Origin of the sequence: Mycolicibacterium chlorophenolicum (assembly GCF_001044235.1) — a bacterium.
GTDB classification, from domain to species: Bacteria; Actinomycetota; Actinomycetes; order Mycobacteriales; family Mycobacteriaceae; genus Mycobacterium; species Mycobacterium chlorophenolicum.
Genome location: NZ_JYNL01000054.1, coordinates 54,286 through 110,072, shown reverse-complemented (window position 1 = coordinate 110,072; position 55,787 = coordinate 54,286). Strand labels below are relative to the sequence as shown.

General features: G+C 69.9%; 56 protein-coding genes and 3 pseudogenes (2 of these 59 only partly in view). 19 read left to right on the top strand and 40 right to left on the bottom strand.

What is annotated here, in order from left to right; genetic code table 11:
- Together MCHLDSM_RS21315 and MCHLDSM_RS21310 are read right to left on the bottom strand one after the other, a co-directional pair.
- Positions 1–1,398, bottom strand: partial view of a DNA polymerase Y family protein gene (locus tag MCHLDSM_RS21315; RefSeq protein WP_048471895.1) — the 5' portion only. It extends 180 nt beyond the left edge of the window; 1,398 of the gene's 1,578 nt are visible here — the first part of the coding sequence; the start codon lies at positions 1,396–1,398; its stop codon lies off the left edge, out of view.
- Positions 1,399–2,085 (bottom strand): DnaE2-dependent mutagenesis accessory factor ImuA', encoded by a 687-nt coding sequence (locus MCHLDSM_RS21310; RefSeq protein ID WP_048471894.1) that lies wholly within the window; start codon positions 2,083–2,085, stop codon positions 1,399–1,401. It abuts the gene before it with no gap.
- 157 nt (positions 2,086–2,242) lie between these two features.
- Here MCHLDSM_RS21310 and MCHLDSM_RS21305 point away from each other — a divergent pair, with 157 nt between their 5' ends.
- From MCHLDSM_RS21305 to MCHLDSM_RS21285, 5 genes are read left to right on the top strand one after another with little or no spacing between them, the layout of a single operon-like run.
- On the top strand, positions 2,243–3,235 hold the full coding sequence (locus tag MCHLDSM_RS21305) for an alpha/beta hydrolase (protein ID WP_174546024.1): 993 nt from the start codon (positions 2,243–2,245) through the stop codon (positions 3,233–3,235).
- Between the two features lies 1 nt (position 3,236).
- Positions 3,237–4,064, top strand: a complete 828-nt coding sequence (locus MCHLDSM_RS21300; protein ID WP_082169003.1) for an SDR family NAD(P)-dependent oxidoreductase — start codon at positions 3,237–3,239, stop codon at positions 4,062–4,064.
- A gap of 10 nt (positions 4,065–4,074) precedes the next feature.
- The gene (locus tag MCHLDSM_RS21295) at positions 4,075–5,004 is read left to right on the top strand and encodes a hypothetical protein (RefSeq protein ID WP_048471893.1); all 930 of its coding nucleotides are present in this window, start codon (positions 4,075–4,077) and stop codon (positions 5,002–5,004) included.
- A gap of 3 nt (positions 5,005–5,007) precedes the next feature.
- Complete coding sequence (locus MCHLDSM_RS21290) at positions 5,008–6,507, top strand: flavin-containing monooxygenase (RefSeq protein ID WP_048471892.1); 1,500 nt, start codon at positions 5,008–5,010, stop codon at positions 6,505–6,507.
- A gap of 10 nt (positions 6,508–6,517) precedes the next feature.
- The gene (locus tag MCHLDSM_RS21285) at positions 6,518–7,396 is read left to right on the top strand and encodes a MerR family transcriptional regulator (protein WP_048471891.1); all 879 of its coding nucleotides are present in this window, start codon (positions 6,518–6,520) and stop codon (positions 7,394–7,396) included.
- Positions 7,397–7,403: 7 nt separating this feature from the next.
- Here MCHLDSM_RS21285 and MCHLDSM_RS21280 read toward each other — a convergent pair whose 3' ends face one another.
- The 3 genes from MCHLDSM_RS21280 to MCHLDSM_RS21270 are packed head-to-tail and all read right to left on the bottom strand — an operon-like array spanning position 7,404 to position 11,743.
- Positions 7,404–8,375 carry an alpha/beta hydrolase gene (locus MCHLDSM_RS21280; protein ID WP_048471890.1) on the bottom strand — a complete coding sequence of 324 codons (972 nt, stop codon included), beginning with the start codon at positions 8,373–8,375 and terminating at the stop codon, positions 7,404–7,406.
- A gap of 48 nt (positions 8,376–8,423) precedes the next feature.
- Positions 8,424–9,983: a glutamine-hydrolyzing GMP synthase gene (guaA, locus tag MCHLDSM_RS21275; protein WP_048471889.1), complete on the bottom strand. Its 1,560-nt coding sequence runs from the start codon at positions 9,981–9,983 to the stop codon at positions 8,424–8,426.
- 23 nt (positions 9,984–10,006) lie between these two features.
- Positions 10,007–11,743, bottom strand: coding sequence for a GMC family oxidoreductase N-terminal domain-containing protein (locus MCHLDSM_RS21270; protein ID WP_048471888.1), 1,737 nt, complete (start codon positions 11,741–11,743; stop codon positions 10,007–10,009).
- A gap of 186 nt (positions 11,744–11,929) precedes the next feature.
- Here MCHLDSM_RS21270 and MCHLDSM_RS21265 point away from each other — a divergent pair, with 186 nt between their 5' ends.
- Positions 11,930–12,796, top strand: a complete 867-nt coding sequence (locus tag MCHLDSM_RS21265; protein WP_048471910.1) for a type IV toxin-antitoxin system AbiEi family antitoxin — start codon at positions 11,930–11,932, stop codon at positions 12,794–12,796.
- Between the two features lie 69 nt (positions 12,797–12,865).
- On the opposite strand, the gene MCHLDSM_RS21260 is transcribed toward MCHLDSM_RS21265, so the two are convergent.
- Together MCHLDSM_RS21260 and guaB are read right to left on the bottom strand one after the other, a co-directional pair.
- Positions 12,866–13,993 carry a GuaB3 family IMP dehydrogenase-related protein gene (locus tag MCHLDSM_RS21260; RefSeq protein ID WP_172506364.1) on the bottom strand — a complete coding sequence of 376 codons (1,128 nt, stop codon included), beginning with the start codon at positions 13,991–13,993 and terminating at the stop codon, positions 12,866–12,868.
- A gap of 40 nt (positions 13,994–14,033) precedes the next feature.
- Complete coding sequence (gene guaB, locus MCHLDSM_RS21255) at positions 14,034–15,587, bottom strand: IMP dehydrogenase (protein ID WP_048471887.1); 1,554 nt, start codon at positions 15,585–15,587, stop codon at positions 14,034–14,036.
- Between the two features lie 146 nt (positions 15,588–15,733).
- On the opposite strand from guaB, the gene MCHLDSM_RS21250 reads away from it, so the two are divergent.
- Positions 15,734–16,138 (top strand): DUF5319 domain-containing protein, encoded by a 405-nt coding sequence (locus tag MCHLDSM_RS21250; RefSeq protein WP_043406106.1) that lies wholly within the window; start codon positions 15,734–15,736, stop codon positions 16,136–16,138.
- Between the two features lie 18 nt (positions 16,139–16,156).
- Here the strand turns inward: MCHLDSM_RS21250 and MCHLDSM_RS21245 are convergent, their stop codons facing one another.
- From MCHLDSM_RS21245 to MCHLDSM_RS21235, 3 genes are all read right to left on the bottom strand, one after another.
- Positions 16,157–17,323 (bottom strand): anti-sigma-D factor RsdA, encoded by a 1,167-nt coding sequence (locus MCHLDSM_RS21245; protein WP_048471909.1) that lies wholly within the window; start codon positions 17,321–17,323, stop codon positions 16,157–16,159.
- Positions 17,316–17,894, bottom strand: coding sequence for a sigma-70 family RNA polymerase sigma factor (locus tag MCHLDSM_RS21240; protein WP_048471886.1), 579 nt, complete (start codon positions 17,892–17,894; stop codon positions 17,316–17,318). The genes MCHLDSM_RS21245 and MCHLDSM_RS21240 overlap by 8 nt, the downstream gene beginning before the upstream one ends.
- Before the next feature lie 122 nt (positions 17,895–18,016).
- Positions 18,017–18,784: a tetratricopeptide repeat protein gene (locus MCHLDSM_RS21235; protein ID WP_048471885.1), complete on the bottom strand. Its 768-nt coding sequence runs from the start codon at positions 18,782–18,784 to the stop codon at positions 18,017–18,019.
- 394 nt (positions 18,785–19,178) lie between these two features.
- Here MCHLDSM_RS21235 and MCHLDSM_RS21230 point away from each other — a divergent pair, with 394 nt between their 5' ends.
- The 4 genes from MCHLDSM_RS21230 to MCHLDSM_RS21215 all read left to right on the top strand — a co-directional run bounded on the left by MCHLDSM_RS21230 (position 19,179) and on the right by MCHLDSM_RS21215 (position 21,451).
- The gene (locus tag MCHLDSM_RS21230) at positions 19,179–19,469 is read left to right on the top strand and encodes a WhiB family transcriptional regulator (protein WP_043406099.1); all 291 of its coding nucleotides are present in this window, start codon (positions 19,179–19,181) and stop codon (positions 19,467–19,469) included.
- A gap of 71 nt (positions 19,470–19,540) precedes the next feature.
- On the top strand, positions 19,541–20,377 hold the full coding sequence (locus MCHLDSM_RS21225; RefSeq protein ID WP_048471884.1) for an SH3-like domain-containing protein: 837 nt from the start codon (positions 19,541–19,543) through the stop codon (positions 20,375–20,377).
- Positions 20,378–20,449: 72 nt separating this feature from the next.
- Complete coding sequence (gene scnC, locus MCHLDSM_RS21220; protein WP_109788904.1) at positions 20,450–21,112, top strand: thiocyanate hydrolase subunit gamma; 663 nt, start codon at positions 20,450–20,452, stop codon at positions 21,110–21,112.
- A 57-nt stretch (positions 21,113–21,169) separates the two neighbouring features.
- A complete protein-coding gene (locus MCHLDSM_RS21215; RefSeq protein ID WP_234714141.1) occupies positions 21,170–21,451 on the top strand; it encodes an SH3-like domain-containing protein in 282 nt (93 codons plus the stop codon).
- Here the strand turns inward: MCHLDSM_RS21215 and MCHLDSM_RS21210 are convergent.
- The 5 genes and pseudogenes from MCHLDSM_RS21210 to groES all read right to left on the bottom strand — a co-directional run bounded on the left by MCHLDSM_RS21210 (position 21,448) and on the right by groES (position 25,493).
- On the bottom strand, positions 21,448–22,875 hold the full coding sequence (locus MCHLDSM_RS21210) for a threonine/serine exporter family protein (protein WP_231508183.1): 1,428 nt from the start codon (positions 22,873–22,875) through the stop codon (positions 21,448–21,450). The genes MCHLDSM_RS21215 and MCHLDSM_RS21210 overlap by 4 nt on opposite strands.
- A 122-nt stretch (positions 22,876–22,997) precedes the next feature.
- Positions 22,998–23,384, bottom strand: coding sequence for an Rv1352/Rv1906c domain-containing protein (locus MCHLDSM_RS21205; protein ID WP_234714138.1), 387 nt, complete (start codon positions 23,382–23,384; stop codon positions 22,998–23,000).
- A gap of 49 nt (positions 23,385–23,433) precedes the next feature.
- Positions 23,434–23,916 (bottom strand): annotated as a pseudogene (locus tag MCHLDSM_RS39665) (TCP-1/cpn60 chaperonin family protein); the annotation flags it as partial.
- 36 nt (positions 23,917–23,952) lie between these two features.
- Positions 23,953–25,101: chaperonin GroEL (gene groEL / locus MCHLDSM_RS21200; RefSeq protein WP_234714137.1), on the bottom strand; the 1,149-nt coding region annotated here is incomplete at its 3' end.
- An 89-nt stretch (positions 25,102–25,190) separates the two neighbouring features.
- Positions 25,191–25,493, bottom strand: coding sequence for a co-chaperone GroES (gene groES, locus MCHLDSM_RS21195; protein ID WP_003929249.1), 303 nt, complete (start codon positions 25,491–25,493; stop codon positions 25,191–25,193).
- A gap of 449 nt (positions 25,494–25,942) precedes the next feature.
- On the opposite strand from groES, the pseudogene MCHLDSM_RS40525 reads away from it, so the two are divergent.
- Positions 25,943–26,466: pseudogene (locus MCHLDSM_RS40525) on the top strand (DUF222 domain-containing protein); the annotation flags it as partial.
- Positions 26,467–26,568: 102 nt separating this feature from the next.
- A pseudogene (locus MCHLDSM_RS40520) lies at positions 26,569–26,910 on the top strand (DUF222 domain-containing protein); the annotation flags it as partial.
- An 890-nt stretch (positions 26,911–27,800) separates the two neighbouring features.
- Here the strand turns inward: MCHLDSM_RS40520 and MCHLDSM_RS21180 are convergent.
- The 9 genes from MCHLDSM_RS21180 to MCHLDSM_RS21140 form a co-directional block, all read right to left on the bottom strand.
- On the bottom strand, positions 27,801–28,241 hold the full coding sequence (locus MCHLDSM_RS21180; RefSeq protein WP_048471880.1) for a nuclear transport factor 2 family protein: 441 nt from the start codon (positions 28,239–28,241) through the stop codon (positions 27,801–27,803).
- Positions 28,238–29,260, bottom strand: a complete 1,023-nt coding sequence (gene tsaD, locus MCHLDSM_RS21175; RefSeq protein WP_048471879.1) for a tRNA (adenosine(37)-N6)-threonylcarbamoyltransferase complex transferase subunit TsaD — start codon at positions 29,258–29,260, stop codon at positions 28,238–28,240. Before tsaD ends, MCHLDSM_RS21180 begins: the two co-directional genes overlap by 4 nt.
- Positions 29,257–29,709: a ribosomal protein S18-alanine N-acetyltransferase gene (rimI, locus tag MCHLDSM_RS21170; RefSeq protein WP_048471878.1), complete on the bottom strand. Its 453-nt coding sequence runs from the start codon at positions 29,707–29,709 to the stop codon at positions 29,257–29,259. Before rimI ends, tsaD begins: the two co-directional genes overlap by 4 nt.
- The gene (gene tsaB / locus MCHLDSM_RS21165; RefSeq protein ID WP_048471906.1) at positions 29,706–30,332 is read right to left on the bottom strand and encodes a tRNA (adenosine(37)-N6)-threonylcarbamoyltransferase complex dimerization subunit type 1 TsaB; all 627 of its coding nucleotides are present in this window, start codon (positions 30,330–30,332) and stop codon (positions 29,706–29,708) included. The genes rimI and tsaB overlap by 4 nt, the downstream gene beginning before the upstream one ends.
- 150 nt (positions 30,333–30,482) lie before the next feature.
- On the bottom strand, positions 30,483–30,868 hold a 386-nt coding region (tsaE, locus tag MCHLDSM_RS21160), incomplete at its 3' end, for a tRNA (adenosine(37)-N6)-threonylcarbamoyltransferase complex ATPase subunit type 1 TsaE (protein WP_131722669.1).
- A complete protein-coding gene (locus MCHLDSM_RS21155; RefSeq protein WP_048471876.1) occupies positions 30,861–31,955 on the bottom strand; it encodes an alpha/beta fold hydrolase in 1,095 nt (364 codons plus the stop codon). The genes tsaE and MCHLDSM_RS21155, both read right to left, overlap by 8 nt.
- Positions 31,952–33,103 (bottom strand): alanine racemase, encoded by a 1,152-nt coding sequence (gene alr / locus MCHLDSM_RS21150; RefSeq protein WP_048471875.1) that lies wholly within the window; start codon positions 33,101–33,103, stop codon positions 31,952–31,954. The genes MCHLDSM_RS21155 and alr overlap by 4 nt, the downstream gene beginning before the upstream one ends.
- A 36-nt stretch (positions 33,104–33,139) precedes the next feature.
- Positions 33,140–34,543: a glutamate decarboxylase gene (locus MCHLDSM_RS21145; protein ID WP_048471874.1), complete on the bottom strand. Its 1,404-nt coding sequence runs from the start codon at positions 34,541–34,543 to the stop codon at positions 33,140–33,142.
- Positions 34,544–34,553: 10 nt separating this feature from the next.
- On the bottom strand, positions 34,554–35,966 hold the full coding sequence (locus MCHLDSM_RS21140; RefSeq protein WP_048471873.1) for a bifunctional ADP-dependent NAD(P)H-hydrate dehydratase/NAD(P)H-hydrate epimerase: 1,413 nt from the start codon (positions 35,964–35,966) through the stop codon (positions 34,554–34,556).
- Positions 35,967–35,997: 31 nt separating this feature from the next.
- Between MCHLDSM_RS21140 and MCHLDSM_RS21135 the strand changes: the two genes are divergently transcribed.
- Positions 35,998–36,372 carry a nuclear transport factor 2 family protein gene (locus tag MCHLDSM_RS21135; protein WP_048471872.1) on the top strand — a complete coding sequence of 125 codons (375 nt, stop codon included), beginning with the start codon at positions 35,998–36,000 and terminating at the stop codon, positions 36,370–36,372.
- A gap of 8 nt (positions 36,373–36,380) precedes the next feature.
- Here MCHLDSM_RS21135 and MCHLDSM_RS21130 read toward each other — a convergent pair whose 3' ends face one another.
- Together MCHLDSM_RS21130 and glmS are read right to left on the bottom strand one after the other, a co-directional pair.
- Positions 36,381–36,752, bottom strand: a complete 372-nt coding sequence (locus tag MCHLDSM_RS21130) for an STAS domain-containing protein (protein ID WP_048471871.1) — start codon at positions 36,750–36,752, stop codon at positions 36,381–36,383.
- Between the two features lie 252 nt (positions 36,753–37,004).
- Positions 37,005–38,870 (bottom strand): glutamine--fructose-6-phosphate transaminase (isomerizing), encoded by a 1,866-nt coding sequence (gene glmS, locus MCHLDSM_RS21125; protein ID WP_048471870.1) that lies wholly within the window; start codon positions 38,868–38,870, stop codon positions 37,005–37,007.
- 56 nt (positions 38,871–38,926) lie between these two features.
- Between glmS and MCHLDSM_RS21120 the strand changes: the two genes are divergently transcribed.
- The 4 genes from MCHLDSM_RS21120 to MCHLDSM_RS21105 are packed head-to-tail and all read left to right on the top strand — an operon-like array spanning position 38,927 to position 42,115.
- Complete coding sequence (locus tag MCHLDSM_RS21120; protein ID WP_048471869.1) at positions 38,927–39,781, top strand: dienelactone hydrolase family protein; 855 nt, start codon at positions 38,927–38,929, stop codon at positions 39,779–39,781.
- Positions 39,782–39,825: 44 nt separating this feature from the next.
- Positions 39,826–40,863 (top strand): LLM class F420-dependent oxidoreductase, encoded by a 1,038-nt coding sequence (locus MCHLDSM_RS21115; protein ID WP_048471868.1) that lies wholly within the window; start codon positions 39,826–39,828, stop codon positions 40,861–40,863.
- The gene (locus MCHLDSM_RS21110; protein ID WP_048471867.1) at positions 40,860–41,291 is read left to right on the top strand and encodes a PPOX class F420-dependent oxidoreductase; all 432 of its coding nucleotides are present in this window, start codon (positions 40,860–40,862) and stop codon (positions 41,289–41,291) included. The genes MCHLDSM_RS21115 and MCHLDSM_RS21110 overlap by 4 nt, the downstream gene beginning before the upstream one ends.
- Positions 41,292–41,329: 38 nt before the next feature.
- Positions 41,330–42,115, top strand: coding sequence for an oxidoreductase (locus MCHLDSM_RS21105; protein ID WP_048471866.1), 786 nt, complete (start codon positions 41,330–41,332; stop codon positions 42,113–42,115).
- A gap of 1 nt (position 42,116) precedes the next feature.
- On the opposite strand, the gene MCHLDSM_RS21100 is transcribed toward MCHLDSM_RS21105, so the two are convergent.
- Positions 42,117–42,692: a TetR/AcrR family transcriptional regulator gene (locus MCHLDSM_RS21100; protein ID WP_048471865.1), complete on the bottom strand. Its 576-nt coding sequence runs from the start codon at positions 42,690–42,692 to the stop codon at positions 42,117–42,119.
- Positions 42,693–42,736: 44 nt separating this feature from the next.
- Here MCHLDSM_RS21100 and MCHLDSM_RS21095 point away from each other — a divergent pair, with 44 nt between their 5' ends.
- Positions 42,737–43,879 (top strand): acyl-CoA dehydrogenase family protein, encoded by a 1,143-nt coding sequence (locus tag MCHLDSM_RS21095; RefSeq protein ID WP_048471864.1) that lies wholly within the window; start codon positions 42,737–42,739, stop codon positions 43,877–43,879.
- On the opposite strand, the gene MCHLDSM_RS21090 is transcribed toward MCHLDSM_RS21095, so the two are convergent.
- The 13 genes from MCHLDSM_RS21090 to MCHLDSM_RS21030 all read right to left on the bottom strand — a co-directional run.
- Positions 43,854–44,468 carry a diacylglycerol-binding protein gene (locus MCHLDSM_RS21090; RefSeq protein WP_048471863.1) on the bottom strand — a complete coding sequence of 205 codons (615 nt, stop codon included), beginning with the start codon at positions 44,466–44,468 and terminating at the stop codon, positions 43,854–43,856. The two genes, MCHLDSM_RS21095 and MCHLDSM_RS21090, sit on opposite strands and share 26 nt — an antisense overlap.
- 10 nt (positions 44,469–44,478) lie before the next feature.
- Positions 44,479–45,846, bottom strand: a complete 1,368-nt coding sequence (locus MCHLDSM_RS21085) for a hypothetical protein (RefSeq protein ID WP_048471862.1) — start codon at positions 45,844–45,846, stop codon at positions 44,479–44,481.
- Positions 45,846–46,142 carry a DUF7162 family protein gene (locus MCHLDSM_RS21080; RefSeq protein ID WP_048471861.1) on the bottom strand — a complete coding sequence of 99 codons (297 nt, stop codon included), beginning with the start codon at positions 46,140–46,142 and terminating at the stop codon, positions 45,846–45,848. The genes MCHLDSM_RS21085 and MCHLDSM_RS21080 overlap by 1 nt, the downstream gene beginning before the upstream one ends.
- A 44-nt stretch (positions 46,143–46,186) precedes the next feature.
- Complete coding sequence (gene glmM, locus MCHLDSM_RS21075) at positions 46,187–47,524, bottom strand: phosphoglucosamine mutase (RefSeq protein ID WP_048471860.1); 1,338 nt, start codon at positions 47,522–47,524, stop codon at positions 46,187–46,189.
- Between the two features lie 100 nt (positions 47,525–47,624).
- Complete coding sequence (gene rpsI, locus MCHLDSM_RS21070) at positions 47,625–48,098, bottom strand: 30S ribosomal protein S9 (RefSeq protein ID WP_048471859.1); 474 nt, start codon at positions 48,096–48,098, stop codon at positions 47,625–47,627.
- Positions 48,095–48,538, bottom strand: a complete 444-nt coding sequence (gene rplM / locus MCHLDSM_RS21065; protein ID WP_048471858.1) for a 50S ribosomal protein L13 — start codon at positions 48,536–48,538, stop codon at positions 48,095–48,097. Before rplM ends, rpsI begins: the two co-directional genes overlap by 4 nt.
- Positions 48,539–48,721: 183 nt before the next feature.
- On the bottom strand, positions 48,722–50,146 hold the full coding sequence (gene eat / locus MCHLDSM_RS21060) for an ethanolamine permease (protein WP_048471857.1): 1,425 nt from the start codon (positions 50,144–50,146) through the stop codon (positions 48,722–48,724).
- 77 nt (positions 50,147–50,223) lie between these two features.
- Entirely contained in the window at positions 50,224–51,252 is a 1,029-nt protein-coding gene (gene adhP, locus MCHLDSM_RS21055; RefSeq protein WP_201780394.1) for an alcohol dehydrogenase AdhP, read from the bottom strand.
- Positions 51,253–51,388: 136 nt separating this feature from the next.
- Positions 51,389–52,912, bottom strand: coding sequence for an acetaldehyde dehydrogenase ExaC (gene exaC / locus MCHLDSM_RS21050; RefSeq protein ID WP_048471856.1), 1,524 nt, complete (start codon positions 52,910–52,912; stop codon positions 51,389–51,391).
- A gap of 82 nt (positions 52,913–52,994) precedes the next feature.
- A complete protein-coding gene (locus MCHLDSM_RS21045; protein ID WP_174545942.1) occupies positions 52,995–54,323 on the bottom strand; it encodes a helix-turn-helix domain-containing protein in 1,329 nt (442 codons plus the stop codon).
- Between the two features lie 92 nt (positions 54,324–54,415).
- Positions 54,416–54,712, bottom strand: coding sequence for a WXG100 family type VII secretion target (locus MCHLDSM_RS21040; protein WP_048471855.1), 297 nt, complete (start codon positions 54,710–54,712; stop codon positions 54,416–54,418).
- Positions 54,713–54,725: 13 nt separating this feature from the next.
- The gene (locus MCHLDSM_RS21035; RefSeq protein WP_048471854.1) at positions 54,726–55,058 is read right to left on the bottom strand and encodes a WXG100 family type VII secretion target; all 333 of its coding nucleotides are present in this window, start codon (positions 55,056–55,058) and stop codon (positions 54,726–54,728) included.
- Between the two features lie 94 nt (positions 55,059–55,152).
- Positions 55,153–55,787, bottom strand: partial view of a type VII secretion-associated protein gene (locus MCHLDSM_RS21030; RefSeq protein ID WP_131722667.1) — the 3' portion only. It continues 454 nt past the right edge of the window; only the last 635 of its 1,089 coding nucleotides appear in the window; its start codon lies beyond the right edge, outside the window; it ends in the stop codon at positions 55,153–55,155.

Here is a 55,787-nt window from a genome sequence, read left to right as displayed (position 1 = left end):
GCCCGACCGCCCGGGCGCGTCCAGCCGGGCGGGGGTGGCCGAGAACAGTCCACGGGAGGTGACCCGCACCGGATCACCCGCCTCGTCGAGCAATTCGACCGGATCGTCGAGCAGCACCGTCGGTGACGGCTCGGGCAGCTGCCCGGGCCAGGGCGCCGCGGGATCCGCGCAGGGCACCAGCTCATCGCCGAGCGGGGTCAGCGTGATGCGCTCGGCCGGACCCCGACCCCCACTGAGGACCGGAACCTTCACCGCGTCGGGACCGAGCAGCCCCTGCACCCGCACCAGCGCCCGCCGCGCGCGCAATCTGTCCTCCTCCCCGATCCCGCCCCACAGAGGCAGCTGCAGCGCCTCGGCCGACACCACCTCCACCGGGCGCAGCCGCAGCACGGTGATCGGCGCTCCGGGCCGCTCGTCGGGACGACGGCGGTTCAGCCAGCCGTCGAGTTGCCAGCGCACCCGGTCGGCGGTGGCGTCCTCGGTCAGCGGTTCGGCACAGCGCCAGACACGTTCGAGCTCGGCGCCGGTGGCGGTCACCGCGTGGATGGCCAGCCGGGTGCATCCCACGCCAGCGGCCTCGAGGGTGCGGTGCAACCGGCCCGCGAGCGACCGCCCCGCGAAGGCGGCCGCATCCACCCGGTCGATGGGCGGATCGCAGTCCAGCACGGCATCGAGTTCCTGCTCGGGGTCGCGGCCCGACGGTCCGCGGCCCGGCTCCCCCCGCGCCAGGCGGTGGGCGGCCACCGCATCGACCCCGAAGCGGGAGGCCACATCGCTGCGGGACAGCTCGGCGAACTGTCCGATCGTCCGAATACCCATGCGCCACAACAGATCGACCAGGTCCGCCCGGCTCCCGGAGGCCAGGCTGGGTTCGGTGGCCAGCTGCCGGATGGAGAGCCCGGACAGGAACTCCGCATCCCCACCCGGGTCGATGATCCGGCCCGCCCTGGCGGCGAAGACCGCCGTGGGCAGCTGATCGGCGATGCCGACCTGGCATTCGGCGCCCACCGCGGCCACAGCGTCGACCAGCCGTTCGGCGGTGGCCTGTTCGGAGCCGAAGTACCGCGCCGCCCCCCGCACCGTCAGCGCCAGCAGCCCCGGCCGGAGCACCTCCGCCCGGGGCACCAGGTCGTCGACGGCCGTCGTGACATGTTCGAAATGCCGCGCGTCGCGGGCAGGGTCGGCGGTGACGACGTGCAGTTCCGGGCAGCGCGCCTGCGATTCCCGCCGCCGCAGCCCGCGCCGCACCCCCGCCGCCCGCGCGGCCGCCGAACACGCGACCACCCGGTTGGCCAGGGTCACCGCGACCGGCACCGTCGGCGGCAGCCCGGCCGCCGCCGCGGCGGCGACAGCAGGCCAGTCCATGCACCAGAGCGCCAGCACCCTGGACGCGGACATCTAGCCGTTCACCGCACGGGCCGGCCGGGTCGCACGTCCCCGGGTCCGCATCGCCAGCCGCACCCGGCTGATCCGGCCGCACCCCGGCGTGGGCGTCCCGCCACCGGCACCGGCGATGTCGTAGCCGCTGACCTTCGCCTCCAGCCGGGCCGAGGCCCCCTGCCAGTTCCCGTCCGTTACGAGCAGCGTGCACCCGCGCTGACGGGCGCGGGCCACCACCGCCCGGGCCCGGGACGGCGGGACCGACCGGCCCCCCAGGCCGAGGACCACCAGATCCATCCCGTCCATCAGGACCGCGGCCACCTCGACAGGGTCGGCGCCCGGCTCCGGGATCACCGCGATCCGGCTCAGGTCTGCCCCCATCTCCACCGCCGCGAGCAAGCCGACGTCGGGCTGGCCGATGATCGCGACATGGCCCCCCTCGGCCGTCACGGCGGCCACGATGCTCAACTCCAGCGACCGCGCGCCCGACAGAATTGCCACGGTTCCCCGAGGCAAGGACAGCGAATCGGGCATCGGCAGCAAAGAATCCGGGGGCGAAAAAGCCGCGGGCTCCGCTGCCGCCGCGGGCTCCGGACGGCGGCCGGTGCCCACTTTCCCCGACACCGCCGCCATCTGCCGACGAAGCTGTTCCAGCTGCTCAGCGCGGGTGATCGGGGGTCGATCCAGTGCTTTCACCCCCGTCACAACAGCACCTTGCACATCATCGGCCTCACCCTGTGTTCGAATATGTGTTCGATCACGCCAGTAAACACCGGGCCACCGACAACGTCAACCGGCGCAACCGTGACACTGCCGAATAGTGTCATTGACAAATGTCATCATTGGGCGTTGTATCCGATCCGTGCTCAACGCAGAGACGGCAGCCGCGCTGCCGCAGCGCGGCTCCTGGCGATCTCGCGGCGCCGCCGCGCTCTCCGGCCTGACGCTGCGCCAACTCAGCCTCGTGATCCCGCCCGGCCGGCAGTGGGGGCTGTGGACCTCACGTCAGATCGTCGCCCGCCTGATGGACACCTTCGGACCGTCCCTGGCCGGGACCCGGGTCGAGCCGGTCGACGTCCGCACCCCCGACGGGCACCGCGTGAAAGGCGAATGGGTCTGGGGCGCGGGCGTTCCCCGCGACACCTCCCGGGCGATCTACTTCGTGCACGGCAGCGGCTACGTCCTGTGCTCGACCCGCACCCACCGACGGCTGGTCTCCTGGCTCTCCCGGCTGACCGGAGTCGGCGTCTTCAGCATCGACTACCGTCTGGCGCCGCGGCACCGGTTCCCCACCGCCGCAGACGATGTCCGTCACGGCTGGGACTGGCTGACCGGGCACTGCGGGATCGCGCCCGACCGCATCGTGCTGGCCGGTGACTCCGCAGGCGGCCACCTCGGCGTCGACCTGCTGCTCCAGCCCGACGTCCGCCACCCCGCCGGCGTGGTGCTGATGTCGCCGCTGGTGGACCTGACGTTCACCCTGGCCCGGTCGCGGGAACGCACCCGTCCCGACCCCACCATGCGTTCGCACCACGCCATCCGACTTGTCGACTTGTATTGCACCGGAACCGAATCCGCCCATCCCCGGCTGACCCTCGACGTCGCCGGCGGCCGACCGCTGCCACCGACGCTGATCCAGGCCGGTGAGGCCGAGATGCTCGCCGCCGACGCGATCGCGCTCGCCGAGGATCTGCGCGCCGCCGGCGGCCGCGCCCATCTGCAGCTCTGGCCCGACCAGGTCCACGTCTTCCAGGCGCTGCCGCGGCTGATCCCCGAGGCGGTGCCCGCGATGCGCGTCGTCGCCGCGTTCGTCACCGACGTCCTGGCCGACAACGCCGTCGAACAGGCCGGCTGACATGGGACTGTTCGGTTCCCGACGCAGCCACCGCGCCGACGCGGTGATCACCGGAGCGGGCAGTGGCATCGGCGCCGCGTTCGCCGCCGAGCTCGCCCGCCGCGGCGGCCGGGTGCTGTGCAGTGACATCGACCTCGACGCCGCCCAGGCGACCGCCGATGCCCTGGTCGCCGACGGCGGGACCGCACAGGCCGTCCGCTGCGACGTCACCGATGTCGACGACGTGTACCGGCTGGCCGAGGCCGCACACTCCTGGTTCGGCGGAGCGCCGACACTGGTGGTCAACAACGCCGGGGTCGGCGCGGGCGGGGCACCGATCGGCGAGACCGACCTCGCCGACTGGCGATGGGTGCTGGGGATCAACCTGTGGGGCCCGATCCACGGCTGTCACGTGTTCGCCCCGATCCTGCGCGACGCCGGCCGGCCCGCGGGCATCATCAACGTCGCCTCCGCCGCGGCGTTCGGCGCCGCGCCCGGCATGGCCGCCTACAACGTCAGCAAGGCCGGCACGCTGTCCCTGTCGGAGACGCTGGCCGCCGAACTCGCCGGCACCGGCGTCAATGTCACCGTGCTGTGCCCGACGTTCGTGAAGACCAATATCGTCGGCGCAGGCCGGATCTCGGACCGATCCACCCAGCTCGCCGACAACCTGATGCGCTGGATCGGCTTCTCGCCCCAGCGCGTCGCCCGCACGTGCCTGGACACCCTCGACCGCGGCGGGCTCTACTGCATGCCGCAACCCGAGGCCCGAATCGGCTGGGGCATCAAACGTTTCACCCCGACGGTGTACACCCGCGCCGCCGGTCTGGTCACCCGCGTCACCACCTGAGAGGATCACCATGGCCACCGCATCGATCGACATGGACGCCATGCTGGCGAAGATCAAGGACCGGCAGTGGGCGCTGGCCGACATCGACTGGGCCGCAACCGGTGCGGAGAGGATCACCGACGAACAGCGGCCCAAACTCAAGGCGTTCATGGCCGACCTGTGCTGGATCGAGAACATCGGCGCACGCGGGTTCGCCGCGCTGGCCAAGAAGGCGCCCACCCCGACGATCGCCGAGATCTACCGCTACTTCCACGCCGAGGAGCAGCGGCACGCCAATGCCGAACTGGCGCTGATGAAGCGGTGGGGCATGCTCGACGACGGCGAGATGCCCGAACCGAACGTCAACATCCGGCTGGCGATGGACTGGCTGGACCGCTACGCCGACGGCATGTCGCTGTCGATCCTGGGCACCGTGATCCCGATGCTGGAGGTGGCACTCGACGGCGCGCTGCTGAAGTTCCTGCTCGAGGAGGTCGACGATCCCGTCTGCCATCAGGTGTTCGAGAAGATCAACAACGACGAATCCCGGCATCTGGTGGTCGATTTCGCGGTTCTCGACATGATCGGTCACGCCGACGTGCGGCGGCTGGCCATCGAGTTCGTCGGCACCGTCGCCTCGCCGAGCCTGATCATCGGCGCGCTGATGTACATCCCGCTGCTGAACCGGGTGGTCGACGAGATCGCGGCGATGGGCCTGGAACCCGACCGCCTGCACCAGGCGATGCTGCGCTTCAAGTCTCTCGGCGAGCGAGGCGAGAACACCTGGCGGGTACCGACCTATCAGGTTCTCAAGCGTCACGCCGCGGTCGTCGTCAACCCGCGCCATCCCTACCACCTGCTGGCCAACACGATGGTCCGGCTGTCGGACTTCTATCCCCGCTCCCTGCTCAAACCGATCCCCAGCTGGTTCAAGGAACTCACCCACGAGCCGGCGGCCTGACCCGTGGCCCGACCCCGCATCCATGACACCCTGATCGTCGGCGCCGGCTTCTCCGGACTGGGCGCCGCGGTCAAACTGCGCCAGGCCGGTGTCGACGACGTCGTGATCGTCGAACGCAGCGACCGCGTCGGCGGCACCTGGCGGGACAACACCTATCCCGGCGTCGCCTGCGACATCCCGACGATGCTGTACTCGTTCTCGTTCGCCGACAACCCCACCTGGTCACGGATGTACCCGTCGGGCGGCGAGATCTACGCCCACATCGAAGAGCTGACCGACCGGCACGGGCTGCGGCCGCTGATCCGGTTCGACACCGAGATCACCGGCCTGAGCTTCGACGAGCGAGCCGGCGTGTGGACCGCGACGACGAAGGGCCGCAAGCGCTTCGCGGCCCGCACCGTCGTTTTGGCCGCCGGACCGCTGGCCGACCACAAGCTGCCCGACATCCGCGGCATCGACACCTACCGGGGCCGCACGATCCACAGCGCGGCCTGGGATCACGACTTCGACGTCACCGGCAAGCGGGTGGCGGTGATCGGCACCGGCGCCAGCGCCGTGCAGATCGTGCCGGAACTGGTCAAGACGGCGGCCTTCGTCAAGGTGTTCCAGCGCACCCCGGGCTGGGTGCTGCCCCGCCCGGACGTCGAGATGCCCGCGTCGGTCCAAGCCCTGTTCGCCAAAGTGCCTGCCGCACAGGAGCTGGCACGTCAGGCACTGTTCTGGGGACACGAGGCGTGCGCGGCAGCGCTGGTGTGGAACACGCCGCTGAGCGGGTTGGTCGCCGCACTGGGCAAGGCGCACCTGCGGGCGACGGTGAAGGACGCCTGGCTGCGCCGGCAGCTCACCCCCGGCTTCACGCCGGGCTGCAAACGCATGCTGATCTCCAACGACTACTACCCCGCGCTGCAGCGCGACAACTGCAAGCTCATCGACTGGCCGATCGCCACGATCAGCCCGGCCGGCATCCGCACCAGCGACGGCGTCGAACACCATCTCGACGCGATCGTGTTCGCCACCGGATACGACGTGCACCTGTCGGGGCCGCCGTTCCCGGTCACCGGGCTGGGCGGCCGTTCGCTGCAGCAGGAGTGGGCGGATCACGCCGAGGCCTTCAAGAGCGCCAGCGCGCACGGCTTCCCGAACCTGTTCTTCATGACCGGCCCCAACTCCGGACCGGGGCACAATTCCCTGCTCGTGTACATCGAGGGCCAGATCGACTACGCGGTCAGCGCCGTCACCACGATCCTGGGCCAGAACCTGCGCTACCTCGACGTCCGCGCCGACACGCAGCGCCGCTACAACGCCGCGATCCAGCAGCGGTTGACCAGGACGACCTGGATGTCGGGCTGCCGCAGCTGGTATCTGACCGCCGACGGGTTCAATGCGTCGATGTACCCGGGGCTGGCGACGCAGTATCTTCGACAGATGCGCCAATTCCGGCTCGACGACTATCACGCGGTGGCACACGAGGTGCGGGCACGCGCCGTCACCTCCACTGCCTGAGCACCCCGGGATGTCCCAGCCGAAGTCCAGCGGACCGATTCCGACCATCCTGCGCCGCATCCGGCGCGGTTCCCGCGACGTCGTCGAGACCGCGGTCTCGCAGTTGTTCGACGCCGCGGTGCAGCCGCACGGCGCCGCGGAATCCGGCGAGTACCGCATCGACGAACTGGCCCGGCTGGCCGGCACCACCACCCGCAACATCCGCGTCTACCGGGACCGCGGGCTGCTCCATCCGCCGCTGCGGGTCGGCCGGATCGCGCTGTTCAACGACACCCATCTGACCCGGCTGCGGCTGATCACCTCGTTGCTCGACCGCGGGTACAACCTCGCGCACGTGCACGAGATGCTCTCGACGTGGGAGCAGGGCAAGGATCTGGGCGACATGCTCGGTCTGGAGTCGGCGATCGCGGGCAGCTGGGCCACCGAGAAGCCGCAACGGATGGCGCTGGCCGAGGCGCGGCGGCTGATCGACGACGACGGCGCCTTCACGCGGCTCGTCGCGCTCGAGATCATCCGGGTCGAGCAGGAGCACGCCACCGTCGTGCGGCCCACCCTGGTCGACGCGTTCACCGAGATCCACCGGTACGGCGTCGCGTACGACAAGCTCATCGACATCCACGAGCAGGTCAGCCCTCTGCTCGATCAGATCAGTGCGATCCTCGTGCAGGCCGGCCTCGACGAGGTGCTCGACAAGATCAACCCGGGCGCCGCGATGCCCGACGACGTCAAGGTCGCCGAACTGATCACCACCCTGGTGCGGTTCCGCACCCAGGCCGTCACCGCCGTCGCCGCCACCCTGGCGTTCTCGATCGAGACCGCCGTCGAGACGACCGTCGCGCAGATGCTGGGCGATCTCGTCGAGAAGAACACCGAAGCCGGCGCAGAGTGAGCAGGCCCTAGGCGCCCAGCGCCGGCCCGATCGTGGTGTTCCAGGACTCCTGCATCTCGGACTCGAAGAGCCCCCAGGTGTGCGAGCCGTCCGGGCGCACGATGTAGGTGATCGGAATGCCCGCCGCCGCAGCGGAATCGGCGAACACCCGGGTGCTGTCGGCGATGATGCGCTCGATGAAACCACCGGTGATGTTCGGCCCGAACCCGTCGGGCAACCGGTCCACCGCGCCCACGTTGCCCGAGCCCGACGCCGCCACATACACCGCCGTGCCCGCCAGCTTCGCGACGTTCTTCGAAGGATCGTGCGCGATCCACAGCGGGCCGCCGGGCGGACCCCACATCGCGTCGGCACTCGCGCCTCCGGACCCCAGCGTCAACGCCACCTGCTGGGCGTTGTCCGCCGGGGTGAGGAAACCGCTGTAGGAGCCGACGGCCCGATAGAGGCCGGGCGCCTGGACCGCGTAGTCGACGGCGGTGCCGCCAGTGCTCGACAACCCGCCGACGGCGTTGCGCCCGTTGGTCTTGTACTCGGCGTTGATCAGCGGCGGCAGTTCGCGCGTCATGTAGGTCTGATACTGCTTGCCCGGGTCGGCGACCCAGTCGGTGTACCAGCTGAACGCACCCCCCAGCGGGGAGACCACGTTGACGTTCTTGTTCGCGAAAAAGCCCTGGATGTCGGTCATTCCGAACCAGCTCTTGGTCCCCGGCGGCCGGGGACCGTCGAGATCGTCGCCGCCGTCGATGCCGGGCAGCAGGTAGAAGGTGGGCGCCCCGGCTTTCGGGGCCTTGAACACGTCGTTGACGATGACCTTGTTCATCGACGGGGAGAACACCGAGACCTTGTCCCACCGGTCGTTGACGTGTTCGATGCCGGTGATGTGCGCGCCCTGCGGCTGCGCGTGCGCCGGAAGGGCCACGCCGAGAACGGCGGTCACGACAGCGATCACGACAGCGACGATGCGGCCCCGGCTGATCATGACGGAATTATGACAAGACTCGTCATTTCCGCACGGGAATTGGAGACATTACTCCCATTCGATGGTGCCGGGCGGCTTGCTGGTGACGTCGAGCACCACCCGGTTCACCTCGCGCACCTCGTTGGTGATGCGCGTCGAGATCCGTTCCAGCACTTCGTAGGGCACCCGGGTCCAGTCGGCGGTCATCGCGTCCTCGCTGGAGACCGGGCGCAGCACGATCGGATGTCCGTAGGTGCGGCCGTCGCCCTGCACCCCCACCGACCGGACGTCGGCCAGCAGCACCACCGGGCACTGCCAGATCTGGTGGTCCAGCCCGGCCGAGGTCAGTTCCTCGCGGGCGATCGCGTCGGCACGGCGCAGCGTGTCGAGCCGGTCCGCGGTGACCTCACCGACGATCCGGATCCCCAACCCGGGCCCCGGGAAAGGTTGGCGCGCAACGATGTCCTCGGGAAGTCCGAGCTCCCGGCCCACCGCGCGCACCTCGTCCTTGAACAGCAGGCGCAGCGGCTCGACGAGCCGGAACTTCAGGTCACCGGGCAAGCCGCCGACATTGTGGTGGCTCTTGATGTTCGCCGTTCCCGCGCCGCCGCCGGATTCCACGACGTCGGGATACAGCGTGCCCTGCACCAGGAATTCGACGTCCCCTTCGGCCGCGCCCAGCGCGTCGCGCACGGCGCCCTCGAACGCCCGGATGAACTCGCGGCCGATGATCTTGCGCTTGCCTTCGGGATTGGTGACCCCGGACAGCGCCTCGAGAAAGCGGTCGGCCACGTCGACGGTGACGAGGTTCGCCCCCGTCGCGGCGACGAAGTCGCGCTGCACCTGGGCGCGCTCCCCGGCGCGCAGCAGACCGTGGTCGACGAAAACGCAAGTGAGCCGGTCGCCGATGGCGCGCTGCACCAGCGCCGCCGCGACCGCGGAGTCCACGCCGCCGGACAACCCGCAGATCGCGCGTCCGTCGCCGATCTGGGCGCGCACCTGTTCGACGAGCGCGTCGGCGATGTTGGCCGGCGTCCACGCCGCGTCGATACTCGCGAATTCGTGCAGGAAGCGGCTGAGCACCTGCTGCCCGTGCGGGCTGTGCATGACCTCGGGGTGGTACTGCACGCCGGCCAGCCGCCGCGACCTGTTCTCGAACGCCGCGACCGGAGCGCCTGAACTGGTGGCGACCACCTCGAACCCGGCCGGCGCCTCGGTGACCGCGTCACCGTGGCTCATCCACACCGGCTGCGTCTCGGGCAGATCGGAATGCAGCTCGCCACCAACGACTTTCAGCTCGGTGCGGCCGAATTCGCTGGTGCCGGTGTGCGCGACGGTGCCGCCGAGCGCCTGCGCCATGGCCTGGAATCCGTAGCAGATCCCGAAGACCGGGACGTCGAGGTCGAACAGCGCCGGGTCGAGCTGCGGCGCCCCGTCGGTGTACACGCTGGCCGGCCCGCCCGAGAGCACGACGGCGCGTGGGTTGCGCGCCTTGATCTCGTCGACGCTCGCGGTGTGCGGGATGACCTCGGAGAACACCCGCGCCTCACGCACCCGACGGGCGATGAGCTGGGCGTACTGGGCACCGAAGTCGACCACCAGTACCGGGCGGGGAGCAGCAGAATCCACCCGCACAGTCTAGTGGGGCCGGCTCAGCCCGCCGAGCTCACCGGCTCGATGGGGATCAGCCGCAGCGCGGCGGGCGCGTCTGCGGGCACCACGGGACGCGCGGGCGCGATCGGCGTGATCCGACGGTAGGGCTGACCCTGCGCGGGCCGCAGGTCCTCCTCGCCCTTGTTCGGCCACAGCGACGCGGCGCGCTCGGCCTGTGCGGTGATCGAAAGCGACGGGTTCACACCGAGATTCGCCGAGATCGCCGCGCCGTCGACCACCGACAGCGTCGGGTAGTTGTACACCCGGTGGTACGGGTCGATGACGCCGTGCTCGGGGTTCTCGCCGATGACCGCACCGCCCAGGAAGTGCGCGGTGAGCGGAATGTTGAACAGCTCGCCCCACGTGCCGCCGGCGACGCCGTCGATCTTCTTGGCGATCCGGCGGGTCACCTCGTTGCCCACCGGGATCCACGACGGGTTGGGTTCCCCGTGACCCTGCGTGCTCATGTACCGGCGGAAGCCCAGCCGGGTGCGCTTGGTGAACGTGGTGATCGAGTTGTCCAGGTTCTGCATGACCAGCGCGATCATCGTCCGCTCGCTCCACCGGCGAGGGTTGAGCAGCCGCATCGTGCCCTTGGGGTCCTCCCGGGCGATGTGCATCAGCTGCTTCCAGCGCGGCACGTCGCTGCCCTCGGGACCGGCGCCGTCGGTCATCAGTGTCTGCAGCAGCCCCATCGCGTTGGAGCCCTTGCCGTAGCGGCACGGCTCGACATGGGTGTCGGAGGTCGGGTGGATCGACGAGGTGATCGCCACGCCGTGGGTGAGGTCGAGGTCGTCGTCGACGCGCAGCCGGCCGGCGCCGACGATCGACTCCGAGTTGGTGCGGGTCAGCACCCCGAGGCGGTCGGACAGCTCGGGCAGCCGGCCGCTGTCGCGCATCTTGAACAGCAGCCGCTGCGTGCCGTACGTCCCGGCGGCGAGCACCACCTGGTTCGCGGTGAAGGTGCGGCGGGTGCGGCGCAGCCAGCTCCCGGTCCGCACGGTGCGGATCTGCCAGGTGCCGTCGGGCCGCTGGGAGAAGTCGGTGACCGTGGTCATCGGGCGGATCGTCGCGCCGGCGCGCTCAGCCAACCCGAGATAGTTCTTGATCAGGGTGTTCTTGGCGCCGAAGCGGCAGCCCGTCATGCAGGAGCCGCACTCGATGCAGCCGGTGCGCTCCGGCCCGGCGCCGCCGAAGTACGGGTCGGGAACGGTCTTGCCGGGCGTCTTCTCGCCGTCGGGGCCGAAGAACACGCCGACCGGCGTCGGCACCCAGGTGTCCCGGCAGCCCATGTCTTCGGCGACTTCCTGCATGATCTTGTCGGCGTCGGTGACCGTCGGGTTGGTCACGACGCCCAGCATCCGCTGCGCCTGGTCGTAATGCGGCAGCAGCTCGGAGCGCCAGTCGGTGATGCCCTTCCACTGCGGGTCGTTGAAGAACGGCTCCGAGGGCACGTACAGCGTGTTCGCGTAGTTCAGCGAGCCGCCGCCGACCCCGGCGCCGGCCAGGATCATCACGTTGTTGAGCAGGTGGATGCGCTGGATGCCGAACATGCCGAGCCGCGGCGCCCACAGGAACTTGCGCAGGTTCCACGAGGTCTTGGCGAACTCGGGGTCGGCGTAGCGTTTGCCGGCCTCGAGCACGAGGACCCGGTAGCCCTTCTCGGTCAGGCGCAGCGCGCTGACGCTGCCGCCGAAGCCGGAACCGATGATGACGACGTCGTAGTCGGTCTGCATTCGACCATTATGAACTTACCGGCGGGTAGATCTCTAGACAGGGCGGCCTAATTTGTAAAGTGAGCCCTTTCACACCCGGCTTTCATGTTCCGCGCTGAGAGTGAAGCCACCTTCACGCTCGAGCGCGAGTGTGAAGCCACCTTCACGCTCGGCGGCCTGTCAGACCCCGTCGGCACACTCCGCCCTATGGGGGAACCGTTCAGGGGCAGCGACGCGGTGGCCGGCGGCCTGACGTGGAGTGAATTGCGACGCGACCACGTGCGCCTGTTCCGCGACGTCTACATCGCCGCCGACGCCGAGGTGACGGCGGCGACGCGGGCCCGCGCGGGGTGGCTGTGGTCCGGCGGGACCGCGATCGTGGCGGGAAAGTCTGCCGCAGCGCTACACGGAAGCGACTGGATCGATGCCACTGACCCGGTGGAACTGATCCATCAGAATCGGCACCGCCTCCCGGGGCTGCGCGTGCGCGGCGACAGCGTCGACGATGACGACATCGTGGTCGTCGACGGCATGGCGGTGACGGCCCCGGCCCGCACCGCGCTGGACCTGGCGTGCTGGCATCCGCGACTGGAGGCGATGGTCGCCGTCGACGCGCTGCTGCGCGCCACCCGCCTCGACGTCACCCAGGCAGAGGGCCTCGCCGACCGGCACCCCGGCCGACGCGGAATCGTCTCCGCCCGGCGGGTCCCGCAGGCTGCTGACGCGGGTGCGCAGTCGCCGAAGGAGACGTGGCTACGGATGCTGCTGATCGACGACGGGTTGCCGCGGCCGGCCACGCAGATCCCGGTGTACGGCGACACCGGCTCGATCGTCGCCTACCTCGACATGGGCTGGCGAGACCTCAAGGTCGCCGTGGAATACGACGGCGAACAGCACCGCACGAGCCGGTCGCAGTACCGCTGGGACGTCCGCCGGCTCGAGCTCGCCGGGCGGCGCGGGTGGATCGTCGTGCGCGTTCTCGCCGGAGACGATCCGGTCGACATCGTGCGCCGGGTGCGCGCAGCGCGTGCGCGAAGGCTGCCCGGTCCGCCGGGGGTGCGCCGCCCAGCGTGACGACAGCTTCACGTTCGGCGTCCAGCGTGACGATGGCTTCACACTCGACGCACTGTGGCGCCGAAGCCCTCAGCTGCCGACCGTGAGACCGACCTTCTGGAATTCCTTGAGGTCGCAGTAGCCGGCCTTGGCCATCGACCGGCGCAGGCCGCCGACCAGGTTGAGCGCGCCGAACGGATCGTCGGACGGGCCGGTCAGCACCTGCTCGAGCGTGGGACGTTCCCCGACGGCCACCTGCAGCAGCGCGCCGCGCGGGAGCGACGGGTGCGCCGCCGCGGCGGGCCAGAACCAGCCCCCGCCCAGCGCCTCGGCGGCCGAGGCCAGCGGCGTGCCGAGCACCACGGCGTCGGCGCCGCATGCGATCGCCTTGGCCAGGTCGCCGGAGGTGTGGATGTCCCCGTCGGCCAGCACGTGCACGTACCGGCCGCCGGTCTCGTCGAGGTACTCCCGGCGCGCGGCGGCGGCGTCGGCGATCGCGGTGGCCATCGGCACGCTGATGCCGAGCACCTCGTCGGACGTCGTCACCCCGGTGGTCGAGCCGTATCCGACGATGACGCCCGCGGCGCCGGTGCGCATCAGGTGCAGCGCGGTGCGGTGGTCGAGCACGCCGCCCGCCACCACCGGCACGTCGAGTTCGGAGATGAAGGTCTTGAGGTTCAGCGGCTCCCGGTCCTGCGCGACCCGCTCTGCCGAGATGATCGTGCCCTGGATCACCAGCAGGTCGATGCCGGCCGCCACCAGCGTCGGCGTCAGAGCCTGCGCGTTCTGCGGCGAGACACGCACCGCGGTGGTGACCCCGGCCTCCCGGATCCGCGCGACGGCTGCGCCCAGCAGCTCGGGATCCAAAGGCGCAGAATGCAATTGCTGCAGCAGGCGGATCGATGCCGACGGGTCGGGCTCCTTCGACGCGGCCTCGATGACCTCGGCGATGCGGGCCTCGACGTCGGCGTGGCGCCCGATCAGGCCCTCACCGTTGAGAATTCCGAGTCCACCCTGGCGTCCCAGCTCGATCGCGAACTCCGGCGACACCAACGCGTCGGTCGGATGGGCGAGCACCGGGATCTCGAAGCGGTAGGCGTCGAGCTGCCAGGCCGTCGATACGTCCTGGGACGAGCGGGTGCGCCGCGACGGCACGATGTTGATGTCACCCAGTTCGTAGGTACGTCGCGCCGTCCGCCCCATGCCGATCTCGACCATGTCTCGCATTTCTCGCTCCCCTGTTCAGCCCGCAACGACCCTAGCGGGTGGTGTAGTTGGGGGCTTCCACCGTCATCGTGATGTCGTGGGGATGACTCTCCTTGAGCCCGGCCGCGGTGATCTGCACGAATTGTGCCTGCTGCAGCTGCTCGATGGTGGCCGAACCGGTGTAGCCCATCGCCGCGCGCAGACCCCCGACGAGCTGGTGGATCACCTGCGACAGCGGGCCGCGGAAGGGCACCCGGCCCTCGATGCCCTCGGGCACCAGCTTGTCCTCGGAGAGCACATCGTCCTGGAAATAGCGGTCTTTCGAATAGCTGCCGCGCAGGTTGCCACCTGCGCCTCGTCCCTGCATCGCGCCCAGCGAACCCATACCCCGGTAGCTCTTGAACTGTTTGCCGTTGACGAAGATCAGTTCACCGGGCGACTCGGCGGTACCGGCAAGCAGCGACCCGAGCATCGCGGTGGACGCGCCGGCCGCCAGGGCCTTGGCGATGTCGCCGGAGTACTGGAGCCCACCGTCGGCGATCACCGGCACGCCGTGCGGCGCGCACGCGGCGACGGCCTCCAGGATCGCGGTGATCTGAGGGGCGCCCACACCGGCCACCACGCGCGTGGTGCAGATCGAGCCCGGGCCGACGCCCACCTTGACCGCGTCGGCACCCGCCTCGACCAACGCCAGGGCCGCCGCGCGGGTGGCGACGTTGCCGCCGACGACCTCGACCCGGTCCCCGACGGTGACCTTGAGCCGGTGCACCATCTCGAGCACGCCGCGGTTGTGCGCGTGGGCGGTGTCGACGATCAGCACGTCGACCCCGGCGTCGGTCAGCGTCATGGCGCGCGCCCACGCATCGTCGCCGACGCCGACCGCGGCGCCGACGAGCAGGCGCCCGTCGCTGTCCTTGGTGGCCAACGGGAACTGCTCGGTCTTGACGAAGTCCTTGACCGTGATGAGCCCGGTGAGCTTGCCGTGCCCGTCGACGATCGGCAGCTTCTCGATTTTGTTGCGGCGCAACAGACCCAACGCCGCCTCTGCGGACACGCCCTCCTGCGCGGTGATCAACGGCGCCTTGGTCATCACCTCGGCCACGGCCTTGGACTGGTCGACCTCGAAACGCATGTCGCGGTTGGTGATGATCCCGACGAGGGCGCCGTGGGCGTCGACGACCGGCAGGCCGGAGATCCGGAACCGCGCGCACATCGCGTCGACCTCGGCCAGCGTGTTGTCCGGCGAGCAGGTCACCGGGTCGGTCACCATGCCGGCCTCGGACCGCTTGACGGTCTCCACGGCACCGGCCTGCTCGGCCACGGGCAGGTTGCGGTGCAGCACGCCCATCCCGCCGGCGCGGGCCATCGCGATGGCCATCCGCGACTCGGTCACGGTGTCCATCGCGGAGCTGACCAGCGGCACCTTCAGCCGGATCTTGCGGGTCAGCTGACTCGAGGTGTCGGCCGTGGCGGGGATCACATCGGAGGCCGCGGGCAACAGCAGGACGTCGTCGAACGTGAGCCCGAGCATCGCCACCTTGGTCGGGTCATCGCCGCCGGTGGGCACGGGCACGGCCAGGGGAATGCTGCTCTCGGCGATCGACATGGGAGCCTCCAGTAACCAGACACGGGACAGGCGACAGACGCGACCTGAAAGCCCATCTTATCGGCATCAAGCTCGGCGTTTCTGTTCGCCATGACGTGCCGCGCGAGTGCTGGCGCGATCCCCCGGGGGCTGCGTACTCTTGTGTCGTGCGAGACCACCTGCCGCCAGGATTACCGCCTGACCCGTTCGCCGACGACCCGAGTGATCCGTCGGCGGCGCTGGATGCGCTGGAGCCGGGTCAGCCGCTGGATCCGCAGGAACGCACCGCCGTGGAGGCCGACCTGGCCGACCTGGCTGTCTACGAAGCGCTGTTGGCGCACAAGGGAATTCGCGGTCTCGTCGTATGTTGCGACGAATGCCAGCAGGACCACTACCACGACTGGGACATGCTGCGCGCAAACCTGTTGCAGCTGCTGGTCGACGGAACCGTCCGCCCGCACGAGCCGGCCTACGATCCCGAGCCCGATTCCTACGTCACCTGGGATTACTGCCGCGGCTACGCCGACGCGTCCCTTAACGAGGCCGCCTCGGAGTCCGACGGCTATCGCTGACGGCTGAACCGACTTCGGTCAGCGCACCTGTCCCGGCGGCGTCGCCGGGATCACCGGAACCGCCGGGATCACCGGAGCCGCAGGCTCTGCGGGAATCACCAGCAACGTCGTCGTGGTCGGCACCACCTGCTGGACCGGTGAGGGCACCGTGGTGGCCGGCGCCAGCGTCGAGGTCGGCAGCGGTGTCGGCGACGGCTGCGGTGTCGGCGTCGCCCGAGGGGCGGACGTGGCCGACGCGGTCGTCGACTGCTGAGTGACCACCGACGTCGACGTGGGCGTCGGCGCCACGGTTGTCGTCGGCGTCGGTGACGGCGCCGCGGTCGTCACCGTTGTTGTCGGTGTCGGGCTCGGTGCGGCCGTCGTCGATGACGGTGTCGGTGTCGGCGACGAGGCGCCGACCGAGGTGGACGTCTCCGAGGACGGCGACGGCGAGCCGCTGGTCTCCGACGACGGCGACGGCGATGTCGCCGACGGGTCGGTCGACGAAGTCGTCGACGTCGTCTCCGGCGGCACGGTGAGCGACAACGTGTTCGGGTCGACGCTGATCGACGGGAACGTGGGCAGCGGGGCGCCCGGAGACACCGTCGCAGCCGGATCCTGAGCCTCGACCTTGACGGTCAACTCCTGCCACTGGGACACGAGTTCGGCCTTGCGCTCGTCGTTGCCGACTCCGGCGACCGTGGTGGTGACGGCCTCGAGCTTGGCCTGGGCGCCCTGCCAGTCGCCCTGTTCGATGAGCTTCTGCACCTGCTGCATCTCAGTCTGGGCCGCCAGCGCCACCGCGTCGTCTCGGGCCTGGGTCTGCTCCCCGAACAGCACGGTGCGCAGACCATAGAGCGCATCGCCGGGTCCGGATCCGGCGATCACCGCGCCGAAGCCACCCAGGCACAGCACAGCTGCGGCAGCCGAGCCAACCACCGCCAGCGACAACCGCCGCCGTCGGCCCGGGGACGTCGCGCGGTCCAGCGCCGCCGCGGCCTCCTCGGTGGTCAGCACCGATCCCATCGGTGTCTCACGCACATCGTCGCGCCAGCCGGCCAGCAGGTACGCCAGCTCGGCGTCGCTGCGATCAGTCGAGTACACGGGCTGCTGCGAGGCCAGCGCGTCGAGGAACTGGTCGGTGCGGTTGATCTCGTTCAGCGACGGATCACCGCCATTGGCATTCCAGCGTCCGAAGTCAGGCATGGTCACGTCCGTTCGCGGTGATCTCCGCCTTGAGCCGCGACAGCGCGCGGTGCTGGGCCACCCGTACCGCACCCGCGGTACTGCCGACAGCCTCGGCGGTCTCCTCCGCGCTCATCCCGACGACCACGCGCAGGATCAGGATCTCGCGCTGCTTCTCGGGGAGCACCTGCAGGAGGGCGTTCATGCGGGCCGACGATTCGGACTCGATCGCCTTCTGCTCGGGACCGGCCTCACCGGAGAAGCGCTCGGGCACCACATCCATCGGATCGGCCTTGTTCCGCCCGGCGGCGCGGTGCGCGTCAGCAACCTTGTGCGCTGCGATGCCGTACACGAAGGCCAGGAACGGTCGTCCCTGATCCTTGTACCGCGGCAGCGCCGTGATGGCAGCCAAGCACACCTCCTGAGCAACGTCATCAGCTGAGAGACCGCTACGTTCCGCGGTCCCCACGCGCGCCCGGCAATACCGGACGACGAGGGGGCGGATGATCTCCAGCACCTCCCGGAGCGCGTTCCGATCACCGGCGATCGCTTCAGCAACGACAGCATCGAGACGTTCTCCCGAAATTGTCATCGTGAGCAGGCTCTCCAGCGTTACGTCGGGGACACATCCCGGAAGGGGAGGTGGCTGTACAAACCGGTACCGATCAGTGCCGGCTCAGACAAACAATAACGACCGGCATGGGCGCAACCGCGTTAGCGCGAGCGCCACACGCCGCCTCGTCTGATCACGGTTTCGGCGCAAACGTCGCGAATGTCCGTGACCTGGGCGGGTGAATACTCGGCGCTGCCGATGCCGACGAGCAGGGATGCGACCGCCCAGCGCAGCGGCACGAGACCGTGCTCGCCGGTCTCGGCCAGCGCGCGGTCGCCCTCCCGGCGGGCCGCGTCGAGGTCGCCGGCGGCGCAGTGCGCGGCGGCGAGGACCACCCGTGACTTGACCCGGTGCCGGACAGAGGCAGCCGCGTCGGCCAGATGCACCGCGCGTTCGGCGTGCGCGAGCGCGGTGCCCTCGCCGCGTGCCATCGCCAGCTCCGCCGACACCCACGCCAGCCGGATCGGCAACCGCGCGCACGGGCTGGCGGCGACGAGTTCGGCGGCGCGCTCCAGCGCGCGCTGCGAGGCGGCGAACCGTCCCACCCCGAGCGCATCGGCGGCCAGACCGATCAGCGCGTCCGCGCCGGCCTCACCGGTCCCGCCGGAGCGCGCCCACGCCGCGCCGTCGAGCGGGCGGGCGCGGTCGTGCCAGCCGAGCTGACGGAGGAAGGAGGCGCGGGTGCTCTGCGCCAGCGACCCGAGCCGGCCGTCCGGGCGCGAGCGCATCAGCGCATCGAGATCGGAGTGGGCGCACGCGTAGCGGCCCTGCCCGGCTGCGGCGACGGCACGCAGCCACAGGTCCTCGGGCGTCGCTGCGCCCGGCAGCGGCCACGCACCGGGGTTGCTCCCGAACGCCTCGTCGTCCATCTCAGGACGCGACGCTATCAACCCCGCCGATCTGTTGAGCGCGTCAGTTAACAGTTCGTGGTGGCCATGTTACAAACAGGAAAACTGGTCGACGGGTGTCGAGTTCGGTTCGGCCAGCGCGGAATTAACTGACCGGGAGAAATGGCGCCTAAAGAGGCGGTGGATCGGTCGGCGATATCACCCCACTCGTTGCGAACGGGTCGCACCGATGAACGTGATGTAAATTTTCTGCCTGCGCGTATGCGGTTTCGCACACAGGGGCGGTATTGACGGAAATTCGTGAGCCCTTCTACGTTGTGTGCACGAGTGGTCATCGGCGACTGTGCTCGGATCTTTTCCACGACTGACATATCCACGTCGTCCGCGAAATGGGTGTGCAGAGAGGGGTTTCGCAGTGCCACAGCCGCAGCAGCTTCCCGGTCCGAACGCCGACATCTGGGATTGGCAGATGCAAGGCCTTTGCCGGGGAGTCGATTCCTCGATGTTCTTCCATCCCGACGGGGAGCGTGGCCGGGCCCGCGCCCAGCGGGAGATGCGCGCCAAAGAGATGTGCCGCAGTTGCCCGGTGATCACTCAGTGCCGTTCGCATGCGTTGGCCGTCGGTGAGCCCTACGGCATCTGGGGCGGGCTGAGCGAGTCCGAGCGCGAGCTTCTGCTCAAGCGGGGGATCCGCCGGTCCGCCTGATCGCGACGCGGGCGGCGGGCTTCGGCGCGAAACCGCCCGAGACGGCCGGACCCGACGTTAGGCTGCGACAGGTGAGCACGGCCGCTGAACGCGCTGCCCAACTCGACCTCGTCGCCCGGCTGAAGTCGGCGTTCCCCGAACTCCCCGATGCTCCCCCGCCCGACATGCTCGATCCCGCGCGAATCAAGGCCTACCTCAAGCCGGTTCACGACGTCGGCGGGGAGCCCGACGCGCCGATGAAGTACGAGAACAAGCAGTACGAAACCTGGGAAGAGCTCACCTACGTCATGTGCGAGGTGCTGGCCTGGCGCGGCATCTGGCTCTCCGAGGAACGTCGCCGCATCGGCAACGTCGACGTCGGTCGGGCCGAGTACCTGGGACTGCCGTACTACGGTCGGTGGCTCCTCGCGGTGGCCCGGGTGCTGGTGGAGAAGCACCACATCAGCCTCGGTGAGCTCAGCGAGCGCATGGCCGAGGTCAAGGACCGCTACGCCGGCGGACTCGACGGCCGGATCCCCGACGCCGCCCCGAAGTCGGAGGGCGACGGCGCCGGGGTGCCGCGCAACGCCCACCATCGGCACGCCGTCGGCAAGGGCGATCCGCAGGTGTACGCCGGTCTGGCCGGGCAACCGAAGTTCGCGGTCGGCGACGCCGTCGTCGTGCGGGATCTGCCGGTGGTCTTCTACACCCGCACCCCCGAGTACGTGCGCGGGGCGACGGGACGGATCGCCACCGTGGCCTACGAGAGTCCGGCCGCCGAGGACGAGACCTGGGACCGCCCCGACGCCCGCCCCGAGTGGTTCTACGTGGTCGAGTTCAACCAGTCGCAGCTGTGGCACGGCTACACGGGCACCGCCAGCGACACTTTGCGCACCGAACTGCCCGAGCGCTGGCTCGCCGCCGCCTGAATCTCGTTGCCGCAGAAGGGAAACGCCGTGTCCCACGATCATGACCACGATCACGACCGGACTGTGAAGCCGATGGTGGACGAGATCACCGACTTCGAGGTCCTCGAGATCGCGCTGCGCGAACTGTGCATCGAGAAGGGCATCTTCACCGCCGAGGAACATCGGCGGTTCACCGAGTTCGCCGAGCAGATCGGCCCGACGCCCGCGGCCCGCCTGGTCGCGCGCTCGTGGCTGGACCCGGACTTCAAGCGCCTCGCGCTCACCGAACCGATGACGGCGAGCAAGGAGGTCGGCGTCGATTGGATGGAGCCGACCGGGTTCGGAACACCGAGTGACTTCACGGCTTTCGAGATCCTCGAGGACACCCCCACCGTCCACCATGTGATCGTGTGCGCGCTGTGCTCCTGCTACCCCCGGCCGATCCTGGGCAACTCGCCCGAGTGGTACCGCACCCCGAATTATCGTCGGCGCCTGGTGCGCTGGCCGCGGCAGGTGCTCGCCGAATTCGGCCTCTACCTGCGCGACGACGTCGAGGTGCGGGTGCAGGATTCCAACCAGAAGCACCGCTTCATGGTGATGCCGATGCGCCCCGACGGCACCGACGGCTGGACCGAGGATCAACTCACCGAGATCATCACGCGTGACTGCCTGATCGGGGTGGCGCTGCCCAAGCCCGGCGTCACCACGAACGTGATCACCGATACCCGCCCGGCCCTGCACCCGATGAGCGAGTGAGCCGTGGAGAGTTCAGCTTTGCAGCAGATCGTCGAACGCAACCAGGTGTGGCCGCGGATGGCGGCCAAGTACGGCGTCGAGAATCCGGTGCCACCGTGGAAGACCAGCCTCGACGGACTTTGTGACGCCCTCGATCGGGCGGCGTGCGAGGCCGACGTCCCGACCTTCAAGGAGCGTCGCGACGAGGAGGACTCCCTGGTGGCCACGACGTACACCGAGCTGCCGTACCCGGAGAATCAGCTTGTGGCGCTGGCTCATTCCCTGCTGGCGCGCGGCGTGATCACCGAGGCGGATCTGCAGCAGCGGATGGCCGCGATCCGCGCCCGCCTGGAGGCCTAGTCCGCAGAGCTGAGCGCGGTCTGCCCCGGCAGTCGGGTGCGGCGGTCGGCGCGGCGGGCCTGCAGCCGGCGTCGGCGCACCTTCCACGAACTCCACTCGCCCAGCGTGACGCCGGCGGCCAGCGCCGTCCCGATCGCGAAAGCGCCTAGAACCGAGGCGAATCCGAGCGCGTGCTGATCGTTGAGGATCGCGTAGATGCCGTGCAGCAACGCCAGACCGGGCAGCAGCGGGACGATGCCGGCGATCGACACCACCAGCGGCGGCGCCAGGTTGCGGCGCTCCATGAGCCTGCCGACCAGACCGATCGGTACGGCGGCCAGGAACGACGCCACGACGGCGCCCAGACCCGCGCCCTGGGCCAGCAGGAACGCGATGGTGCCCGCCGCGCCGCCGAAGGCCGCGGCGATCGCCGCGGAGCGCTCGGCGTAGCAGGCCAGCGCGTAGGCGGCGGCACTGGCGGCGCCGAACGCTACTCGGGCCGGGAACTCGGCCAGCGCCGGCGGAGCGTGCGCGTCGATGGCGACGAACGGTGCGCCGAAACGGTTCGCGAGGTGCAGCACCAGCGCGACGCCGGCGATCGTCGCGCCGGTCATCATGACCAACTCGAAGAACCGGCCGGCCGCGGTGACGGGCGCGCCACTGATGACGTCGCCGACGGAGCCGACGAGCGACAACCCGGCCAGCAGCACCACGAGGCCCGCGGCGATGGCCACTGTCGGTTCGAAGTGGATTCCGAGTCGGGGGCTGAGCCAGTACAGGATGATCGGCGGCGCGGCGGCGATCGCCCCGCCGACGGCGTACTGGAAGAAGAACGGGAGGCCGTGGCGGTTGAGCCGCCGGTTGACCCGGTCGATGGTCATCGTGCTCAGCGCGCTGACCACACACGCAAGCCAACTCGCACCGAGCGTGCCCGCGGTGGCGAAGGCCAGCGCACCCCAGGCGAGCGTCGCGATCCATCGCCGATAGGGATGGGGCGCAGTGATGATGGTGTCGAGTTCGGTGCGAGCCTCCGACGGGGAGATCTCGCCGGCGCGGATCTTGCCGATCAGCCGGTCGACGGCGGCCAGCCGGCTGAAGTCGATGGAGCGCGACTGCACGATGTGCAGCGTGCTGACCGGGGACGACGGCCCGCGGTAGGCGGCGACGTGGATCGTCGTGTTGATGACGTCGACCTCGCAGCGGTCGACGCCGTAGGCGGCGGCGATGGCGGTGACCTGGTCCATCGTCGCGGTGGCCGGGGTGCCCGAGGCCATCAGGAGGGCGCCGATGTTGCCGGCGAGATCGAGCACCTCACCGACACGCGCGTAGTAGGCCTCGTCGGCTTCCGTGTCCGACAACGGGATGCGCGGGAGAGCGCCGGTCGGCGGATCGGTCTCCCGGATGATGCGGCTCAGGATTCCGCGCTGACGTTCCTGCGCGCCCACGACTGTGCCCCCTCTTTCCTTTCTCGAATTCACTCAGCCTTTCGCGGTCATGAGCAAAATCCATTTTACTCATGGCAGCCGCGTTGACCAGGCCTCACCGGGGTGAGAGTGGGCACACCGGGTCAGGGGACGCGGACCCAGGGCCGGCAGTTGTGCGACTCGAAGGATTGCACCGTCGGGTTGATGTTCGCGTACATCGGGCCGAGGGACATGTTCGTCGCCACGACGTGGGCCTTGTCGGGGCCCGGCGTGCTGTAGGTGAACCACAGACACATGGAGTCCTGAGTGGGCACGTCGTTGATCCACACCCCGAACGTCGAGGCGGTGCCGTCGGTGCGATACAGACCGAGCCCGACGTCACGTCCGACCACGAAGAACCCCTCGCCCGGAATCGGATCCATCGGCTCGGCGTGGGCCGGCGACCCGAGCGCGACCGCGGTCACGCCGGCGACGAGCCCGGCCGCGGCGAGCCGTCGAGATGTCCTGGACGACGAAGTCTTGATCGCCACATCAAAACACCCCCGGCCTGATGACCGGGGGTGTTTCGACGTTGCGCAATCAGTGGTGGTGGTGCCCATGACCGTGGCCGTGGCCATGGCCGTCATCGGCTGCCTCGGCCGGCTTGTCGACGACCGCGGTCTCGGTGGTCAGGATCATCCGCGCCACCGACGCCGCGTTGACGACGGCCGAACGGGTGACCTTGACGGGGTCGACGACACCGTCGTCGATCAGGTCGCCGAACTCCAGCGTCGCGGCATTGAAGCCCTGTCCGGCCGGGAGCTGCGAGACCTTGTTCACCACGACCGAGCCGTCCAGCCCGGCGTTGGTGGCGATCCAGTACAGCGGCGAGGCCAGCGCGGCGGCGAACACGTCGACACCGAGCGCCTCATCACCCTTGAGCTCCTTGCGGAGCGAGTCGAGCGCGCTGCGGGCCTGCACCAGTGCGGCACCGCCGCCGACGACGATGCCCTCCTCGACGGCAGCCTTGGCGGCAGACACCGCGTCCTCGACGCCGCCCAGGCGTTCTGCGAGCAGTACCTCGGACTCGTCCGCTCACCCAGATCGGAAGAGCGTCGNGGTGGCCGCGCCGACCTTGATGACGGCGACGCCGCCGGCCAGCTTGGCCAGCCGCTCCTCGAGCTTCTCGCGATCCCAGTCGGAATCGGAGGCCTCGATCTCCGAGCGCAGCTGCGCCTTGCGGCCCTCGATGGCCTCCTGCGTGCCGCCGCCGTCGACGATCACCGTGCTGTCCTTGTCGACGACGACCCGGCGTGCGGAGCCGAGCACCTCCAGGCCGACCTCGCGCAGCAGCAGACCGACGTCGGGGTTCACGACCTGACCGCCGGTGACGACCGCCAGATCGTCGAGGAACGCCTTGCGGCGGTCACCGAAGAACGGCGCCTTCACCGCGACGGCCTTGAGCGTCTTGCGGATGGCGTTCACCACGAGCGTCGAAAGCGCCTCGCCCTCAACGTCTTCGGCGACGATCAGCAGCGGCTTGCCGGCCTCGGCGACCTTCTCCAGCAGCGGCAGCAGGTCGGGCAGCGAGCTGATCTTCTCGCGGTGCAGCAGCACTACTGCATCCTCGAGAACCGCTTCCTGCGAATCGAAGTCGGTGACGAAGTAGGCCGAGACGAAGCCCTTGTCGAAGCCGACGCCCTCGGTGATCTCGAGCTCGGTGTTCAGCGTCGAGGACTCCTCGACCGTGACGACACCGTCGGCGCCGACCTTGGTCATGGCCTCGCCGACCAGTTCGCCGACCTGCTCGTCGCGCGACGACACAGTCGCGACCTGGGCGATCGACTTCTTGTCCTTGACGGGGGTGGCCGCGGCCAGCAGGGCCTCGGACACGGCGTCGGCGGCCTTGCTGATGCCCGACCCGAGCGCAATCGGGTTCGCACCGGCGGCCACGTTGCGCAGACCCGCCCTCACGAGCGCCTGCGCCAGCACGGTGGCGGTGGTGGTGCCGTCGCCGGCGACGTCGTTGGTCTTGGTGGCGACCGACTTGACCAGCTGGGCGCCCAGGTTCTCGAAGGGATCCTCGAGATCGATCTCGCGGGCGATCGTCACACCGTCGTTGGTGACGGTCGGACCGCCGAAGGCTTTGGCGAGCACCACGTGGCGACCGCGGGGACCCAGCGTCACCTTGACCGCGTCGGCGAGCTTGTCGACGCCGACCTCCATGGCGCGACGCGCGGTTTCGTTGAACTCAATTTGCTTGCTCATTGGTTTCTTTCCCTAAAGACGGGTATGACGCGTACCGCCCCGGACATCACCCGCGCGTGCGGGAACGTCCGGGGCGGAACACGATTCGACTACTTGGAGACGACAGCCAGCACGTCGCGGGCCGAGAGGATCAGGTACTCCTCGCCGTTGTACTTGATCTCGGTGCCGCCGTACTTGCTGTAGATGACGACGTCGCCCTCCGACACGTCCAGAGGAATCCGCTTCTCGCCATCCTCATCCCAGCGGCCGGGGCCAACTGCGACGACGGTGCCTTCCTGCGGCTTCTCCTTGGCGGTGTCGGGGATGACCAGACCGGAAGCGGTCGTGGTCTCGGCCTCGTTGGCCTGAACGAGGATCTTGTCCTCGAGTGGCTTGATGTTCACGCTCGCCACGATGGAGCCCCTTCACTGATGTAGGTGTGTGTACTCGGTGACCGGTGTCCGCCCCCGCGCCGTCGTCGCGGGTGTCGACACGGGGAGGTCCGGTTGCCACCTAGCACTCTATACACGAGAGTGCTAGGTCCTCAAGGCTCACGGGCAGTGAGTACGCCAGCAGCGAAAGTTGCGACCGCTGAGCTGCGGCGATGCAGAGTTATCCACAGGCCGTTCGGCAGGCCCGAGGTTATCCACAGGACGAAATCCGTGCATCGCGATCGACACCGCACAAAATCTAAAATCGAACGTATGTACGATTCCGTGGTGCCGCCGATGGCGTCGCTGGCTGCTGCCGGGGATGCGGATCTGGTCGACATCGTGGCCGGGTGTGGGGCGGCGGCGGCGCGGGCCGAGGCGGTGAAGCTGGCCGCGATCGTGGAGTTCTGGGAGCGCCGCCAANCGAACGTATGTACGATTCCGTGGTGCCGCCGATGGCGTCGCTGGCTGCTGCCGGGGATGCGGATCTGGTCGACATCGTGGCCGGGGGTGGGGCGGCGGCGGCGCGGGCCGAGGCGGTGAAGCTGGCCGCGATCGTGGAGTTCTGGGAGCGCCGCCAAACCCCGGCCCGGGCCCGCTGGGCCTGTGATGATTGGGACGCTGCGGCCGCGGAGATCGGGTGTGCGCTCAACATCAGCTCCGGGCGCGCCTCGGGGCAGATGACCCTGGGGTTGGCGTTGCGTGACCGGTTCCCCCGGCTGGGCCGGCTGCTGGCGGCCGGGCGGGTGCCGCTGTCTTTGGTGACGACGATCGTGTTCCGGGCGGCCCTGGTGGTCGATCCCGCGGTCCTGGCCCGGTTGGACGGCGTCTTCGTCGACGCCGTGCGGGAGTGGGGGCTGCTGTCGCAGAAGAAACTCGAGACCGCCATCGACGTGTGGATCGACAGATACGACCCGGATGCGGTGCGGCGGTTGCGCACCGGGATGGCGGGCCGNTGCGGGAGTGGGGGCTGCTGTCGCAGAAGAAACTCGAGACCGCCATCGACGTGTGGATCGACAGATACGACCCGGATGCGGTGCGGCGGTTGCGCACCGGGATGGCGGGCCGTTCGTTCACCCTCGGCGACCGTGATGACCGCACCGGCCTGACGAGCGCGTTCGGGAAGCTGGCTACCCCGGATGCGGCGGCGCTGGCGCATCGGCTGTCGGTGATGGTGCACTCGGTGTGCGAGAACGACCCCCGCACGTTGGATCAGCGCTGCGCTGATTCCCTGGGGGCGATGGCGGCGGGGTCGTTCGTGCTGTCCTGCCGCTGCGGTCATTCGGACTGCCCGGCCGCCCAGGTCGACGACGGCCGCGGGTCGAGCTTCACGATCACCGTCATCGCCGAGCCCAGCGCCCTGGACGCCACCGTCGACCCCCACCTGCACGGCGAACCCNCGCCGCCGTCGGGATGGCGCCGGTGCCGCTGCGGTAATTCGGGCTGCCCGGCCGCCCAGGTCGACGACGGCCGCGGGTCGAGCTTCACGATCACCGTCATCGCCGAGCCCAGCGCCCTGGACGCCACCGTCGACCCCCACCTGCACGGCGAACCCTCTCAGGCACGAGAAGAGCCTTCGGCTCAGCCGCAGACCAAGCCGGAACCGGAGCCCGAGCCCGCACCCCGTACGGCGGCGTTGATCCCCGGCTTCGGCAGCGCGGTCGTGCCCGCGCCGCTGCTGGCCGAGTTGATCGCCCACGGCGCCACCGTACGGTTCCTCACCGACCCGGCCGCCCTGGGCGCCACCGCCGGCTACCGCCCCTGCGCTGCGCTGGAACGGTTCGTCCGCGCCCGCGACCTGACCTGCCGCTTCCCCGGCTGCGACCGGCCCGCGGTGTTCGCCGACATCGACCACACCCAGCCCTACCCGCACGGCGCCACCCACGCCTCGAACACCAAATGCTATTGCCGCCAACATCATCTGGTGAAAACGTTCTGGGAAGGCTGGACCGACACCCAAGCCGCCGACGGAACGGTGCGGGTCACCACCCCCACCGGACACACCTACACCACCAAACCGTTCTCCACACTGCTGTTCCCGTCCTGGAACACCACCACCGGACCCCCACCACCGTCCGGGACCACACCGCCGCCGCGCCGACCGGGGCGGTCCTTGATGATGCCCACCCGACGACGCACCCGCACCCAGAACCGCGCCGCCCGCATCACCCGCGAACGCGAACTCAACGCCCTCCAACGCCAACACGAACGCAACGCCAAACACCAACCCCGGCAGGACAACACCGCCATCACGCCCACACCCGACTACGGCGACGACCCGCCGCCGTTCTAGCGGATCTGGTGGGGGTCCATCATCAGGTGGTCGGAGACGTCGCCGATCATTTCCACGTCGACCCTGCGTTCGGTGAAGTACCAGCCGTGCGCGTCACGGGCGAAGGCGTCGTGATATCTCCCGACGACGATGGGCTGCAGGGCGATCGTGTCCGTCTGCTGGACGACGCAGAAGGTCGATCGTGCGGTCGCGGTGTCCCCGGAGACATCGACGATCGGATTGAGGACGAGATGGCGGGTGCGCGGAGTGTTGCCGTGATCCGGGAACCGGCGGGTGGTCGACGCGAACAGCGCCCCGATCCGCTCCGCGCCCGCGACACCCATGAAGTTTCCCCGGCCCAGCAGCTCACCGACTCCGTCGAAATCGCCCGCGTCGATCAATTCGGCGTAGCGGTAGAGCAATTCGGTGACGGCCAGCCTGTCGGCCAGCTCGCTCACGCGACCTGCCCCTGCACCACCGGCAGACCCGGGTCACTCGCCGCGTCGAGCGGCGACGGCGACGCACCCGCCGCGATCAGGTGCGCGGCGAACGACGCGATCATCGCCCCGTTGTCCGTACACAACCGCAGCCTCGGCACCCGCAGCGTCATTCCCGCAGCGGTACAACGCTCTTCGGCCAGCTCCCGCAGCCGCGAGTTCGCCGCGACCCCACCCGCGATCAGCAGCGTCGACACCCCGAGATCCTCAGCCGCCCGCACCGCCTTCGCGGTCAGCACGTCCGCCACCGCCTCCTGGAACCCCGCCGCCACGTCGGCCTGCGACGCGTCCGGATGACTCTCGACGTACCGCGCCACCGCCGTTTTCAGCCCCGAGAAGCTGAACGCATACCGGTCGTCGCGCGGACCCGTCATTCCCCTCGGGAACACGATCGCCGACGGATCTCCCTCGCGTGCAAGCTCGTCGAGCACCCTGCCGCCCGGATACCCCAGCCCGAGCAGGCGGGCGACCTTGTCGTACGCCTCGCCGGCCGCATCGTCGACCGTGGACCCCAGCTCGACGATCGGCTCCCCCAGCGACCGCACATGCAGCAGGTTGGTGTGCCCGCCCGACACCAGCAACCCGACACTCTCCGGCAACGGCCCGTGATCGAAAACGTCGGCCGCCAGATGGCCGCCGAGATGGTTGACCGCATAGAAGGGCACCTGCCACGCCGCCGAATACGCCTTCGCAGCAGCGACCCCCACCAGCAGCGCACCCGCCAGCCCCGGCCCGATGGTCGCCGCGACCACATCAGGCTTGTCGATGTCCGCCGCCTCCAACGCCCGCCGCATCGTCGGGCCCAGCGCCTCCAGGTGCGCCCGCGACGCGATCTCGGGCACCACCCCGCCGAACCGGGCATGTTCGTCGACGCTGGACGCGACCTCGTCGGCCAGCAGCGTGACCGTACCGTCGTCGGTCAGCTCCGCGATCCCGACTCCCGTTTCGTCGCAGGAACTCTCGATGGCCAAGATGATCATCGCTGCTCCCGCTTCATCGTGTACGCATCGGCGCCGCTGACCCGGTAGTACCGCTTGCGGATCCCCATCTTCGTGAAGCCCTCGCTCTCGTACAAGGCGATCGCCGCCTCGTTGTCCGTGCGGACCTCGAGGAAGATCGTCCCGCCGTCGGCGTACTCGATGAGATGGCGCAGCATCCCCCGGCCGATCCCCTGCCCCTGGTAGGCGGGATCGACCCCGACCGTGTGGATCTCGTACTCGTACGGCTTCACCCGGCCCAGCCGCGCGATGCCCGCATAACCGACCAGCTTGTCGTCGGCCCGCGCGGCCACGTAGAGATTGTGCTTGGCAGCGATCTCCGCCAGGAACGCCCGCTCCGGCCACGGATCGTCGCCCTCGAACAGCTGCGCCTCGAGTTCCGCACACCGTGCCGCGTCCGCCGCCACCAGCGTCCCGTACTCCACGTTCATCGCTTACCTGCCGGCGGCTTGGCATCGGGGCGGCGCAGATACAGCGGCACCAGCGGCTCCGGCTCCACCTCCCAATCGGCAACCGCCGCAACGATTCCCGTCGCAGAGGGATACACCGGCGCCAGCCGCGGCAGGTCGAACAGCACCGCATGCTCGGGCGAGCCCGCCACCGCCGCCGCACCGGACGGCACGTCGGCCGCCGCGTTCACCGCAGGTCCATCCACGCGGGCGCCGTCGCGGTAGCGCGCCCAGTACACCTCGCGCCTGCGCGCATCCGTGACGACCAGGACCTCTCCGGCCGTTCCGACCGCGATCGCGTCGAGGCTGCACACTCCCCGCACCGGAACGCCGAGCGCATGCCCGAACGCCGCGGCCGTCGCCATGCCGACCCGCAACCCGGTGAACGGTCCCGGGCCGCAGCCCACCACCACGGCGTCGAGCTCATCGACGCCGACGCCCGCATCGGCCAGCGCCGCAACGATGTTGGGCGTCAACCGTTCCGCGTGCGCCCGGGGATCCACCGTGACCTGTTCGGCCAACAGCTCGACCTCGTCGCCGAGGCGCACCACACCGGCGGTCACCGCCGGGGTGGCGGTGTCGATCGCCAGGACCAGTCTGCTCACGGCATGCTCCACTGCCAGATCGCGGTGCGGACATCGGTGTCGGTGTATCAGCAACTGCTGCAATCGGTCACGTTGACCTCGCCGAGTGCGGGGATTGTGACCGTGTCGTTCATTGTCACTGATGATCAGGGTCAGTCGAGTGTGCCGGCNTCGGAGAGTCGTTCGGCCACCCCCTCGCCCCACTCGACCACCACGACCGCGTCATCGAGATCGGTGTCCAGATCCAGCGAGTCCAGTTCGGCGAGCAGATCGACCGACGCCTGGTCGAGCAGCCGGTACAGGTCCACGTGGACCATCGTCGGGGCGCCGGCCTGACGCGCCCGGTGCACCCGCGCGAGCACGAAGGTCGGCGAGATGACCGGACCCTCGACATCCATGCCCTGCGCGATCCCCTTCGCCAGCACCGTCTTTCCGGCACCGAGCGGACCGGACAGCACGACGACGTCCCCGGCGCGCAGCTGCCGGCCCAGGTCCGCACCGAACGCGAGGGTGTCCTCGGCGGTGAGCAGCTCGGTGGCTCCCGAGCCGTCAGCCATGGTTACGCACCCGATCCCGCACCCGCCGCGTCAGCGCCACCAACTTCGACGGCGTCGAACGTTCGACCAACCGCACCAGTGCCTCGTCGATGATCTCCGGGTTCTCCAGCTGCACCAGATGTCCTGCGCCGCCGACGATCACCAGTTCGGACTTCGGCAGCGCCACGGCCATCTCCTGCGAGTACTCCATCGGCGTCAGCAGGTCGTGGTCGCCGCAGGCGATCAGCGTCGGCACCTTGCGCAGCGTCGTCAGCCCCGCAGTCTCGTCGTGCACCTCCAGCGCGTGCAGGAATTCGACCAACGTGGTGATCGGGGTGTCGTGCATCATCTTCTCCGAGAACGCCACCACGCTCGGGCTGATCTTCTCGTCACCGTAGGACGCCGCGCGCAGGATCGGCCCGATCACCGCCCGGCCGGCGCCGCGGAACCGGTGCACGGTCTTCGGGGCGTACCGCGCGCCGAACCGGATCGCCTCCAGCGCCGGGTTCTTCAGGATCTCCCCCAGCGGTGACCGCGAAACCCCTTCGGCCGCAGACGCGATCAGTGCCGCACCGACGACGCGCGTGGGATAGCGCTGCGGGTACTGGCGCGCATGCGAGAGCACGGTCATGCCGCCCATGGAGTGTCCGACGAGCACGACCGGCCCGCGCGGGGCCATCACCGCCAGCACGCTCTCGAGGTCCTGGCCCAGCTGCTCGACGGTGTAGGTCTCCGGCGACGCCTCCCCGGACTGACCGTGCCCGCGCTGGTCGTAGAACACCATGCGGACCTGATCGCCCCACTGCTCGGTGAGCCGGGCGCGCTGAAAATGGAAGGAGCCCATGCGAAGACAGAAACCGTGCGCGAACACCACGGTCAGCGGCGCATTCAGCGGCCCGACCTCGCGTACCGCCAGCGGCACCCCGTCGGGGGTCGTCACCACGGTGCTGCGGTCGGCGTCCAGCAGTTCGAAATCCTCGTCGCGGTGCGGATCCTCGGCGGTCACCCGGCGCCGCAACGACCGCGCGGCCGTGACGCCCGCCGCCGACCCGACGGCGGCGATGCCCGCCGCGCCGGCCAGCCACCCGGCCCGGTTGGCCGTGCTCATCGCGAACCCCCGCGGTAGGCCCGCACGATCCGCCGGCGCGGGCTGGTGACCACCTCGTAGTTGATCGTGCCGAGCAGGTCGGCCCAGTCCTGCGCGGTCGGCTCCCCCTCGGTGCCCGGGCCGAACAGGATCGCCTCGTCGCCCTCGGTCACGTCGACCGGACCCGGCCCGAGGTCCACCACGAACTGGTCCATGCAGATGCGCCCGACGTTCGGGTAGCGCCGGCCGTTGATCTGCACGGCCATCCGGTTGCTCAACGCGCGGAACACCCCGTCGGCGTAGCCGGCCGGGATCAGCGCGAGCGTGGTGTCGCGGTCGGCGACCCAGGTGTGCCCGTAGGACACCCCGTCACCGGCGCGCACGGAGCGCACCATCGTCACCGGACACGTCACCGTCATCGCGGGCCGCAGTCCCAGATCACCGCGCTCGGGGATGGGTGTCTGCCCGTACACCGCGATCCCGGGCCGGACCATGTCGAACGCGAGGTCCGGTCGCGTCAGCGCCGCCGGTGAGTTGCTCAGGTGCACCAGGTCGAAGCGGACGCCGCGGTCGCGGGCCAGCGCGGCCAGATCGGTCAGCCGCTGCGCCTGCACGTCGTTGAACGGGTGCTCGGGGACGTCGCCGTGGGCCAGGTGCGACATCAGCCCGCGGATCCGGACCGCGCCGTCGGAGGCCGCGGCACGCAGCGCGTCGATCACCGCCGGGAACTCGGCGGGCTCGACCCCGTTGCGGCTGAGCCCGGTATCGGCCTTGACCGTCACGGTCGCGGTCCGCCCGGTCCGGCCCGCGGCGGCGAGCACCTCGTCGACCTGCCGCCGTGACGACACCGCCACCTCCACATCGGCGGTCAGCGCGGGCGCGAAATCGGTGCCGGGCGGGTGCAGCCACGCCAGCACGGGGGCGGTGATGCCCTCGCGGCGCAGCACCAGTGCCTCGTCGATCGTCGCGCAGCCCAGTTCGGCGGTGCCGGCGGCCAGCGCCGCGCGGGCCACCTCGGGGGCGCCGTGGCCGTAGCCGTCGGCCTTCACCACGGCCATCACCGCGGCCGAGCCGGCGCGTTCGCGCAGCACGGAGACGTTGTGCGCGATGGCGTCGAGGTCGACGATCGCCACCGGCGTGTGCTGGGTCGTTTTCGGAGCGTTGATCACCGCCCCCGATTGTCCCAGGCGGTCGCCGCGGACGGGTCAGTGGGCGAAGTGCTCCTCGTCGGAGAACCCGCCGACACCGGTCCGGTCCAGCTTCGCGAGCACCTCCACCAGGTCGTCGCGCAGTGCGCGCGCCAGGTTCGCCGAGAAGCCCTCGCGCACCACGATGCGCAGCACCGCGACATCGCTGGCGTCGTCGGGCATCGTGTAGGCCGGCACCTGCCAGCCGTAGCTGCGCAGCAGCGCCGAAACGTCGAACACGGTGTAGTTGGTGCCCTCGACCAGCTTGAACGCCACCACCGGGATCGCCGAGCCGTCGGAGATCACCTCGAACACCTGCTTGTTGTCCGGCCCTGCCATGGCGGCCAGCTCGCGCGCCAGCCACTGGGCGGTGTCGGACAGGCAGTGCATCACCGTGGTGTAGCCGTCGCGCCCCAGCCGCAGGAAGTTGTAGTACTGCCCGACCACCTGGTTGCCCGGCCGGGAGAAGTTCAGCGTGAACGTGGGCATGTCGCCGCCGAGGTAGTTGACCCGGAACACCAGTTCCTCGGGCAGATGCTCGGCGTTGCGCCACACCACGAACCCGATCCCCGGATACGTCAGCCCGTACTTGTGCCCGCTGACGTTGATCGACACCACCCGCGGCAGTCGGAAGTCCCACACCAGGTCGGGGTGCAGGAACGGCACCACGAAACCGCCGCTGGCCGCGTCGACGTGCACCGGGATGTCGAGGCCCTTGTCGGCCGCCAGCCCGTCGAGCGCCGCGCAGATGTCGCCGACGGGTTCGAGCTCGCCGGTGAACGTGGTGCCCAGGATCGCGACCACGCCGATGGTGTCCTCGTCGACCGTGTCGAGCACCTGCTCGGGAGTGATCACGTAGCGGCCGTGCTCCATCGGCAGATAGCGCGCCTCCACGTCGAAGTAGCGGCAGAACTTCTCCCACACCACCTGCACGTTGGAGCCCATCACCATGTTCGGGGTGCGGCCCTTCCAGTCCTGCCCGGCCGCCTCCAACTGCTGGCGCCACCGCCACTTCATCGCCAGGCCCGCCAGCATCACCGCCTCGCTGGAGCCCACCGTCGACACCCCGATCGCCGTGGACGGGTCGTCGTCGCGCAGATCCTCGGCGTGGAACAGGTCGGCCACCATGCACACGCAGCGCTGCTCGATCGCGGCGGTGACCGGGTACTCGTCCTTGTCGATCATGTTCTTGTCGAACGTCTCCGACATCAGCTGCCCCGCCTCGGGGTCCATCCACGTCGTCACGAACGTCGCCAGGTTGAGCCGCGAGCTGCCGTCGAGCATGAGCTCGTCGTGGATGAACCGGTACGTCTGCTCCGAGTCCATCGACTCGTCGGGCAGGCGCAGGGCCGGGATCGGTGAGGTGGACAGACGGCCGCAATAGGCGGGGGTCAACGACGTGTGGCGCGAAACGTTGGGCATGACGTCCTTTTTAGAGGATCGAGCCGAGCGCCGTTCGCAGATGAGCCAGGATGTGTGACGACGACGTCGGTGCCGGCGCCGGGCCGGGATCGAGGGCGGCGAGTTCGGCCGCGCGGGCATGCACGAACGCGGCCGCCGCGGCGGCCTCGCCGGGCGGGAGGCCCGAGGCCAGCAGCGCGCCGATGACGCCGGACAGCACGTCACCCGAACCCGCGGTGGCCGCCCACGACCCGCCCGCGACGTTGAGGTAGACGGGTCCGTCCGGTTCGGCGACGACGGTCACGTTGCCTTTGAGCAGCACGGTGACGCCGAGGCGGTCGGCCAGGCCACGGGTGGCCGCGATCCGGTCGTCCCCGGGCGGACCGCCCGCCAGCCGGGCGAATTCGCCGGCGTGCGGGGTGAGCACCGTCGGCGCGCTGCGTCCGGCGACGAGGTCGGGATGGGCGGCCAGGATCGTCAGGCCGTCGGCGTCGACGAGGACGGGCAGATCGGTCTCCAGCGCGAAGCACAGTGCGGCCGCCCCGGTCTCGTCGGTGCCGAGCCCCGGGCCGACCACCCAGGCCTGCACCCGGCCCGCGGTGGCGTAACCCGGGGTGGCGATCACCTCGGGCCAGTGCGAAACCACTTCGGCGGCAGCGGTTCCCGCGTAGCGGACCATGCCGGAGTGGGCGGCCACCGCAGCGCCGGTGCACAGGATCGCCGCCCCCGGGTAGGTGGACGAGCCGGCCATCACGCCGGTCACGCCCTGGGTGTACTTGTCGTCGCTGCGGCCGGGCAGCGGCCAGCGGGCGGCGACGTCGGCGGCGTCGAAGCCGCGGATGTCCGAGGGCGGCAGGTCGAGGCCAATGTCGACGAGTTCCACACGGCCGCAATGGCCGAGCGCGTGCACGGGTTTGAGGCCGCCGAAGGTCACCGTGAGCGCGGGCTTGACGTGTGCGCCGTCGGCAGCGCCGGTCGCGACGTCGACGCCGCTGGGCAGATCGACCGCGACCACCGGGATGCCGGCCTGCTCGACGGCGTCGAACACCTCGGCCGCGGCCGGGCGCAGCGGTCCGGACCCTGAGATGCCGACGACCCCGTCGATCGCCAGATCCGTTGCTGCAGGTACACTCTCGACGATCCGGCCGCCGGCCTTGCGGAACGCGGCCAGCGCGGCGCGGTGGGTGCGCTCGGGGTTGAGCAGGACCGCGGCCGCCCCGGCGCCGCGGCGGCGCAGGAACGTCGCGGCCCACAGCGCGTCGCCACCGTTGTCCCCCGAGCCGACAACGGCGCACACCGTCTTGCCGGACACCGTGCCCAACTCGCGGGCGATCGCGGTGGCCAGGCCGAACGCGGCCCTGCGCATCAGTCCCCCCGGCGGCAGGGCCGCGAGAAGCGGTGCTTCCGCGTCGCGGATCTGCTGGGCGGTGTAGTAGTACCGCATTCGAATCACGGTACGTGGGTACCCGGCGACCATGACGGATTCCCCTGTGAGTGAGGAGTTGCTTGCCCTCGAACACGCCGGCTGGAGGTCGCTGTGCGACGGCACCGGCGACCGGTTCTACGGCGACGTGATGACCGACGACGCGCTGATGGTGCTGGCCAACGGCGCCGTGATGGATCGCGCCACGGTGGTCTCGGCGCTCGGCCAGTCACCGCCGTGGGCGCGCTACGCGATCGACGACGTGCAGATGATCACGATCGCCGAGGACACCGCGGCGCTGGTGTACACCGGCACCGGGTGGCGCGACGGCAACGACGCACCGTTCATCGGTGCGATGTCGTCGGTCTACCGGCGCACCGGCGATGGCTGGAAGCTGGCGCTGTATCAGCAGACCGCTCGCCAATAGCGCTGTCGCTAACGGGCTTTCGTGCCGCTCAGCGCGTCGGCCACCGTCGGGTAGAGGTCGATGATCTCGTCGATGCGCATCATGCGCATCGGCCGTGCGGTCGCGGGCCCGTCGGCCACGACGCGCAGCGAGATCCCCGCCCGGGAGGTCAGGCGGTGGGTCTCGACGAGCATGCTGATGCCGGCCGACGACAGGAAGCCCACGTCGGTGATGTCGACGATCAGCACCGACGGGTTGTCGGTCAGCGCCACGTCGAGATGGGTTCCCAGCGTCGGTGCGGTCAGCACGTCGAGGTCGCCCTCGACATGCAGGACCAGGGTCGCGCCGTCGCGTCGCGGCCTGACCACGAAGCGGCCGCGGTGTTGCTCACTGACATTCATCGTTTCGCCCCCGGGGGTCGGACAGACACCGCCGCCCGGCACATGGCGAGCTCGCGAGTCTGTTGCTGCAGGTCTTGCGGCGTGGGCCGCAGTGACGGGGATTCCGTCCTCCGCCGGGCGCGTGGCACCGGCGACCGCTGCTTGCATAACGGTTCTAACCGGGTATATCGATGCCGGGGCGGGCAGCGTTAACAGATCGCCCTTAATTCTTCCTTAATTGACACAAGAGTCATAACCGCCCTGGTCAAAGGGTTACTCGACGGTAACCGACTTCGCCAGGTTGCGGGGCTTGTCGACGTCGTAACCGCGGGCCTGCGCCACGCCGGCCGAGAACAGCTGCATCGGGATGGTCGACAGCAGCGGCTGGAACAGCGTGGACACCGCCGGGATCTCGATGAGGTGGTCGGCGTAGGGCCGCACGGTGTCGTCGCCCTCCTCGGCGATGACGATCGTGACGGCGCCGCGGGCCTGGATCTCCCGGATGTTCGACAGCAGCTTGGAGTGCAGCGTCGCCGCGTTCTTCGGTGACGGCATCACCACGATCACCGGCAGATCGTCCTCGATCAGCGCGATCGGGCCGTGCTTGAGCTCGCCGGCGGCGAAGCCCTCGGCGTGCATGTAGGCCAGTTCCTTGAGCTTGAGCGCACCCTCGAGCGCGACCGGGTAGCCGACGTGGCGGCCCAGGAACAGCACCGTCTGCGACGACGCGAACTGTTTGGCCAGCGCGATGACCGGCTCGGCGGTGGCGAGCACCCGCGCGATCAGATCGGGCATGGCCTCCAGGTCGTGGTACTCACGCGCGACCTCGTCGGGGTACTTGGTGCCCCGCGCCTGGGCCAGGGCCAGACCGACGAGATAGTTCGCCGCGATCTGGGCGAGGAACGTCTTCGTCGACGCGACCCCGATCTCCGGGCCGGCGCGGGTGTAGAGCACCGCGTCGCATTCGCGCGGGATCTGGCTGCCGTTGGTGTTGCACACCGCCAGCACCTTGGCCTTCTGCTCCTTGGCGTGGCGCACCGCCTCCAGTGTGTCGGCGGTCTCCCCCGACTGCGAGATGGCCACCACCAGGGTGTGGCTGTCGAGCACGGGATCGCGGTAGCGGAACTCGCTGGCCAGCTCGACCTCGACGGGCAGCCGCGTCCAGTGCTCGATCGCATACTTGGCCAGCAGCCCCGAGTGGTAGGCCGTGCCGCACGCGACCACGAACACCTTGTCGATGTCGCGCAGTTCCTGATCGGAGAGGCGCTGCTCGTCGAGCACGATGCGGTTGTCCACGAAGTGGCCCAGCAGCGTGTCGGACACCGCGGCGGGCTGCTCGGCGATCTCCTTGAGCATGAAGTAGTCGTAGCCGCCCTTCTCGGCGGCGGAGGTGTCCCAGTCGATGTGGAAGGCCCGGAAATCGTCGGTGTCGCGACCGTCGAAGTCGGTGATCCGGTAGCCGTCCGCGGTCACCACGACCGCCTGATCCTGGCCCAGCTCGACCGCCTCGCGGGTGTGCTCGATGAACGCCGCGACATCGGACCCGACGAACATCTCCCCCTCGCCGACCCCGAGGACCAGCGGCGTGGACCGGCGGGCCGCGACGATGGTGTCCGGATCGTCGGCGTGGGCGAAGACCAGCGTGAAGTGGCCCTCGAGGCGCCTCAGCACCGCCAGCACCGACGCCGGGAAGTCACCGGCGTGGGCGCCGGCGTCGTATTCGCGGGCCACCAGGTGCACGGTGACCTCGGTGTCGGTGTCGCTGGCGAACTCCACGCCGGCGGCCTCCAACTCGGCGCGCAGCACCGTGAAGTTCTCGATGATCCCGTTGTGCACGACCGCGACCTTGCCGCTTGCGTCGCGGTGCGGGTGGGCGTTGCGGTCGGTCGGCCTGCCGTGGGTGGCCCAGCGGGTGTGTCCGAGCCCGGTCGACCCGACCAGGCTGTCCTCGCCGGCCTCGGTCAGCGCCGCTTCGAGGTTGGCCAACCGGCCCGCCTTGCGCTGCACCGTGAGACCGCCCTGCCCGTCGACCAGCGCCACGCCCGAGGAGTCGTAACCCCGGTATTCCATGCGGCGCAGCGCATCGACGACGATCCCGCAGGCAGGGCGCTGCCCGACGTAGCCGACGATTCCGCACATAGCCAACCAGGGTACGGCAGAACACGCTGTCCACCCGGGTGGGATACGGTCGTCGCGTGGCCAGCACGAAGAAGCTCTTCAGCGCGTTGACCCGCCGCGGCCCGCACAAGGTTCTGCGCGGTGACCTGGCCTTTGCCGGTCTTCCCGGCACCGTCTACACCCCGGCGACCGGCAAGAATCTGCCCGGTGTGGCGTTCGGCCACGACTGGATCACATCGGCCGAGCGCTACGACGGCACGCTCGAGCATCTGGCGTCGTGGGGCATCGTGGCGGCAGCGCCGAACACCGAGACGTCGCTGGCGCCGTCGGTGCTCAACCTGGCCTACGACCTGGGCACCACGCTGGACATCATCGCCGGGGTGCGATTGGGCACCGGGGACATCAGCGTGCACCCGGGCAAGCTGGCGGTCGCCGGCCACGGTTTCGGCGCATCGGCCGCGGTGTTCGCGGCGGCCGGGATGCCGGCGAAGCCGAGGGCGGTGTTCGCGGCGTACCCGCTGGTCTCCAGCCCGCCGGCCGAGCAGCCCGCTTCCGGCCTGACCGTTCCGGGGCTGATCCTGGTCGACCCCGGTGACCCGATGACGCTGCGCTCGAACGCCGTCGAACTGGCGCGGGCGTGGAAGTCGGCGACGCTGCGCAGCACCTCCAAGACGAAGGCGGGCGGCCTGGTCGAGGGCAGGCGACTCGCGACCGTGGTCGGGTTGCCCGGCGCCGACAAGGGCACGCAGCGCATCGTGCGGGCGCTGATGACGGGCTATCTGCTGCACATGCTCACCAGCGACAAGGGCAAGGGGCCGTACAAGGATTTCGCCGATCCGGAGGCCGTACTCCCCAAGACGACGGTGATGGATCCGTTCTCCGACGACCCTGTCGATCTGGAGAACAAGGTCGTCGCGCTGCTCAAGCCCTGAGCCCGGGCTGCTCCCAACCAACTGGTTGGGTGTATATGTAGTGAATGCGGACGGGCATCTTTCTCAGCTATGCGGGCGGCTTTCTCGATGCGGTCGACGAGGTCGTCGAACTCGAGAAGGTCGGCGCGGACATCGCGCTGGTCGCCGAGGCGTACTCCTACGACGCGATCAGCCAGCTCGGCTTCCTCGCGGCCCGCACCTCGCGGATCGAGCTTGGCACGGGCGTCGTCCCGATCTACACCCGCACCCCGGCCCTGATGGCGATGACGGCGGCCGGACTCGACTACGTCTCCGACGGCCGCTTCCGGCTCGGACTGGGCACCTCCGGGCCGCAGGTGGTGGAGGGCTTCCACGGCGTGCCGTTCGACGCGCCGCTGGGCCGCACCCGAGAGGTGGTCGAGATCTGCCGGCAGGTTTGGCGCCGCGAACGCATCGACTACCAGGGCAAGCACTATCAGGTGCCGCTGCCGGCCGAGAGGGGAACCGGGCTCGGAAAGCCGCTGAAGCTCATCAATCATCCTGTGCGCGAACGGATCCCGATCACCATCGCCGCCCTGGGTCCGAAGAACGTCGAGCTGACCGCCGAGATCGCGGAGGGCTGGCAGCCGGTGTTCTTCTACCCGGAGAAGGCCGACGAGGTCTGGGGCGACGCGCTGCGGGCCGGCGCGGCCAAGCGCGACCCGGCGCTCGGACCGCTCGACGTCATGGTGAGCGCGAGCCTGGCCATCGGCGACCACGTGGACGATCGATTGGCTTGGGCAAAGCCACAATTGGCGCTCTACATCGGCGGCATGGGCGCGCGGGGACGCAACTTCTACCACAACCTCGCGACCCGCTACGGCTTCGGCGAGGTGGCCGATCACATTCAGGATCTGTACCTCGCGGGCAAGAAGACCGAGGCGATCGACGCGGTGCCCGACGAGCTGGTACGCCAGGTGTCGCTGGTGGGTCCGCGCGGCTTCGTCAAGGAGCGGGTGGCGGCGTTCGCCGAAGCCGGCGTGACGACGCTGCTGGTGCATCCGCTGACGGGCGATCGACGCGAGACCGTGACGTGGGTCGAGGAACTACAGTCGCTGATGTGACCGAACCGACCGGCCTCGACGACCACGTCATCGCCTTCCTGTCCGAGGGCACCCGCACCGCGAAATTGGGGTACCTCGCCTCGGACGGTCGCCCGCTCGTCGCGCCGGTGTGGTTCGTCGTGGACGGCGGCGACCTCGTCTTCAACACCGGGAGGGACACCGCCAAGGGCCGCGCGCTGGCCCGGGATCCGCGGGTGGTCATCTGCGTCGACGACGAACGGCCGCCGTTCTCGTTCGTCCAGGTGCAGGGCACCGCGGCCACCAGCGAGGACCCCGACGAGCTGATCGCCGTGGCCACCCGCATCGGCGGCCGGTACATGGGCGCCGACCGGGCCGAGGAATTCGGCCGGCGCAACGGCGTGCCGGGCGAACTGATCGTGCGCGTCACGCCGACCAAGGTGGTGAAGGCCTTCAACCTGGCCGATTGACCGGCCGATCCACGACTGCCCTGGCAGAGTGCCGACCTATGCGCATCGACCTCACCGACAAGATCGCCGTCGTCACCGGAGCCAGCAAGGGCATCGGCCTGGCGATCAGCGAGGCACTGACCGCCGCGGGCGCCTTCGTCGTCGCGGGCGCCCGCCACAACAGCGCAGGACTGGAGGCGCTCGAGGCTGCAGGCACCGCGACGTTCGTCACCGCAGATCTGTCCACCGCGCAGGGGCCGAAAGCACTCGTCGCCGCGGCGGCCGAGCGCGGCGGCGTCGACATCCTGGTCAACAACGCCGGTGCCGTCACACCGCGATTCGACGGTTCCCAGTCGGTGACCGACGACGACTGGACCGCCGCCTGGTCGCTGAACTTCCTGTCCGCCGTGCGCACCACCCGCGAAGCGATCCCCCATCTACTGGCCCGCGGCGGTGGCGCGATCGTCATGATCGGATCGGTCAACGCGACACTGCCGGAATGGAACATCATCGACTACAGCGCCACCAAGGCGGCGCTGGCCAACTACACCAAGAGCCTCTCGAAAGAGTTCGGGCCGCAGGGCATTCGCGTGAACACCATCAGTCCCGGTCCCGTCGCCACCGACCTGTGGCTCGCCGACGACGGCGTCGCGGCCCAATTCGCCTCCGCCAGTGGCGGTTCCCCCGAGCAGGTGGTGGACTCGGTGGCCGCCGGAGCGGCGACGGGACGCTTCACCACACCGCAGGAGGTCGCCGACCTCACGGTGTTCCTGGCCGGGGACCGCGCCACCAACATCACCGGCGCCGATGTCCGCATCGACGGGGGCTACGTCACCACGCTGTGACTCAGGCCTGGATGCCGCCGGTGAGGATCGCGGCCAGCTCGCGGTAGGCGTCCGCGTCGTCGAGGCCGGTGCGCTCGCGCACGGCGCGCTGCTGGATGCCCACCATCATCGTCGCGACCAACTCGGCGGCGAACGCGGCGTGCACGTCGCGGAACTCACCCGCGGCCACGCCGGCCGCGATCAGTTCCTGCACCCGCCGCGCCGCGATGCGGGTGTTCTTCTCGTAGGTGGCGCGGGCCGGGGCGAAGGCGTCGAGGTCCGCCATGAACTGATCCGATGCCGGGTCCAGCGCGGCGCCCACCGCCGACAGGTACGCCGCGATGCGCTCGCGGGCGCCGTCGGCGGCGGCCACCTGTGTTTCGACGAACGCGGTCGCCGACCGGAAGAAGTGCACCGTGGCGGCCGCCACCAGCTGCTCCTTGCTGCCCGCCAGCGTGTAGAGCGTGGATTTGGAACAGCGCAGCCGCGCCGCGATGTCATCGAGCGTCAGGTGCGCGAACCCCTCGGCGAGGAAGAGCGCGACCAGCGCATCGAACAGCTCCGTGCGCCGACGGGTCGCGAACGCGGGCGTGCTCACCCGGCTGATAGTACTGCAGACGGTCCTGTAGTACTGTCCGCCGTATGCCTGTGGACCGGTTGCTTCCCACCGACGAGGCGCATGAGCTCATCGACCTCGCCCGCCAGATCTCCGACAAGGTGCTCGATCCCGTCGTCGACCGGCACGAGAGGGACGAGACCTATCCCGACGGCGTGTTCGCCACCCTGGGCGAGGCCGGGCTGCTGAGCCTGCCGTATCCCGAGGACTGGGGCGGCGGAGGTCAGCCCTACGAGGTGTACCTGCAGGTGCTCGAGGAGATCGCGGCGCGCTGGGCGGCCGTGGCGGTGGCCGTCAGCGTGCACGGTCTGTCGTGTCATCCGCTGATGACGTTCGGCACCGACGAGCAGCGCGACCGGTGGTTGCCCGACATGCTCGGCGGCTCGACGATCGGCGCCTACAGCCTGTCCGAGCCGCAGGCCGGCTCCGACGCGGCCGCGCTGACATGCAAGGCGACCGCCGTCGACGGCGGCTACCGCATCACCGGATCGAAGGCCTGGATCACCCACGGCGGCATCGCCGACTTCTACAACCTCTTCGCCCGGACCGGTGAAGGCGCACAGGGTATTTCGTGCTTCCTCGTGCCCCGCGACACCGAGGGGCTGAGCTTCGGCAGGCCGGAGGAGAAGATGGGCCTGCACGCCGTGCCGACCACCGCGGCACACTACGACGACGCGTTCCTCGACGCCGGCCGCCGGATCGGCGCCGAGGGGCAGGGCCTGCAGATCGCCTTCAGTGCCCTGGATTCCGGCCGGTTGGGCATCGCGGCCGTCGCGGTCGGGCTCGCGCAGGCCGCGCTCGACGCGGCGGTGGCGTACAGCCAGGAGCGGACGACGTTCGGCCGCAAGATCATCGACCATCAGGGACTCGCGTTCGTGCTGGCCGACATGGCCGCCGCGGTCGATGCGGCACGGGCGACGTACCTGGACGCGGCCCGGCGCCGCGACGCCGGCATGGCGTACTCGCGGCAGGCGTCGGTGGCCAAGCTGACCGCCACCGACGCGGCCATGAAGGTGACCACCGATGCGGTGCAGGTGTTCGGCGGCGCGGGGTACACCCGCGACTACCGCGTGGAGCGCTACATGCGCGAAGCCAAGATCATGCAGATCTTCGAGGGCACCAACCAGATCCAGCGGCTGGTGATCAGCCGGCACCTCGCCCGCGGCTGACGGTGTCGCACACCGGCGCGAGGAGCTGCGGGCGCCGCGCCACGGCCAGCTCGGCCATCGACGCGACGACGACCCCGAACGCGAAGTACAGGGGCACCAGGAACGGGCCGACGCCGAACAGCGCGTCGGAGCCCGGGTTGTAGGCGAAGACGCCGAGCCGGACCAGCCCGATCTCGACGGCCGGACCGACGATCGCCACGGCGGTTCCGCAGACCGCGCCGGGCATGTCGCCGAGCGCGCACCAGACGAGGACGGCGGCGACGCAGATCAACGCGGTCGCGGGGAGCACGGGTCTGCCGTGCAGCAGCGCGGTCGTGACGTACATGCCCACGACCGCGGCCACGCCGGCGAGGGCCTGTCTGCCCGTCACGTCGCTGCGGAGGGTCGGCAGGTGCAGCCGCAGCTCGGCCAGTGACACCGTCGCGGCCCCCACCAGCAGCGGGAACCAGAACGGGCTGCTCCAGACGAACGGCACCCCGTCGGTCAGGTAGACCGTCGTGCCGGTCACCACGTGGCTGTGGTCGCCGATCAGTGCGGCGAGGCCGCCGACCACGAACAGAACCGCGGCCTCGCCGAATCGCAGTCTCACGCCGCGGAGGCTACTCCGGTGGTTCGCCGACCTGAGGGACTTCGTCGGCGGCGATCGCGCACGGCGTCCGCTCGTCGTCGAGCGGCGGGAGCGGCTCGGCCGGAGGCGGTGGCGGTGGCGGTGTGGGCGGTGGCGTCTCGACGGGCTCGACTGGCTCGACGGGTTCGACCGATTCGCCGGATTCGACGGGCGGGTCCTCGGACTCCTCGTCGGTGGTCTCGTCCTCCTCGGCTTCGTCCTCCTCGGGTTCGTCCTCGTCCTCCTCGGGTTCGTCCTCCTCGGGCTCGTCCTCCTCGTCGGTCGGCTCCGGTGGGTCGAGCTGAGGTGGTTCCAGGCCGGGCGGCTCGAGGCCCGCTTCGCTCGTCCCGCCGCCGCCCAGCAGTCCGCTCAATGCGTCCGCGAACCGCTGGCCGACGGCCGGCAACGCACCACCGCCGAGACCGCTGCCGCCACCGAGGTCAGGCATTGGGGCGCCCATCGCCGGGGCCATCGGGGCGGGTGCCGGCGGGGGTGCAAGCGGAGCAGCGGCCGCAGGCGGGGGCGGCGGTTCCCATGCCGACGGCATCGTCGGCACCGGAGCGACAGGCGTCGCGGCCGGCGCAGGCGGGGGCGCGGACGCGGGCGCCGGAGCCGATGCGGTCGCCGGGGCGGGTATCTCACGATGCATCGGGGATGGTGGCGTCGGTCCGAGGTCACCGGGGATCTCGAACCTGGCGTGCGACCCGGCGCGGATCTCGGCGGTGGCGCCCTGATAGGCATCGGCCACCGCCGCACCCGCAGACTGCACGGCGGAGAGCCAGGCGGTGCGAATCCGGCTGTCCACGAACGGCTTCACCGCACTGTCGACCAGTTCGGCGGCGGCAGCCCGGTCCCCCACCCCGGAGATGACCGCGGCCGACGCCGCCAGCCAGTCCGTTCGCGCGGCGCCGACATCCGCCTCGACGGCCACGACGGCGTCGACCTTGGCGTCGACGGCCTGCCACAACTGCTCGGACAGCCGGCGCAGCGTGTCGGCGGCCGTGCGCACCGCGGCCGCCACCCCGGCCGCCGCGAGGCCATGGCGCTGCAGGAAGTCCTGCGACGCCTGCGCGCCCACCCCCTCCCAGGCCGCCGGCAGCGCCGCCAACTGTCGCTCCTGGACCGCCAACGCCTCGTCGGCAGCGCGCACCGCAGCGTCGAAAGCCGCGCAATCCTGCTGCAGAGCAGTGAGATTCATGCCGCCTTCGGTGTCGTACCAGTCGCGCAGCTGGCCGACGTGCAGCGTGAGGTCCGGATGCTGATACCCCACCTGACGACTGGCCCACACGTACTGTGCCACCGTGTCCACCGCGGGGCGGCCCTGCGCCAACCGGCCCGGCACGTCGAACTCCGCGACCACTACCCCACCCGCTCGGCGGCGCGCGCGTCCGCGTCGACGTAACGGTCGGCGGAGGACCGCAGCACCGCCGCGATCTCCGCTGCCGCCCGGGACCAGTGCCGCAGCGCCAGCACCACGTCGTCGAGCGCGCCACGCAACGCCTCCCCGTGCGCGACGTACGCGCGACCGGCCGTCGCTCCGCCGAACACCAAGGCGCCCAGCTGGTTTCGCGCGACGCTGTCGACGATACCCGCCGCTGTCTCGTATTCGCGCGCGATCGCCCGCACCCTCGGCACGTCGACACCTGTGGTCCCCATATGGAGTTGGACGCAGGAGACGCCCGGATGGTTCCGCCCCGGCGTCAGCTCTCGGCGCTGACCGACTCCGCGACCCGCACCGCCAGCTGCCGCGCGGTGTCCTCGTCGGCGGCCTCCACCATCACCCGGACCACCTGTTCGGTCCCGGAGGGACGCAACAGAATTCGGCCGGTGTCCCCGAGCTCGGCCTCGACGGCGGCCACCGTGTCACGCACCGACGGCGCGTCGGCGACCGTCGCCTTGTCCGCCACCTCGACGTTGATCAGCACCTGCGGCAGCGTCTGCATCGGCGCGGCGAGCTCGGCCAGGCTGCGTCCGGTCTGGGCCATCCGCGCCATCAACCGCAGGCCGGTGACGATGCCGTCGCCGGTGGTGCCGAAACCGGGGAGCACGATGTGTCCGGATTGTTCGCCGCCCAGCGCGAACGCCCCGGCGCGCAGTTCCTCGAGCACGTAGCGGTCCCCGACACCGGTGGTGCGGACATCGATGCCGGCCGCCCGCATCGCCAGGTGCAGACCCATGTTGCTCATCACGGTCGCCACCAGCGTGTTGCGCGCCAACTCGCCGGCCTCCTGCATCGCCAGCGCCAGCACCACCATGATCGCGTCGCCGTCGATGACCCGGCCGTGCGCGTCGACGGCCAGGCAGCGGTCGGCGTCGCCGTCATGCGCGAGGCCGAGGTCGGCCCCGTAGGACACCACTGCCGACCGCAGCGACTCCATGTGCGTCGAACCGCAGCCGTCGTTGATGTTCACGCCGTCGGGTTCGGCGTGGATGGGGATGACGTTGGCGCCGGCGGCGCGATAGGCCAGCGGCGCCGCGGTCGACGCCGCACCGTGGGCGCAGTCGACGACGACGGTCAGGGAGTCGAGGCGGGTGGCGGCCGCCGTGCCGACGTGTCGCAGGTAGCGCTGCAGCGCGTCCTCGGCGTCGACGACGCGGCCGATGTCCGCGCCGGTGGGCCGGTCACCGGGACCCTGGTGCACCAGCTCCTCGATGCGGTCCTCGGTGTCGTCGTCGAGTTTGTGACCGCCGGAGCCGAAGATCTTGATGCCGTTGTCGGGCATCGGGTTGTGTGAGGCGGAGATCATCACGCCGAAGTCGGCGTCGTAGGCGGCGGCCAGGTAGGCCACCGCAGGGGTCGGCAGCACACCGACGCGCAGCACGTCGACACCTTCGCTGGTCACGCCGGCGAGGACGGCCGCCTCCAGCATCTCGCCGCTGGCACGGGGATCGCGGCCCACCACGGCGACCCGTCGGCGGGCCGTGCCGGCTCTGATGAGCCGCCGCGCCGCCGCGGCACCCAGTGCCATCGCCAATTCGGCGGTCAGATCCCGATTGGCGACTCCGCGCACGCCGTCGGTGCCGAACAGTCGAGCCATGGTGACAACCTCTCACACGATTCTGCGAGCAACCTAACCGCAACGGCACGGCGCCCGGCCACTCCGTGGGGAGCGACCGGGCGCCGTGTCGAAAAAGTGATCAGCGCTTGCTGTACTGAGGCGCCTTACGGGCCTTCTTCAGACCGTACTTCTTGCGCTCGATGGCACGCGGGTCACGCGTGAGGAAGCCGGCGCGCTTGAGCGCAGGCCGGTCCTCGGGCTGGACGATGATGAGCGCCCGGGCGATGGCCAGGCGCAGCGCGCCGGCCTGACCCGAGGGGCCGCCACCGTCGAGGTGGGCGTAGATGTCGAACTGATCGACCCGATCGACGGTGACCAGCGGCGCCTTGATGAGCTGCTGGTGCACCTTGTTCGGGAAGTAGTTCTCCAGGGTGCGGCCGTCGAGGTGGAACTGGCCGGTGCCGGGCACCAGGCGGACGCGGACGACGGCCTCCTTGCGGCGGCCGACGGTCTGGATCGGACGGTCGATGACGATGGGCTCGCGCGGCGCGGCCTCGGACTCGGCGTAGACCTCGGTCTCGACGGTCTCGGTCGTGTACTCGGGTTCGGTCACTGGGCCACCTGCTTGATCTCGAACGGAATCGGCTGCTGCGCGGCGTGCGGATGATTCGGGCCGGCGTACACCTTCAGCTTCTTCTGGACCTGACGGCTGAGCTTGGTGTGCGGCAGCATGCCGATGATCGCGTTCTCCACGACGCGGGTCGGGTGCTTGAGCAGCAGCTCACCGATCGAGCGCCGGCGCAGGCCGCCGGGATACCCGGAGTGGCGGTAGGCGAACTTCTTGGTCAGCTTGTCGCCGCTGACGGCGATCTTCTCGGCGTTGATGACGATGACGAAGTCACCGCCGTCGACATTCGGCGTGAACGTCGGCTTGTGCTTGCCGCGGAGCAGCTTGGCTGCTTCGACGGCGAGCCGGCCGAGCACCACGTCCGTGGCGTCGATGACGTACCACGTGCGCGTGGTGTCACCCGCCTTCGGCGTGTACGTAGGCACAGCGCTACCTCTTCTTCTCTCGGGTGGATCCCGGACTGTCCGGGTGCCGGTCAGGCGTACGCTCTCGTTGCCCCGGCGACCGACGGAGACCCGAGGTTCCAGCAAGCGCAGCGCACGCCAACGAGGCAGCTTACCTGCGGCCGTCGCCGCAGGTCAAAACGCTCCCCGGCGCAGCGGCACCGGTCAGGACAGCGTGTCCTCGGCCGCGGTGACCATCGCGAATTCCTCGTCGGGCGAGTTCGACACCAGCCGGTGCCGGCTGTACATCGCGAAGTACAGCATGAACAGCGCGAACACGCCCAGGCAGCACAGCGCGGCGACCACGTGGACCAGGAACGTGGCGATCACCGCGAGCGAGGCGATGACCAGCGCGAAGCCGGTGGTGACGACGCCCCCGGGCGTGCGGTAGGGACGGTTCATGTCCGGTTCGCGCCGGCGCAGCACGATGTGGCTGACCATCATCAGCACATAGCTGACCGCGGCGCCGAACACCGCCATGTTCAGCAGCAGGTCGCCCTGCCCGGTCAGCGACAGCGCGAAGCCCACCAGTCCCGGCACGATCAACGCCAGCGTCGGCGCCTTGCGTCGGTTCGTCACCGACAGCGCGGTCGGCAGGTATCCCGCGCGCGACAACGCGAACAACTGCCGGGAGTACGCGTAGATGATCGAGAAGAAGCTGGCGATCAGCCCGGCCAGGCCGATGTAGTTGACGACGGTCGCCGCGGTCGTGTCGCCGAGTGCCTCGACCAGCGGATTGCCCGAGCCGGACATCGCGTCGGCGCCGCCCGCTCCGGGAACCAGCACGAGCACCGTCGCGCAGGTGACCAGCAGCACGCCCATCGCGGCGATGATGCCGCGCGGCACATTGCGTTCCGGTCGGGTGGCCTCCTCGGCGGCCAGCGGCACGCCCTCGACAGCCAGGAAGAACCAGATCGCGAACGGGAGCGCCGCCCAGACGCCGAGGTAACCGAACGGCAGCAGCGACGAGGCGCCGGCAGCGTCGGTGGCGGCGATGTCGGTGAGGTTGGCCGCGTCGAAGCGGCCCACCGCCGCGATCGCGAAGACGACCAGGCCGACGAGTGCCACCGCGGTGATCACGAACATCACCTTGAGCGCCTCGCCCACCCCGGACAGATGAATGGCGATGAAGACGGCGTACGCCGCGAGATACACCCACCACCCGTCGCGGATGCCGAAGAGGTTGAGCGACTCGACGTAGGCGCCGATGAACGTCGCGATCGCGGCCGGGGCGATCGAGTACTCGATGAGAATCGCGGTGCCCGTGGCGAACCCGCCCCACGGACCGAGTGCGCGGCGGGCGAAGGTGTAGCCGCCGCCGGCGGCGGGCAGCGCCGAGGACAGCTCCGCCATGCCGAGCACCAGGGCGAGGTACATCGCGGCGATGATCACCGCTGCGATGGCCAGCCCGCCGAAGCCACCCTGGGCGAGCCCGAAGTTCCAGCCGGAGTAGTCCCCGGACACCACGTAGCCGACACCGAGACCGGCGAGCAGCAGCCAGCCCGCGCTGCCGGATTTCAGCTGGCGCTGCTGCAGATAATCATCGGACTTCTGATGCTCCGCGACACGGCGTTCTGAGTTCGTCGACACGCTGCACTCCCTGCCTGTGTCCCGGATAAGCCATTCAGGGACTTCTCAGAAACGCAGCCGGATAAACATGCCACCCCTCAGCGGTAGTCGATCACCACTCTGCCGTCGATGCGGCCCTGCTCCATGTCGGCGAACACGGTGTTGATGTCGTCGAGGGCGGCGGTGTGCACGGTCGGGTGGATCAGCCCGCGGGCGAAGAAGTCGATCGCTTCGACCATGTCCTGCCGGGTCCCGACGATCGAGCCGCGGATGGTCAGGCCCTTGAGCACGATGTCGAAGATCGACGCCGGGAAGTCGCCGGGCGGCAGCCCGACGAACACGATGGTGCCGCCGCGCCGCGCCAGCCCGATCGCCTGCCCGAACGCCTCCGGGTGCACCGCGGTGACCAGCACGCCGTGCACGCCGCCGGTGGCGTTGCGCACCTCGGCGACGACGTCGGCGGTGCGGGCGTTGACGACGACCTCGGCGCCGAGGCTGGTGGCCAGCGCGAGCTTGGAGTCGTCCACGTCGATCGCGACGACCCGCAGGCCCATCGCGGTCGCGTACTGCACCGCGACGTGGCCCAAGCCGCCGATGCCGGAGATCGCGACCCACTGTCCCGGGCGCGTGTCGGTGACCTTGAGGCCCTTGTAGACGGTCACGCCCGCGCACAGGATCGGCGCGACCTCGACGGGATCGACACCGTCGGGGATGCGGGGGGCGTAGGCGGCGTTGACGAGCATGTAGGACCCGAAGCTGCCGTTGACGGTGTAGCCGCCGTTGCGCTGATGTTCGCACAGCGTCTCCCAGCCGGTTCGGCAGTACTCGCAGCGCCCGCACGCCGACCACAGCCAGGCGTTGCCGACCTTGTCCCCCACCTTCAGATCGTCGACGCCGTCGCCGACGGCGACGACGGTGCCGTAACCCTCGTGGCCGGGGACGAACGGCGGCGTCGGCTTGACGGGCCAATCACCGTGTGCGGCATGCAGATCGGTGTGGCACACACCGGAGGTCTCGAGCTTCACCAGCGCTTCGCCGTAGTCGGGCTTGGGCAGCTCGAGCTCGTCGATCGTCAGCGGGGAACCCAGCTGGTGGACAACGGCAGCGCGCATCGTGTTCTCGGTCATGGTTCGATTCCACGCCGAAAGACCATGCCGGATAAGGGACTTTTGGTCCACGATCGATGGCCGAACAGACACAAACTCGCACGGATCGAGGGAATCCGTGCGAGTTTGCGTCTGGTCGCGGCAGATCCGCGCCAGATCAGAAGAAGCCGAGCGCCTTGTCGCTGTAGCTGACCAACAGGTTCTTGGTCTGCTGGTAGTGGTCGAGCATCATCTTGTGGTTCTCGCGGCCGATGCCGGACTGCTTGTAGCCACCGAACGCCGCGTGCGCGGGGTACTGGTGGTAGCAGTTGGTCCACACCCGGCCGGCCTTGATGTCGCGCCCGGCCCGGTAGGCGGTGTTGCCGTCGCGGCTCCACACCCCGGCGCCGAGTCCGTACAGCGTGTCGTTGGCGATGCTGATGGCCTCGTCGTAGTCCTTGAACGACGTCACCGCCACAACGGGCCCGAAGATCTCCTCCTGGAACAGCCGCATCTTGTTGTGACCGGTGAAGATCGTCGGCGCGACGTAGAAGCCGCCGTTCAGATCGCCGCCGAGCTGGGCACGCTCGCCGCCGGTGACCACCTGTGCGCCTTCACTCTTGCCGATCTCGATGTACGACAGGATCTTCTCGAGCTGGTCGTTGGAGGCCTGCGCCCCGATCATCGTCTCGGTGTCAAGCGGATCGCCCTGCCGGACCGCCTTGGTGCGGATCGCGGCCAGCGCCAGGAACTCGTCGTAGATGTCGGCCTGGATCAGCGAACGCGAGGGGCACGTGCACACCTCACCCTGGTTGAGGGCGAACATCGTGAAGCCCTCGAGCGCCTTGTCCTGGTAGTTGTCCGCCGCGGCCATCACGTCGTTGAAGAAGATGTTCGGGCTCTTGCCGCCGAGTTCCAGCGTGACCGGGATCAGGTTCTGCGAGGCGTACTGCATGATCAGCCGACCCGTGGTGGTCTCCCCGGTGAACGCGATCTTGGAGATGCGATTGCTCGACGCCAGCGGCTTGCCCGCCTCGACGCCGAAGCCGTTGACGATGTTGACCACGCCGGCGGGCAGCAGATCGCCGATGACCTCGAAGAGGTACAGGATCGAGGCGGGCGTCTGCTCGGCGGGCTTGAGGACGATGGCGTTGCCCGCGGCCAGTGCCGGGGCCAGTTTCCAGACAGCCATCAGGATCGGGAAGTTCCACGGGATGATCTGACCGACCACGCCCAGCGGTTCGTGGAAGTGGTAGGCGACGGTGTCGACGTCGACCTCGGACAGCGATCCCTCTTGTGCACGAATGCATCCGGCGAAGTAGCGGAAGTGGTCCACGGCCAGCGGGATGTCGGCGTTCAGGGTCTCACGGATCGGCTTGCCGTTGTCCCACGACTCGGCGAGCGCAATGGATTCGAGGTTCTCCTCGATGCGGTCGGCGATCTTGTTGAGGATCACGGCGCGCTCGGCGGCCGAGGTCTTGCCCCAGGCGGGCGCGGCGGTGTGGGCGGCGTCGAGCGCCTTCTCGATGTCGGACTCGTCGGAGCGCGGCACCTCGGTGAACGACTCACCGGTCACCGGTGTCGGGTTCTCGAAGTAGCGGCCCGCGTTCGGCGGGACCCACTGACCCCCGATGAAATTCTCGTAGCGGGGCTTGAACGACATCAGCGAGCCGTCGGTCCCCGGTCGGGCATACACAGTCATAGTGGTACTCCTGCTCGTGTGGTGTGCGTCACTGAACGTACGCGCGCCACCGTTGCAGCACGGTTGCATCACCCGACGCAGTTCAGCCGAATTCGAAATCCAGTCCGGCCAGGTGCCCACCCGCGCGGGCGCGGGCGACGGCGTTCAGCCCGGCGCAGTCGCGCAGCGCCTGCCATCCGTCGCGGTCGTCGCGGCCTTCGGGCAGCTCGAGCCAGCGTCGGAGCAGGCCGACGCGCCCCTGCGCGCTCTCGGCCAGCACGGCCTCGCGCAGCGTCGCGGACAGCTGGGTGCGCAGCCGTGCCACCGCCGGGGACACCGACTGGGTGAGCAGCGGCCCGGTGTACCGGTTCAGCGCCGCCTCGACGTCGCCGGCGTCCAGCGCGTCGAAGACCTCGCCGATGTCGCTGGTGATCGGCGCCAGCAGCCGGTAGGGCCGCGAGCCGAGGTTCTCGGCGCCGATGACCTTGCGCAGCCGCGACATCTCCGCGCGCACGGTGACGACGTCGAGGTCCTTGTCGTCGAGCAGGACGGCGAGATGGTCGGCCGACAGGCCCTCGGGATGCCTGCTCAGCAGCACCAGGATGTCGGCGTGCCTGCCGGTCAGGTGGGTGGCCTGCAGATGGCCGTAGCTGTCGGTGGTGACCCAGCGGGGCCGGTCCCCGCCGAGTACCACCAGGTGCGGCTTGCGGGCTGCCGGTTGCGCCGCGACGCCGGACACCCGCAGCAGCGCCAGGTGGTTCTCGACGGCCACCGCGGTGGCGCGCACCAGCGCGAGCGTCTGCGACGACGCGACCTGCGGGCCGCCGGTCAGATCGATGGCGCCGAGCAGCGCCCCCGTGGTCGGGTCGTGGACGGGTGCGGCGGTGCAGCTCCACGGCTGCACGATGCGGGAGAAGTGTTCGGAACCGTGGATCTGCAGCTCGCGGTCCAGCGCGAGCGCGGTGCCCGGCGCGTTGGTGCCTGCGCCGCGTTCACTCCAGTCGGCGCCGGGCACGAAGTTCATCGCCTCGGCTTTGCGGCACGCCGTGGGGTCGCCTTCTACCCACAGCAGCGTCCCGTCGGCGGCGCTGACGGCGACCACCACGCCGGAGTCGAATGCGTCGTTGACCAGCAGCCGGCGGATGACGGGCAGAGCGGGCGCGAGCGGGTGGGTGTCGCGCAACCGGTCGATCGCGGTGACGGCCTCGGCGGGCCGCGCGCCGTGGAAGTCGGGATCGACGCCGACGGCCAGGCTGCGCTCCCAGCTCTGCGCGACCACCGGGCGCAGCGACGAGGTGAGGTCCTCGGCGTCGACTTCACCGGCGATGAACCGTTCGTGCACTGTCCGCAGCGTCGACGGAGACGGGCGGGTCGTCGCCCGTCCGTTCGTCGTCTTCGCAATTGCCACGCGGCGTTCCTCAGTGTCCGCCATCACACCCGTCGCCAGCCTAGCCCAGACAGTACTGTGCGACCCCCGATCGGCTCCCCTCCTCCCGGGGGCCGCACAGACTGCGACGGGGCTGCTCAGGCGCCCCAGGCGTTGGCGGCCGTGCGGTCGGTGGCGGCGACGTCGTCGGCGCCGTCGCGGACCGCCGTGCCGAGGCTGAACAGGATGTCGTTGAGCGCCGCGGCGGACCGCTCCCAGCGGTCCTGCTCGACGCGATAGGCATCGGCCGCATCGCGCGTCCAGGTCTGCTGCAGCGGGGCGATCTGCGCCCGCAGGTCGTCGAGGGCGGCGTTGAATCGCGCCGACGTCAGATGGATCTGCCGGCGGATGGTGTGCTCGATCTCGGCGAAGTCGTACGACAGCATCGGATCCATGTCTTGTCCTCCTCTAGAGATGGGCGGCCACGGAACCGATGGCCTGGGAATGGCCTTCGGTGGCCTCGCGCAGAACGCGCTCGTTGTCGCGGATGGTCTCGGAGATGCGCTGCAGGGCGGCGTGCAGCCGCAGGGACTCGGCGTTCCACCGCTCCACCACCTCGCGGAATCGGGCGGCGGCGACCCCGCCCCACACCGATGCCGGCACACTGCTCATCTCCGCGATGAACGACTGCAGCATCGACCGGATCTCTTCGTTACGCGCGTCGGTCCGGCCCGCCACCGCCGACATCAGATCGAAGTCGGTGGTGAGAGCGGCACCCGAGGGTCCTGACGGGATCGGCATCGCTGATCCTTCCGTGCTGGTTGGTATCTGGTTGGTCCTGTACTGAGTTGGACGCACCGGCCTCCGATTCGGTTCCGTTGTCCGCGATCGATTTTCAGCGCACTGCCCGGGCGCTGCGCACCGCGCGCACGCATTCCTCGCCGAGACCGCCCGTCGGCCGTCGGTCGACCTGGCAGCCCACGGCGATCCGCACGTCGCCGTCGACGACCACCGCCCAGTCGGTCTGGCCGGCGGCCCGCAGTTCGCGGTAGGTGACCGCCGGGCGGTCGCCCACCGTGGCGTCGGCCCGGAAATCCACGAACACCCCGTCCGGCGCGAGTTCGATAGCCGAGCGCAGAGATTCGGCGACATCGCGCAAGGACGCCGGTCCGGAGGTGACCGACTGCGTCAGGTGCAGCGCCGGTGTGCCGCCGGGTGCCGACACCTGGACCCGCGCGGAGCCCGGTCCCGCCGTGACGCGGCGCACGGCCCAGCCCGCCGGCACGTCCATCGCGACCCGGCCCTCGGTCAACAGCACCCACTGCGCGGGCGACGGGTTCCGGGTCCACCACGGCACCGTCCCCGCCAGGGCGATCGCGCAACCGGCGAGCACCGCGGCTCTGCGCAGTCCGGTCCTCCCGCGGCGTGTGACCGGAGCCGTCTCCGCAGCCACGGCGCGCACCACGTGCTGCCTGCCGCTGCGCTCACACGGCCGGCCCGACGGAGCCGTGACTCCTGCGGGCACATCCA

Bases quoted from the DNA above. Each gene is read 5' to 3' on its own strand.
- MCHLDSM_RS21080 (WP_048471861.1), bottom strand. From the start codon at position 46,142: ATGGGGACCACAGGTGTCGACGTGCCGAGGGTGCGGGCGATCGCGCGC.
- MCHLDSM_RS21240 (WP_048471886.1), bottom strand. From the start codon at position 17,894: ATGACAATTTCGGGAGAACGTCTCGATGCTGTCGTTGCTGAAGCGATC.
- MCHLDSM_RS21265 (WP_048471910.1), top strand. From the start codon at position 11,930: ATGGGGGAACCGTTCAGGGGCAGCGACGCGGTGGCCGGCGGCCTGACG.
- MCHLDSM_RS21245 (WP_048471909.1), bottom strand. From the start codon at position 17,323: ATGCCTGACTTCGGACGCTGGAATGCCAATGGCGGTGATCCGTCGCTG.
- guaB (WP_048471887.1), bottom strand. From the start codon at position 15,587: ATGTCGATCGCCGAGAGCAGCATTCCCCTGGCCGTGCCCGTGCCCACC.
- glmS (WP_048471870.1), bottom strand. From the start codon at position 38,870: ATGTGCGGAATCGTCGGCTACGTCGGGCAGCGCCCTGCCTGCGGGATC.
- rimI (WP_048471878.1), bottom strand. From the start codon at position 29,709: ATGAACGTGGAGTACGGGACGCTGGTGGCGGCGGACGCGGCACGGTGT.
- exaC (WP_048471856.1), bottom strand. From the start codon at position 52,912: ATGACTGTGTATGCCCGACCGGGGACCGACGGCTCGCTGATGTCGTTC.
- MCHLDSM_RS21115 (WP_048471868.1), top strand. From the start codon at position 39,826: ATGCGGACGGGCATCTTTCTCAGCTATGCGGGCGGCTTTCTCGATGCG.
- glmM (WP_048471860.1), bottom strand. From the start codon at position 47,524: ATGGCTCGACTGTTCGGCACCGACGGCGTGCGCGGAGTCGCCAATCGG.
- MCHLDSM_RS21045 (WP_174545942.1), bottom strand. From the start codon at position 54,323: ATGGCGGACACTGAGGAACGCCGCGTGGCAATTGCGAAGACGACGAAC.
- MCHLDSM_RS21140 (WP_048471873.1), bottom strand. From the start codon at position 35,966: ATGCGGTACTACTACACCGCCCAGCAGATCCGCGACGCGGAAGCACCG.
- MCHLDSM_RS21260 (WP_172506364.1), bottom strand. From the start codon at position 13,993: ATGGTCGAGATCGGCATGGGGCGGACGGCGCGACGTACCTACGAACTG.
- scnC (WP_109788904.1), top strand. From the start codon at position 20,450: ATGGTGGACGAGATCACCGACTTCGAGGTCCTCGAGATCGCGCTGCGC.
- MCHLDSM_RS21270 (WP_048471888.1), bottom strand. From the start codon at position 11,743: ATGCAGACCGACTACGACGTCGTCATCATCGGTTCCGGCTTCGGCGGC.
- MCHLDSM_RS21155 (WP_048471876.1), bottom strand. From the start codon at position 31,955: ATGAGCACGGCCAACCGGGCCGGGTGGCTGGCCGGCGCGGCGGGCATC.
- tsaD (WP_048471879.1), bottom strand. From the start codon at position 29,260: ATGATCATCTTGGCCATCGAGAGTTCCTGCGACGAAACGGGAGTCGGG.
- MCHLDSM_RS21285 (WP_048471891.1), top strand. From the start codon at position 6,518: ATGTCCCAGCCGAAGTCCAGCGGACCGATTCCGACCATCCTGCGCCGC.
- MCHLDSM_RS21095 (WP_048471864.1), top strand. From the start codon at position 42,737: ATGCCTGTGGACCGGTTGCTTCCCACCGACGAGGCGCATGAGCTCATC.
- MCHLDSM_RS21215 (WP_234714141.1), top strand. From the start codon at position 21,170: ATGGCGGCCAAGTACGGCGTCGAGAATCCGGTGCCACCGTGGAAGACC.
- MCHLDSM_RS21040 (WP_048471855.1), bottom strand. From the start codon at position 54,712: ATGGATCCGATGCTGTCGTACGACTTCGCCGAGATCGAGCACACCATC.
- MCHLDSM_RS21105 (WP_048471866.1), top strand. From the start codon at position 41,330: ATGCGCATCGACCTCACCGACAAGATCGCCGTCGTCACCGGAGCCAGC.
- MCHLDSM_RS21280 (WP_048471890.1), bottom strand. From the start codon at position 8,375: ATGATCAGCCGGGGCCGCATCGTCGCTGTCGTGATCGCTGTCGTGACC.
- MCHLDSM_RS21130 (WP_048471871.1), bottom strand. From the start codon at position 36,752: ATGAATGTCAGTGAGCAACACCGCGGCCGCTTCGTGGTCAGGCCGCGA.
- MCHLDSM_RS21295 (WP_048471893.1), top strand. From the start codon at position 4,075: ATGGCCACCGCATCGATCGACATGGACGCCATGCTGGCGAAGATCAAG.
- MCHLDSM_RS21145 (WP_048471874.1), bottom strand. From the start codon at position 34,543: ATGCCCAACGTTTCGCGCCACACGTCGTTGACCCCCGCCTATTGCGGC.
- MCHLDSM_RS21035 (WP_048471854.1), bottom strand. From the start codon at position 55,058: ATGCCGATCCCGTCAGGACCCTCGGGTGCCGCTCTCACCACCGACTTC.
- MCHLDSM_RS21235 (WP_048471885.1), bottom strand. From the start codon at position 18,784: ATGGACGACGAGGCGTTCGGGAGCAACCCCGGTGCGTGGCCGCTGCCG.
- MCHLDSM_RS21135 (WP_048471872.1), top strand. From the start codon at position 35,998: ATGACGGATTCCCCTGTGAGTGAGGAGTTGCTTGCCCTCGAACACGCC.
- adhP (WP_201780394.1), bottom strand. From the start codon at position 51,252: ATGACCGAGAACACGATGCGCGCTGCCGTTGTCCACCAGCTGGGTTCC.
- MCHLDSM_RS21300 (WP_082169003.1), top strand. From the start codon at position 3,237: ATGGGACTGTTCGGTTCCCGACGCAGCCACCGCGCCGACGCGGTGATC.